The organism is Marinomonas polaris DSM 16579 (assembly GCF_900129155.1).
GTDB lineage: Bacteria > Pseudomonadota > Gammaproteobacteria > Pseudomonadales > Marinomonadaceae > Marinomonas > Marinomonas polaris.
On the sequence record NZ_FQVF01000014.1, the window covers coordinates 1 to 57,671 of the forward strand.

The following is a 57,671-nucleotide window of genomic DNA, read 5'->3' on the forward strand; positions in this document are numbered from 1 at the left end:
TTTTTTAAAATGTCACGCTCCTCCGTGATTCGTCGCAGTTCGGACTTTAGTCGTGCGTTCTCAGAGACCAAATCAAGATCTTCTGATGATTGAGGTTGCGGCTCTCCAAACTTCTTGATCCAGGCATATAAACTGTGGGTGGTCGTATCGAGCCGTTGAGCGACTTCAGAGACAGAATAACCCCGCTCTGTCACTTGTTTAACCGCTTCTCTTTTGAACTCTTCAGGGTAACGTTTGGACTTCATAAAAAACACCTCTTGATTAACTAGATTTTAACGTTAATGGGTGTCTAGTAAAGTCTGGGAAGTCCAAACACTGTCAAGTTGTTCTTACTACTCATGTGCCTGCATTAGCGGCTCAACTTACATTGGATAGTATAAGACATATTGTTAGGGGAGGTGATGGCTCACTTGTAGTTAGTAAGGGCGTAGATAGTATGTATGAATTAATCGCCAAAGATCTTGGGGTTTTGCCAGATAGCAGAGCTCAAGTTTTTCTATGTCTTGAGGGGCCAAATGATGTTAATTTTTTTAAAGGCATGTCTTCAGTACTTATTAGAGATGGAGTAGATGTTCCAGATCTTAATAATGATCCTAGGATAGTTATACTCCCTCTAGGAGGGTCTACTCTTAAAGACTGGGTTAACTCTCATTACTTAAGAAACTTAGGAAAGCCTGAAATTCATATATATGATAGAGATACACATCAACCACCAACGTATCAAAAGGCATACGACAAGGTGAATTCTAGAGGAGATGGGTCAATTGCATTTCTTACAAGCAAGCGTGAATGTGAAAACTACCTTCATAAGATAGCAATCAAATCAGCTTTTAATATTGACGATGAAATAGAAATTAATGACCAGACAGATATACCAAATTATTTGGTGAATTTTACGCCTTATAATGAAAGCACGGTGAAGAAGAAGCTAAATACTAGAGCAGTTAGTAATATGACTTATGATTATCTAAAAGAAGTTGATTTGGAAGGTGAAGTTGTCAAATGGTTTAATGCAATTAAATCAAGAATTCAATAGTTAGAAAATATTTTTTCATTTTACTTTGAAATATTTTTTTATTAGGAAAGAAATGATGTAAAAGGTATTTTTAGTTAATAAATGTGCCTTTTTACTTTATCAAAGAAAAATTTCTTGACCTGAAATCGGCTAAAAATATTGATAAGGTAAGTTCGACGCAATCCCGATTGCGCGACCTTACGGAGTTTCAGAGTCAGTTAAAAATATCCTTCCTAAAAACAGCAAAAACAATCTATGCCTTCTGTGCAATAGGTCAGATAAAACAACTTCTATACAACGCCGTTCACGAGCCAATCTATCTTAAAGCGAATTTTTGGTTACTTTTTGGGCGCTAGCAAAAAGTTACACGCCCAGCGGGGCGGAATAGACTTGCAGCTCAAAGCTATTGAGAAGAAACAAATATACTTGATTACTCAAAGATTCATCTTTCTCTTGGAAGACAAAAGGGGAGGGAGCCATTGGTTCCGAGGTTGACGAAATTTGGATGAAATCCACAAAAAACTCTGGCACTTCTGCCAAAAATCACTGTCTATTCACTTCCATGCGTATTTTTCCTTTATGATAGTCGCCATTAGAATTTGAATTGAAGTTGGAACCCGAAAATTATGAATAGCTCACCTACACATAAACCACGTCCGATGGTTGATCTTATTGTTAGTGTTATTTTGCCGTCGTTAATTTTAATGAAGTTAAGTGGTGAAGATAAGTTAGGCACTAGCGGCGGTTTAATTGCCGCGCTGGCGTTTCCTCTTGGTTGGGGGCTTTTTGAGTTAGTGAAGTATCGAAAGTTCAACTTCATTGCCTTGTTAGGTTTGGTGAGTGTGTTGCTGACGGGCAGTATTGGCTTGTTTGAGTTGGACAATAAATGGTTAGCGATTAAAGAAGCCTCTATTCCAGCTATCATTGGTATTGCGGTTTTGATATCGACTTTTACGCCTTATCCTTTGGTGCGAGCCATGTTCTTCAATGCGGCGATCATGGACGTTGACACCATCAAGCAAAAGTTAGAAGAGAACAACAGCACGGCAATGTTTGAAAACCGCTTAATGAAAGCCACGTACTTTATTGCTGGCTCCTTTGCCTTCTCAGCGACAATGAATTACGTCTTGGCTAAATGGATCGTCACCAGCCCAGCGGGAACCGAAGCCTTTAATGAAGAACTAGGGCAAATGACGTTATATAGCTACCCAATGATCGCCATTCCATCGATGATCATGCTAATGGCGATATTTTACTACCTATGGCGCAGCATCCAAAAAGCCACCGGATTGAAACTAGAAGACTTAATCGTCAAGAAATAACACCGTCACTAAGGTCGGGGTCAGAGCAAAAATAGGCTAAACATTATCGGCAACTTTCGCTGATCTATAGCTTTGTTTGGTGCCTTTAGCTCATCAAAGAAAACTATTTCTTGATCTGCCCCCAACCATTTTACCTTCTGCGCTTGAAATCCCGATGAAGTTAGTTCGACGCAACAGCGTTGCGCGACGTTATGGAGTTTCAGAGTCAGTTAAAAATACCCTTCCTAAAAACACCAAAAATAATCTATGCCTTACGATATAACGAGCGTAGGTAACAATCATGAACCTATGAAAAAAATCAGGCACTAAAGATCTTAAAGCGAATTTTTGGTTACTTTTTGGGCGCTAGCAAAAAGTTACACGCCCAGCAGGGCGGAATAACACTCGAAGTACTACGGAGCTGAGCTTGTTTTCTTTCTTGACGAAGCAAAAGAGAGAAAGTCGCTTTTAGTCTACCTCTAGTCGTTTCCAGCCACCTCCCACTTGTAGCTAAAAATTACACTGAGTCCATTGATGTTTTACCCAACAGGTAAGGAAAAACAATGAACGCAGCAGAGCTACACGACAAGTCCATTATTATTGACGGTTTGATTTGTGCGAAGTGGAATCGCGAGCTATTCGAAGACATGGCAAAGGGCAAGCTGACTGCAGCGAATTGCACTGTGTCGTTTTGGGAAAACTTCGAAGGCACGGTTCGCAATGTGGTTGAGATGAATCAGCTGATCGAAGCTAACAGTGATTTGCTGACTAAGGTTTACACGACAAAAGACATTCACCGCGCGAAAGCCGAAGGCAAAACCGGCGTCATGATGGGCTTTCAAAATGCCCATGCGTTTGAAGATCAAATTGGATACGTTCAGATTTTTAAAGACCTTGGCGTGGGCATTGTGCAGATGTGCTACAACACGCAAAACTTGGTTGGCACGGGCTGTTATGAACGCGACGGTGGTTTGTCTGGCTATGGTCGTGAGATTGTGGCAGAGATGAACCGTGTTGGTATGTTGTGTGATTTATCTCACGTTGGGCCAAATACCGCGAAAGAAGTCATCATCGAATCGAAAAAGCCTGTGGCGTATTCCCATTGTTTGCCTGCGGGTTTGAAAGAACACCCACGTAACCGCACCGACGAAGAGCTTAAGTTTATTGCCGACAACGGCGGTTTTGTCGGCGTCACCATGTTCGCTCCTTTCTTAAAAGCTGGTATTAACGCGACTATTGACGATTACGTGGAAGCGATTCAATACATCTACAACATTGTTGGTGAAGATGCGATTGGTATCGGCACTGACTTTACTCAAGGTCACGGTTACGACTTCTTCGAATACCTAACCCACGACAAAGGTTATGCCCGCCGTCTAACGCGCTTTGGCGAGATTATTAATCCACTTGGTATGCGCACCGTTGGCGACTTCCCTAATTTGACCGAAGCCTTGTTGAAGCATGGTTTTAGTGAACGTCAGGTGGTGAAGATTATGGGTGAGAATTGGGTGAACCTTTTGCAGGAAGTCTGGGGGGAATAGTCAATCGACTATGCTCGTAACGCTTTGCAGTATTTGATCTTAACGAAAAGAATTAAAGGAATTAGATATGAGTTCTCATGCGCCAGAAATGCCAATTGTTGTTGATGATGAAACGGGTGTTTGGACGACGGATGCGCTGCCAATGCTGTATGTGCCGCGTCACTTCTTTGTTAATAACCACATGGGGATTGAAGACGAGATTGGTGCCGAGCGTTATGCCGAGATCCTTTATAAAGCGGGTTATAAGTCAGCGTATTTTTGGTGTGAACAAGAGTCCGAATGCCATGGTATTTATGGCGAGGAGATTTGGCACCATTATTTGAAACGCCTATCGCAGCGCGGTTGGGGCTTTTTTATTACCGAAGAATTAGACATCGAAAAAGGCACGGCAAAAGTGCGCTTGGAAAACTCGGCCTTTGTTTATCACTACGAAAAAATCCACGGTAAGAAAGTTAACCGCAAGGTGGATTATATGTTTACGGGTTGGTTTGCTGGCGCGTTGGATCAGATCTTAGAAAGCAAAGGTTTGGCGACTCGAACTAAAGCGATTCAAACCCAAAGTGCGGCGGAAGAGGGTGTTGACGTCGGTTATTTTCAAGTCACTCCTTTATAGGGTTACGACTATTGCATTCGTAACGTCGTTATTTGTTTTTCAGTCTGTAGTTTTTTAGGCAGGGTTACTATGTCCCAGTATGATGCGTTGTTCGAGCCACTTAACATTAATAAATTAACCATCCGCAATCGTATTGTCAGTACGGCTCATGCTGAGGTGTATGCTACTGATGGCGGTATGACGACAGACCGCTATGTGAAGTATTACGAAGAAAAAGCCAAAGGCGGTTGTGGCTTGTGTATTTGCGGTGGTTCCAGTGTGGTGTCTATCGACAGTCCACAAAGTTGGTGGAGCTCGGTCAATTTATCGACTGATCGCATTATTCCTCATTTCCAAAATCTTGCCGATGCAGTGCATAAGCACGGCGGTAAGATCATGATTCAAATTACTCACATGGGACGTCGTTCTCGTTGGGATGGTGAAAATTGGCCAAACCTGATGTCGCCTTCTGGTATTCGTGAGCCTGTTCACCGTGCGACTTGCAAAACTATCGAAGTTGAAGAAATGTGGCGCATCATTGGTGATTTCGCCCAAGCAGCGCGTCGTGCCAAAGAAGGTGGTTTGGATGGCGTCGAGTTGTCTGCAGTTCACCAGCATTTGATCGATCAGTTTTGGTCGCCACGAGTTAACAAACGCACCGACGAATGGGGCGGCACCTTTGAGGGTCGCATGAAGTTCGGCATGGAAGTATTAAAAGCCGTGCGCGCTGAAGTTGGGCCTGATTTTGCTGTTGGTATGCGTATCACAGGTGATGAATTTCATCCTGATGGCTTAGGCCACGAAGAAATGAAAAAGATTGCTCAGTATTACGATGCGACAAATATGTTGGATTATTTTGGTGTTGTGGGTTCTGGTTGCGACACGCACAATACTTTGGCAAACGTGATTCCAAACATGAGCTATCCACCAGAGCCTTTCTTATATTTAGCGGCGGGCATCAAAGAAGTGGTGAAAGTGCCTGTTATTCATGCACAAAACATCAAGGATCCGAACCAAGCCAAACGTATTATAGAAGCCGGTTATGTGGACTTTGTTGGTATGACTCGTGCTCACATGGCTGATCCGCATTTTATCGCCAAGATCAAAATGGATCAGGTCGATCAAATCCGTCAGTGTGTTGGCGCGAACTATTGTATCGACCGTCAGTATCAAGGCTTGGATGTCTTGTGCATTCAAAACGTCGCGACATCTCGTGAATACATGGGGTTGCCACATATCATTGAAAAAACCACAGGTGTAATTCGCAATGTTGTTGTGGTTGGCGGTGGCCCAGGAGGATTAGAAGCCGCTCGTGTTGCCGCAGAACGAGGTCATAAAGTGACCTTGATCGACAAAGCAGACGAGCTTGGTGGGCAATTGGTGTTAGCAGCCAAAGCGCCACAGCGTGATCAAATCGCCGGTATCACTCGTTGGTTGGTCATGGAAATTGAGCGTTTGGGTGTGGAGGTGCGTTTAGGCACCGCCGCCAGCGAAGAGATGATTAAAGAACTCAATCCAGATATTTGTATTTTGGCCATGGGTGGTCGTCCTTTCTTGGAGCAAAATCCAGAATGGGGCGCAGCAGAAGGTTTGGTGGTGTCCACTTGGGATATTCTCAGCGGTAAGGTCGAACCGGGTAAAAACGTCTTGGTTTACGACACGATTTGTGAGTTTTCAGGCATGTCGGCGGCGGATTACTTGGCTTCCAAAGGCTCGCTAGTAGAATTGGTAACTGACGATATCAAACCCGGTGTTGGTATTGGTGGTACGACGTTCCCGACCTATTACCGTTCCTTGTACGAGAAAGAAGTCATTATGACCTCGGACATGTTGCTCGACAAAGTCTACCGAGAAGACGGCAAGCTGGTCGCTGTGCTTGAGAATGAATACACAGCACAAAAAGAAGAGCGTGTGGTGGATCAGGTAGTCGTCGAAAACGGCACTCGTCCAAATGAAGACTTGTATTACGCTTTGAAAGCCAGTTCGCGCAATAAAGGGCAGATTGATAACGAAGCGTTGTTCGATGTGAAACCTCAACCAGTTCTGAATGATCAGAATGGTGAAGGCATGATCTTGTGGCGTTTGGGTGATGGTGTGTCGCAGCGTAATGTTCACGCCGCAATGTATGACGCTTTGCGCCTCTGCAAGGATTTGTAGGAGTAATAGATCATGATGCTTGATTGGTTACCTCCAACTTTGATAGGTGTTCTGCTTGTGCTCGCCGGAATTGGTGCAGTTCGCCGTATGAACTTATGGCGTGCAGGGCAGGCTGAAAAAGTCGATATTCTAGCGGGCTTGCTGGCAATGCCGAAACGCTATCTGCATGACCTTCATCACGTGGTTGATCGGGATAAGTATATATCTCGCACCCACGTGGCGACGGGCGGCGGTTTTGTATTGGCGATGGTGCTGGTGGTGTTTGTTCACCTGTTTGGCATCGATAGCAAGATTCTGGCGTGGGCGTTATTAGCGGCTTTGGTTATGATGTTTTGCGGTGCACTTTTCGTTTATAAGCGTCGTTTGAATCCGCCTTCGCGCCTTTCTAAAGGGCCGTGGATGCGCTTGCCTAAAAGCTTGCTGACCTTTTCGATCACCTTTTTTGTGCTGACCTTGCCTGCTGCTGGTGTGCTACCGGAGGGCTTTGGTGGTTGGCTGCTTACTTTAGTCTTGTCAGCTTTGATCTTAATGAGTCTCAGTGAAATGCTGTTTGGCATGACGTGGGGCGGGCCGATGAAGCACGCTTTTGCGGGTGCGTTACACCTTGCCCTTCATCGTCGTCCAGAGCGCTTTGGTGGTGGACGTTCTACTGGTTTAAAACCTGCTGTTTTAGGTGAAACGTCACATGGTGTGGCGAAACCAACGGATTTTAAATGGAATCAGTTATTAGGTTTTGATGCTTGTGTGCAATGTGGTCGTTGCGAAGCGGTTTGTCCTGCGTTTGCTGCGGGTCAGCCATTGAACCCTAAAAAGCTTATTCAAGATATGGTGGTGGGTTTTGCGGGTGGCACAGACGAAAACTATGCTGGCAGCCCTTACCCTAATGTTGAAGTAGGCAATGCGAAAGGCGCGCCGAATCAAATCATTACTGACGGTTTGATCCATCCAGATACGCTTTGGTCTTGTACTACTTGCCGAGCTTGTGTGGAAGAGTGCCCAATGATGATCGAGCACGTGGATGCCATCGTCGATATGCGCCGTTTCTTGACACTGGAAAAAGGCGACACGCCGAACAAAGGCGCGCAAGTACTCGAAAACATAATCGCTACGGATAATCCGAATGGTTACTCGCCAGCGAGCCGAACCCATTGGACTGCGGATCAAAACTTGAATCTGATGAAAGATGTGAAACAAGCGGATGTATTGTTTTGGGTGTCTGACGGTGCTTTTGATATGCGCAGCCAGCGGATTCTTCGAGCATTTGTGAAGTTGATGAAAGCCGCCAATGTTGATGTCGCTATTTTGGGAGATGAAGAATTAGACAGTGGCGACGTTGCCCGTCGTTTGGGCGATGACGCTACTTTCCAAAGCTTAGCAAAACGTAACTTAGCGACCTTGTCGAAATATCAGTTCAACAAGATTGTGACGACTGATCCTCATGCCTTCCATTGTTTGAAAAATGAATACGGTGATTTTGGCTCTGATGCTCTACAGAACGTAGAAGTTTTACACCATACGACTTTCCTAAATCAGTTAGTGAAAGATGGCCGTTTGCAGCTGGATACCTTCAAAGGCGGCAAGGTGACTTATCACGATCCTTGTTATTTGGGACGTTATAACGGCGAGTACGAAGCGCCTCGTGAGCTGTTGGCGAGTTTGGGAATTGAAGTGGCTGAAATGGAACGCTCTGGTTATCGCTCACGGTGTTGTGGCGGCGGCGGTGGCGCGCCAATAACTGACATTCCTAGCGAACGTCGTATTGCTGATATGCGCATGGAAGACGTTATCAGTACAGGTGCAGATATGGTGGCTGTAGGTTGCCAACAATGTACTGCTATGTTGGAAGGCGTGGTAGAACCAAGACCCGTTGTAAAAGATATTGCAGAAATTTTGGCAGGTCAGTTAATTGATAGGCAGTCAATTGAGGAGACCCACTGATGAGTCATTTTTCTTCAAAAGACAGCTCTTTAGATAACCTGCTACGCAGAGATCCAAGAACTGAGTGGATTGCTCGAAATCGTTTGCATCCTTTGCATAGTAGTGTGGTTTCTGCCGGACAAGGTGAAGTGCGTGGCTCGTCGGGTTTGTTGCGTAAGAATCCTCATGTTATTGGCTTTATTGGCCCGAATGGCATTAAGCGTATTGATAGAGCTAACCTATCTTCTGCAGGACTTAATAGTAAAAAACGGACTGGCGAAGCGAAAGAAACACAGCGGCCGTTGCATATCGTCGAAAATCCAGATGCTTACATCATGGTGGTGGCGGATATGATTGGTGGGCGTTTGACCAGTCACGACAAAGATATTCTGGGCTTGGCTCATCAGCTAGTGGCTGAAGGAAATCAGAACACAGCGGTCGTTTTGGTGTGCTTTGGCGAGAGCAAAGAAACTCAGTTTGATTTGGCGGGTGTGGATCGCTTGATTCATTTATCGGCTGACGAGTTTGAAGGTTTCGCGCCAGAAGTGAGAGTGGCTGCCTTGATACAGATCGAAACTCAGTATCGACCAGAGCATTGGTTATTCCCAGATAGCGTTCATGGCGGAAGTGATTTAGCGAGTCGTTTAGCGGCTAAGTTAGGCGAGCGGCCTGCAGCGCAAGCATGGCAAGTGACTGCATCGACGACTACGAGTCGCGGCGCGTCAGGTAGTCAGGATATTCGTCGAGAAACGCCGCGGATTTTGATGCTGATGGAAGAGTGCGCTAACGCTATCGAAGATACTCGCCACCAGGTTTTACCATTGGATTTATCAGAAGAGTTTATTGTTCCATCGGGTTCTTGCTTGCTTGATAAAGGGCAAATCGAGGTGGACTCTAACGCTGTGCCTTTAGCTGAAGCGGAGTTTATTTTGTCAGCGGGTAATGGTATTCATAATTGGGATCAATTCCATTCGGCAGCAGCCGCACTTGGCGCGACCGAGGGAGCCAGCCGTGTTGCGGTGGACGACGGTTTTATGCCTAGGTCTCGTCAAGTGGGCGCGTCGGGGACTTGGGTTACCGCTCGGGTATATTTGGCGGTGGGTATTTCTGGTGCAATTCAACACATGCAGGGTATCGGGCAGTGCGATAAGGTGGTTGCTATTAATACAGATGCTGGTTGTGACATGGTGAAGCGTGCCGATTTGGCGGTGATTGCCGATAGCGAAGCCATATTAGAAGAACTTACTAAGCTTGCTCAGCAATATTCCTTATCTAAAAGCCAAGAGGAGAAAAGCGATGCTGCCTAATATCAATGTGGTTTCTTTGGTTTCGGTAGGGCGTCATCCTCAATCAGGTCGTGCTCGTCGTGCTGAACAAGATGGACGGGCGGTAGAGTTAGGCTTAAATCTTGCTGGTAACACATTAACTGTAGTTCACGCTGGTAATGCACAAGAGCCTGTTCTCCGACAATACGCAGGAATGGGATTACCTTCGTTAACCGTATTGGCACAAGAGAGTGATTGTGATGCTCTGCCCGCGCTTGTCTCATTTTTAAAGGACAAGCATATTGATGTGGTGCTCACTGGCGTTCGCGCAGAAAGCGGCGAGTCGTCTGGAATGTTGCCGTATTTATTGGCCGAGCAATTAGGTTGGCCATTAGTGCCTCGTGTGGCAGAAATATTGAATATAAAAGAGGGGGAAGCTGAAGTGCTTTTAGCCTTGCCCCGTGGTCAACGCCGTGCGGTGATAGTCAAATTACCTTTTATTGCCAGTGTTGACAATGCAGCGCAAGAGGCACGGCAAACGGCATTTGGTCCAGGACTGAGAGCTGATTTTAAAGTGCTGACCTTAGAAAGAGTTGTTGATGAAGCTGCGAGCCAATGGCAAATCAACATAGCCAAACCTCGTCCTAAACGTTTAAAAGTAGTGAAAGCAAAGACTGCTGCAGATCGAATGAAAGCAGCGACAGCGAAACCAGTTGGCGGAGGTGGTAAAATAATGAAGGACGAAACAGCGGCAGAGAAAGCACAAGCTATCTTTGATCTTTTATTAGAAGAGAAAGTGGTTCGCTAAGTGCTCATTTAGGTATAAGCTATATGTCCCATTGGTTATTGATTGAACAAATTGTTTGTTTATAGGTATGCAATATGATGATTGTAGATTTGGTCGACGAAGTCGATTTTAAAGAAAGACTCATCGCGTTAGGAGCGCCCGTTACTCAAGAGCAAAGTTTGGCACAAGTACAGTCCGCTGTGCTGTCTTGGTTGCAGTCATATCCAGAGCAAACTCCGTTCGTAAAAGATCTTTGTACCGAAATGCAAAAAGACAACACGACTGTTTTGCCAGAAGTCTCTACTGTCATGGCTGCATTTGGTTAACATTAGCTTTTTTGAAATATAAGCTTCATGTCTATCAATAAATTTTAGTTATGAAGTAATAAGCTTGTATGAGTTTTATTACTTCATAATAAGATTTTCATCCTCCTCTTTTTCATAAGCTTTATCTCTCTAAAATAGATTTTTTCTATACTCTTTTCATAATCGTTACATTTTGAAATTTTCTATGGTTTATACGCCTATAATGCAGTATTTTATCGATGTATATGGATAATAAAGTAGTGGTAAGGAATAAATGTATCTGGTTGTGGTCTTTTATAAAATATCATCAATAATGATGTTTTTGGGTTATTAATAATCATTTTCAGTCTATGAGTTAATGTTGATTACCAGCTAGTGAATTTATAAAGAAATTCCTTCTTGGATCCATATGGCTATTATAATATTTGGGTAAATTCTATGAAAATCAAAACGAAGTTGTTGATTGCTTTTTCAATTGCCACCGTGTTGCCCGTCTTAGTTGTCAGTTCAATAACTGCCTATCTAGCGTCAGACCAAGCATTGAAGAATTTTTCAAAAAATAGCGGGCAAACGCTTGGTGCCGTTGAAAAATCCTTTGATCAATTTGTAAATGATATCAAATATGTTGTTGGTTTTATTGCTGACAGTGACCCTGTGACGGTCTCTGATGCAAAACCATTAACGACTTATTTTGAATCTAAAGGAAAAGCACCGAGTAAAATTGCTGAACAAAACGGTGGTCGTGAAGCCGATGTATTCAATATGTTTGAGGCGATTGGTAAAAACAATCCCAACTATGTTTATGTTTATATGGGTGATGATAGTGACGGTTATTTAGAATGGCCGGGGACCTATGAATACGCTGAATGGCATCCGAAGCAACGTGGTTGGTATACAAGAGCTATGGAAACACCTGGTAAGGTCGCTTTACGTGATGCCTATTACTGGGAGCCTGATGATGCGGTTTATGTGTCTGCGGTACGGACTTACAAAAAAGGTAATAGTATTGGCGGTGTCGTTGCGGTTGATGTATCGATCAAAACCTTAACTGAAATGGCGAATAAAACTAAGCTGGGTAACTCTGGTAGTATCATGGTTATTGAAAATACCGGTACTATTTTGGTTGATGCACTTCATGCAGATAATAACTTCAAGAAAATCAGTGAGGTAACGGGTGATGCGTATCAAAAAATCGCTCAAACCTCTTCTGGTTTGATTAACTTTAAGCTAGATGGCGAAGATTATTATGCTGATGTATATACTTCTCCTAATTTAAAATGGAAGTTTGTTGGTCTAATGCCAGCAACTGAAATTTACTCTAGTACTGTTGAGTTAATTCAAACAACGGTCGTTGTTTGCATCTTGTTATTACTCGTTTTTGGTTTTATTGCTTATTTGATGGCGAAAAGCTTAATTACTCCGATTGAGTCTGTTTCGGATCATTTGCGTATTCTAGCGGAAGGCGAAGGGGATTTAACTTCGAAAATTGACATTAAAACCAATGATGAAACAGGTACATTGTCTAACTGGTTTAATCAGTTTATTGAATCAACTCGTAAACTCATTCTTGGTATTAAGCACTCAGGTATACAGATCGATAAGATTGCTGCAGAAACATCAGCTAAAGCGAACGAAGTCGCGCAGTCTGCTACAGATCAATTGCAGTCTATTGAGTTAATCGCAGAAGCTGGACAGCAAATGCTGATTGCGTCTAATGAAGCTGCTGAAAGTTGTGCTAATTCTGCTCAGTTTTCTGAGAAAGGTTTAGAAACTACTATCGCGGGTAAAAATCTTCTTAAGAGCAGTGCTGAAGGCGTGAATCGTTTAGGTGCTCGTTTAAAAGATTCGAATCAAATCATTACTGAGTTGCAAAAAGAAACCACTAATATTAATCAGATTCTATCAACCATACAGGCAATTGCTGAGCAAACTAACTTGTTGGCCTTGAACGCGGCTATTGAAGCGGCTCGTGCCGGTGAACAAGGTCGAGGTTTTGCAGTGGTAGCTGACGAAGTGCGAACCCTTGCGGGGCGTACACAAGAATCTACAGAACAAATTAGTAATATTTTGGGGCTGCTTGCTAGTAGAACCAAGCAAGCATCAGAGTCTATGGTGACGAGTTTAGCGGAATCTGAAAATGCCATTAGTCTATCAGATAAGGCGCTTAATTCTTTTGAGCAAATTGAAGAAGTTGTGAAGCAAATGCGTGATATGACGATGCAAACGGCGGCTTCTGCTGAAGAACAGCGTGCGGTAACAGAAGGTGTTAACGAAAACATTGGTGCTATTAGTGATGCGGCGCATCGTGTTTCAAGTATATCTGTGGATGTTGCTGATCTTTGTAAGAAACAGGATCAGTTGAGTAAAGAACTGCATTCGATGGTTGTTCGATTCCGTACAGAATAAACCGAGAGTTATGGATATAGTTAGCGATTAAAGGCCACTTTTTAGTGGTCTTTTTTTCGTCTATCTTTTTGGGCCTTTAGTATGGTTATTTAAGCACTAATTCATAGTCTAATTAATTCACTTAGCACATAAGTAAAAATACTAGAGAATTGATTTTAAAATATAGTGATAACGATTATCATACCGAACAAATTTACTAATGAAGGTGTAAGCATGGTTAAGTCGTTTGTAATGCTTCTGTTCACTCTTTTTATGAGTGCAAGCTGGGCTGGTGAAGTAACGGTGAAGGATGTCCTTGGTCGTGATGTCACATTTAATGCGCCAGCTCAACGTGTCATTGTCGGGTTTTATCCTGAAGATTACATGGCAATTGGCACGGAAGCCGCTTACGACAAGGTTGTTGGTATGTCTAGGTATATTTGGGAAGCTCGTTCGGCTAATTGGGAAATGTATGTTAAGCATCGTCCATCTTTACAAGACATTCCGGCCATTGGTCGTGTAGACACGCAAACTTTTTCGGTAGAAAAAGTGATTGGCTTGAACCCTGATGTGTTGATGTTAGCAGATTGGCAATATAAAGCCTTAGGAACGGATATCGAGCGCCTCGAAAGTGCTGGTATCAAAGTGATTGTTGTGGATTACAATGCGCAAACAGTAGAACGTCATGTTAAAAGCACTGAGATAATTGGTGTGATTACAGGACAAGAAAAACGTGCCGCAACTATCGCAGCCGAGTATAAAAAAACCGTCGAGACCATTAGTAAACGTCTAGCTGATGCGAATTTGCCAGAACCAAAAGTGTATACTGAGTTTGGTGCTTCCGGCGTGCAAGAGCTTGGTTTTACCTTTGGTAAAAACATGTGGGGAGCCATTTCTACTATGGCAGGTGGCGATAATATCTCTGCGCCATTTGTTGAATGGTGGGGTAAGTTAAACCCTGAGCAAGTGATTGCTTCGAATCCTGATGTTATTGTTATCACAGGGTATGAAACAGGCGCAGTCCTTGATTCTATGATCATGGGGCAGGGCATTGATAAAGCAGAGGCTCGTAAACGTTTAGAAGGTTACAAAAAACGCTTGGGTTGGTCTTCAATTTCGGCAGTAAAAAACAATCGTTTGTACGGAGCTTATCATGGCGCATGCCGCACCATTTTAGATGCCGCGATGTTCGAGTTTTACGCAAAAGCTATGTATCCAGATTTATTCTCCGATTTGAATCCTGAGCAAGCCTATTTAGATTTTTATAAGAAATATTTGCCAGTGACGCCTGAAGGCACTTTTATGGTGTCGTTAGAAAATTAATTTTTTGTATTGAAAAATTTTGTATTGAAAAAAGGGCTTTCTACATTTTTTGTAGAAAGCCCTTTTTCGTTTTATGTCGGCTCAACTCAGTAGTTACTTGAATGCATAACGTGTAACTTGTCGGTAAGTATCTTCTGGTGCAAGTAATATTGGTGGAAAGTGAGACTGGTTAATCGCATCCGGCCAATGTTGTGCTTCAAGAGCAAGACCTGCATAGGCAGTTAATGCGCCTTGGTTAATATTCGATTCTGCGTCTAGTCGAATATGACGGCCGTCGTAAACTTGTAGGCCCGGTTCTGTGGTCTGATAATTTAATGTGAGGCCAGTGATTGGGCCTTTCAGAGTCGCTACCGTTTGTAATGGGCGATTACTGGCAAGAGATAGGCAGAAGTTGGAATCCAGTTCAGGATAGCCTTCACGACCGATGGTGCGAAGCTGATGAAAATCAAACGCGCTGCCAGCCGTTGGCGTGACTTCTCCTGTTGGAATGAGCCCTGCATCAACAGGTAAATAATGATCCGCTTTGATACTTAGTTGATGGTCTAAAATAGAGCCTTTGCCGTCAAGATTAACGTAGCTGTGACCGGCAAAATTACAAATTGTCAGCTTGTCTGTAGTGGCGGTAATTTCCATTTCCAATGTGCTATCGAGCAAACGATAAAATACATCCACAACCATGTTACCTGGATAGCCCATTTCGCCGTCAGCAAGTGTAGTTTGTAGCTGAACCATGTTGTCAGTTTGTTCGATGATTGACCAGTTTTTGCTGCCTGTTCCATCAGGACCACCGTGTAAGTGGTGAGCTTCTGGCAGAGTAGGTGGTAATTGGTAGGTTTTACCGCCAATCACGGCATGACCTTTGTTAGTTCGGTTTGCAACTCGTCCGACTACCGCACCAAAGTATTTTGCACCCTGAAGGTAATCGGTCAGCTTTGGCGAGCCTAATACTAAAGAATGCTCATAGCCATTTAGATAAACGGATTGAATGCTAGCGCCCAGTGTCAAAATAGACACTTTGAGTTGAGCGTTTTGTAGCGTGACACATTGAACTTGGTTTAAATCTGGAGCGAGATTCACGGAAGTATCCTTTTCAAATAAACGGGAGCCGAAGCTCCCGAAAGTATAGAAATATAGATAGATTAGATATTTTCTAATAAGTCGTTAACTCGATATTGCGCTGTTTTTAGTGCATCGTCTATCGATTTGTTGCCGCTAATGGCAGAACTCAACTCTTCACCAATGATGTCTTGAATGGCAAATTGACGTAACACTGCCGAAGGTAAGGCTTGTCCTGTTTTGGCGATTTTAGCAATATCACTACGGTGAGGTAAGGATTTGAATTCGTTGCTGGCAATCACTTTTTTCACAGTTGGCAAATGTCCGGTTCGAGACCATTCATAGTTGTTGTCATAGAAAAATTTAAATAACTTGCCAATGGCGGCCATTTTTTCATCGCTACGGTCACCACGCGGAACAACCCAGCCATGCCCATCTGTATAGGTTACGTCTTTTTGTTTAAAAAATTGTGGGACAGGAAAGACGCTATAACCGTTTGATAAAGCGTTATTGGACTCTTTAGACTGAGCGTCATAGGAGCCAATTAACCATGTTCCGTTAACCGCAATACCGCCATCACCATTGGAAAAAGCTGATACAGCTGCTGGGTAGTCCAAGTTTTTGGTGCTAAGCCCTTGATCTACGATATCTTTCATAAAGGTAAGTGCGGCTTTAGCGTCTTGACCGCTTAAATCAATATGGCTTGGATCATCAAAGAATTTACTGTTCTGCTGCATCATTAGGGTATAAAAAATACGCGCATAAGTGGCTGTTTCATTTGCTAGTACTTGCACCAAATAAGGCTTACCTGTGGCGTCTTTAAACTGCTTGCCCTGCGAAAAAAGCTCATCACGGTTGGTTGGTAAAATAGGGTTGCCATCTGCTTTCATTAGGCCGGCTTTTTTCATTAAGTTGTTATTAACGTGGAATAGCATTGTCCAGTTATCGAAGGGTAAAGCGTATATTTTGCCTTCTTTAGTGACACTGGTAATGGCTGCATCGGTAAAATCGGTGGCTTTAATGCTTTGGTCTTTTAGTAGCTTATCAAGTGGAACTAAAAGACCACGGGATTGATAATCTGACATGGCCGAGTAGTGCATAGATACCACATCTGGAGCAGATCGAGATGCCAATTGGGCATTAAGCTGGTCGTATCCAGGCCATTCTACCGTGCTGACTTTTACGTTTATGTCTGGATTTTCAGCTGCGAACTTATTGACGAGAGTGGTGATGATGCCGCATTCGCCAACGGCAGCAGATACATCAGTTGCTTTGCCGTATTCCGCTTCGCAGGCACCAAAAAAACGCTGTAATTCAATTGTTGTGTTGGCATTAGCCAATGGTGATAACGCCAATAATCCAATTGCTGTTGTTCCGAGAAGTAGCTTTTTCATTATTGATTCTCCTAGGTCGTTGTTATTGTTGTAGTCCTATTTCACTTTCAATTTTTCTTAAATCACTTTTCATTTCAATTTCTTAGTCAATATGACGATTGCTATTTCACGGCTCCTCCTGATACCGCGGTAACTATATGGCGTTGAAAAAAGATGTAGACGATCACCACGGGTAACGAGGCAAATACAGCTTGTGCGCCCAAAAAGCCTAGCCCTTCTGATTGCGCAAAGTTCGTTTGTGACGAAGCTATGCCTATGGTGAGTGTGTACATGTCGGATTTGGTCGCGGATATAAGCGGCCACCAATAATCATTCCAAGCTTGCAAGAAAGTGAAGATGCCCAAGGTCGCTTGCGCGGGTAACGTCAGCGGTAGCAATACTTTCCAGAAAATACGAAAGGTCGAGGCGTTATCCAGCATGGCAGCTTCATCAATTTCTTTTGGGATGGCCCGAAAGAATTGTGTCATTAAGAAAACGCCAAACGCTGATGACAAGTTGGGTAATATTAAGCCGATATGGGTGTTATGCAGATCAAACCAATTAAACATCTGGTGACGAGCAATAATTACCGCCTGTTCTGGTACCGCTAAACCAAACAACACAATGATGAATAGCGTCTTACGGAACGGGAACTCCAGCCTTGCAAATGCGTAACCTGCTAACGAAGAAAGCAGTAACACACCGACGGTTTGACCGACTGCCACTATCATAGAATTCATAAACCAGCCGAAAACGCTGGAAGATTCAAGGATGTTGGCGTAATTCAATAAGGTATACGGGAATGAAAAGACAGCTTCCGTACCTCTGAGCAATTCAGCATTGTCTTTTAGAGATAACCCTATTATCCATGCCACTGGCGCCATCATGATGACACCAAGCACTGCAGCTATCCAAAATAGCTGACGGTTAGAGGTCAAATGCTCAGGCGAATAGTTGAATGCTTTCATGCGTCTACCTCCTCTTTACGAGTGCTGACCCAATACTGAAGCATGGCGGCACACAGAATAATTAAGAACAGGATTTGCGACGCAGCCGCGCCCAGACCAATATCCCAACGTAAGAAACCCACTTCATAGATGTACATCACAATAGGGCGAGATGACCCAGCTGGACCACCATTGGTCATCAACTGTGCCTGACCAAACAACTGAAATTGCATCACCACTTGAATAATGGCAACCAACATAATAGTGGACTTAATGGATGGCAGAGTGATACGAGTGAGCACTCGCCAGCGGGAAGCGTTATCTAACGCTGCTGCTTCATAAAGGTCTTTCGGTATCTGTTGTAAGGCAGCCAAGAAAAGCATCATGGGTAAACCAATACACCACCAAACGGTTGCTACCCCCACTGAAAACAACGACCATCCTGTAGTTGAAAGAAAGCCAATTGGTTGCCAGCCGAAAAACTCAAAAATTAACGACATTAAACCGTCATTGGGAATGAAGACGATTCGCCAAATGAGCGTCACTATGGTGACGGACAAAATAGAAGAGGCAAAAAACAAACCTCTCAAGAAAGACGACCCTTTGCTGGTTTTATTCAAGGCTAACGCTAGAAACAACCCAAGAATGACCAAGGTAGGAACAGACACTCCGACGAAAATTAGAGTGTTTTTTACCGCTTGACCAAAAATTGGGTCGCTTAATACTCGTGCATAGTTTTTTAAGCCGATGAAGCGCTCGCCACCAAAAAGATCGACTTTATTGAGCGACAGCCAAATTCCCCAGCCAAGAGGAAATACCAACAAGGTTAAAAAAACACTGAGATACGGGACAACAAATAGACCATTCGTCCAACGGGAACGACGATAACTTTCTGCCATCTTACACCTCCATTTGACTGTGATAAGCAAGGCCATCACCGTCAAAAATATGCGCAGCCTGAGGCGAAATTGACACGCGTACCGTATCGCCAGCTTTTACTTTTGAGCGTCCTGAATCTTCGACGATAAGATCTGTGCCATCGATTAAAATACCGTAAAGAAGCGTACGATCACCGAGACGCTCAATCACTTTTATGGTCAGATCAAGGCCATCTTCTTCAGCGGCAACCACCGCGGTGTCTTCCGCTCGAATACCGATAACCGCATTTGTGGCGTTGAACTCTGGTGGAAGGACAATCGCAGTAACGACTTTGCCAGCACCGCTGACTTCGACCGTCACACCATCAGGCGTATTTTCAATACTATTAATCGGCAACATAGACATTGGCGGAGAGCCAACAAACTCCGCGACAAAACGACTCGCCGGATATTGGTAAATCTCCATGGGTGTGCCGATTTGTTCGATTTTTTGGTTGTGCATGATGACAATGCGATCCGCCAGTGTCATGGCCTCCACTTGGTCGTGAGTCACGAAGATCATGGTTGAGCCAAGGCGCTGGTGGAGTTGCGCCAGTTCCAATCGTGTTCTGCCGCGTAACGCTGCGTCTAAATTGGATAGTGGCTCATCAAATAGGAAGGCTTTAGGTTCTTTGACAATGGCGCGACCTATCGCGACGCGCTGACGCTGGCCACCAGAAAGTCGTCCTGGTTTACGATCCAGCAAGTGATCTATTTCGAGAATTTTCGCCGCATCATTAACACGACGATCAATTTCGTCTTGGGCGACTTTGACGTTCTCTAGGCCAAACGCCATGTTTTGGCGAGTCGTCATGTGAGGGTAGAGCGCATAGGATTGAAATACCATGGCGACGCCACGTTGACCTGGAGGCAAGGTATCAATGCGTTTTTCGCCAATATCGATAGAACCTTCTGTAATGGATTCCAGCCCCGCAATCATGCGCAATAAGGTGGATTTTCCGCAGCCAGAAGGGCCAAGGAATACAACAAATTCACCGTCTTCGATGTGTAAGTTGATGTCGTCTAATACGGTAACGCTGTCATATCGCTTTGTTATATTTTTTATAGAGATAGATGCGGACATGGTTTCCTCTCTCAGCAAGTTTTAAACGGAAAATCTTGGGGTATTACACCCCAAGTCGAATCATGCGATAGCTCATAGGAGCAATGCTTGCCGTTAATTGTTGCTGTTTGACTGCTGCGCCTTGGCCATCTTTTGGTGCTACTTGCTCTGCATCTGGACCATTTTTTGCGTCAAGTGCATGGCCCGCCATGACTTTATCCATAATGACTTTCTGATGTGTAAATCCTTGCAGAGACAGATCCAATTCAATGCTTTCGTCTGGGTGACGGTTAACAATAAAGAAAGTTAGTGCGCCATCTTTATCGGATACCACCGCAGAAATATCCAGATAGGAAACATCACTGGCGAACTCTGTATCGTAGCCTTGGCATTGCACCGCAAGATTGAGTGCTGTGCCACGGCCGTATTGGGACGCATACAAATATGGATAGTAAGTCGACTGACGCCACGCTGGACCGTCTTTGACTGTCATAATCGGCGCGATAACGTTGACCAATTGCGCCAAACAGCCAATTTTGACCACGTCGCTATGGCGAATAAAGGTGTTCAGAATACAGCCAACTTGTAGCGTATCGGCAAAGTCATAAATGTCTTCTAACAAAGCTGGAGCATGTGGCCAACCGTCATTGCCACCGAGAATTTTTTTGTCTTGTTCATTGGAGTGATACCAGACGTTCCATTCATCGAAGGAAATATACACATCGTGTTTGGAGCGTTTTTTAGCTTTAGTGGCTTTAATTACCGCCGCGACGGTGTCGATATAGTTATCAAGTAAGCTGGCTTTGGCTAAATAATTGGCGGTGTTTTTTTCGTGATTATCGAAATACATATGCAGTGAAATGTAGTCGACTGTGTCGTAGGTATAATCTAGTACTGTGCTTTCCCATTCAGGGTAGGTTGGCATTTTAGGGGAAGAAGAGCCACAAACGACTAGCTCGATATTTTTATCGAAAGCGCGCATGGCTTTAGCAGTTTCAAATGCTACTCGACCATATTCAGCGGCAGTTTTTTGTCCGATTTGCCAAGGTCCATCCATTTCATTACCCAGACACCAAAGCTTAACGTCCCAAGGTTCTTCACGGCCGTTTTGCTTGCGAAGGTCAGACCAATAAGAACCGCCTGGGTGATTCACATATTCAAGAAAAGCACGAGCTTCGTCTAAACCTCGTGAGCCAAGATTCACCGCTAGCATCATTTCTGTACCGGCTTGTTCTGCCCATTCAGCGAATTCATGAATACCAATTTCATTACTTTCTGATGTGTGCCAAGCAAGATCTAGGCGAGTTGGGCGATCTTCTTTTGGCCCAATGCCATCTTCCCAGTTATAAGCAGAAACGAAGTTACCACCGGGGTAGCGAGTAACGGGAACATCGATATCTTTGATGAGTTCGATAACATCTTGACGGAAACCATGTTCATCAGCAGTTGCATGACCTGGTTCGTAGATACCGCTGTAAACAGCGCGTCCTAAATGCTCGATGAAAGAGCCATAAAGGCGAGGGTCTATTTTGGCAATCACATAATCTTTATGTGCGGTTACGTTAGCGCGCATGCTTACTCCTTTCTTATTTTTGTAGGATATTAAGATATATTAAGTATCTGAATTTTTGTTTCTTATCTGATAAGTGGATATTAAAAGCATGTTTGACCTAAGGTCAATCAATAAGACGTTTATTTTTTGTGCAACAAAATACCAAAATTGGTATGTATAAGTGTGATTTGCAACGAAAAAAGAAAGTGGTAGGTGCTTGGGAAGTTACTAAGGTATTGAAATTTATAGTTTTTTAATTTTTATTTATTAGAGCAGGCTTACTGACATCTACATCAGAAAATAAGATGCTGTGTGTGAGGTTAAGATTGAAGGCGTAGTACAATATCTTGGTCGTAATTGCCAAATTGTTTGCCAAAAATATTGATGCCGCCAGGGTGTTCAGCATCATCGGGAACAGAGATTCGCACACGAATGGATCTATGGTCTTCCAGTGCAAGATCTTTCAAAGAGATATCAGAAACCCGTACACCATCGATGTAAGTACCATCTTTTGTGACACGAAAGCTTTTTAAATGGCCGTATTGGCTGCCAGCAAGCTTCCACCAATCGGGTGTATGTTTACCACGACGATCGCCGTAATCGCCGGGAGCAGTCCAGATCGCAGCCTTTTTGCCGTTGATAGAGATATGAATATCAGAAGGCCAATTTTCTGACGTGCCAGGCACTTCGGATGACAGCTCCATCACCAGCTCTAGCTCTTTCACTGTCTGACCTGCAATACGAGCATTGTTGGGGAATTGATATTCCACATAGCCTTTGGTAAACCACAACAAACTGGCACGCATACGATCAGGAGAAAGATAAGTATCTGGACTGTCTAAGAAGCCAACAATGCCAGATTCCGAACACAAACCACAAGGCGCCATCACATCAAACTCAGAATATAGGCCCACAGGCATAGCGACTTCGATGACGTTGTTTTGATTTTGTTTGGTGTTACAGAAAGATAAGACGATTTCTTCGTGTGTTGCACGGCAAATTTTCTGGCTGCCTTTACGGCCTTTTTGGCTTTCGGTGGTAATTAAACCGGCACTTTCGAGGGAATTAATATGACTGGAAGTTGATGATTGGGGCAGTTCGAGAAGGTCTGCAATGTCATTGACATTCATCGGCCCTTTTTCATGTAACAAGGACAATATTGCCAATCGTGCAGGCGCTGCTAGGCTTTTTAGAACATCTGCTCCATCTTCGGGGGTTAGCAATAAGAACTTTTTACTCATCGTCATCTCCAGTTGAAGGTGACTTTATATCGAGATTTATGATTCTTATCAAGTTTTAGTTGTTGATTAATTGTTACTAAAAGTAAGTGATGATCGCTTTATTAATACAAGAAAACGATCATCAACCTTTAGTTTTAAATAGCTTTTTTAAATGTTTTTTAGTGATTTCTAAAGAGTTTTTTGAATTAAGCCAACGGTCCACCAATAATAGTAGTACGCAATCCTGCAATAATGTTTTCGCCTGTTTCATGTCTTAGTTCGTCGTACCAAGCTTGGGTTTCTTGCATGTCTTTACCATGGGTAACATCACAACGTTTACGAGCTTTTAGTACAAGATCTTTGACGCGGAAGCGACGAGCTTCTTCGTAGTTTTTCAATGCAGCGATAACACCTGAAACGGTTTTGCCTTTCTCTTTAAATTGATCAGCAAAGCACTGTCCGAGAACAACAGAATCTTCCAGTGCAGAGCATCCGCCTTGGCCTATGTCTGGAGTTGTACTGTGGGCAGCATCGCCGAGTAGGGCAATATTGCCTTTTACCAAGGTATCGAATGGTTCTATGTCATGAATTTCGATGCGGTTGGTGGTTTCAGGATCAATGGCTGCAATCAGTTTTTGAACGGGTTCAGCCCAACCTGCAAAATAACCTGTTAGATTGGCAATCACTGTTGTTCTGTCTTCTGCTAGGCCTTTTGGTAATGGCACATCAAAGAAGAAGTAAAAACGACCACTGGCAATAGGCATGATAGAAACGCGTTTGCCTTCGCCAACAAAGGTTGTCCATTGATTGGCAGGGGCAATACTTTCATCGATTTCTACCAAGCCATTCCAGTTTACATAATTAGCGTAGCGGCGCTCGGTTTGATAACCAATGACATCAGCACGTACGGCAGAATGTGTGCCGTCGGCCGCAATCATAAAATCACCTACAGCACTGGTACCATCGGTAAAATACGCGGTTACACCTGTGTCACTTTGCTCGACTTTCTCAATGCGTTTGCCAAACTGAACTTTATCACGTCCCCACCAATCGATCATTTGGCTTTGTAGGTCTGCTCTAGATACAGGGCAAGGGCGTTCGCCAACAGCGTCAACTAATGGGGCAAGACTGAACTGCGTCATCACGCTTCCGGTTATACCGTCGTGGTACGCCATGTTGTGCATCGGGCCGCCGAGTTCATCCATAATGCTGCCCATACCTAAATGGTTCATGCATTTTACGCCGTTAGACCAAATAGAGAGCGCGGCACCAACAGGTTTGATTTCTTTTACCGCTTCAAAAATATCGCATTCGATGCCTTGTTGTTTTAATGCTGCTGCCGCTGACATGCCACCGATACCAGCGCCTATAATAAGTGCTTTCATATGATTCCCCTTTAATCTATCGCTCGTTTTCGCGTTGTCTTAGCGAACTTTTAATTTCTTGTTAAAGGAGTAAATGGCAATAAATATGCCATGAAACAAATGAACCTATATTTTAGTGTGTGAAACCTTTGTTTTAGGGCGATACGTAATCAGTGGTGATAGGTCAAAGAAGAAAGAGGCTTATTTTCTTCTTTGACCAACAGGGCAGAAAATGATTTATCTTGGTGCGGATTTTGTAATATTTGCTTCATTCTGGCTCATTAAGCCTTGGGCTGAAGCCTAATTACATAAGACTAGCTGCCACGATAAGTGCTGTAAGAATAAGGCGAGACAAGCAGTGGAATGTGATAATGGGCGTTTTCATCATTGATGCCGAAGCGAATGATGACCGTGTTTAAGAAACTAGGAGCGGTAGGTTTGTTATTGTCTGAGTCTTCGAGAGAGTCAGCGAAGTACTCGTCAATGCCAAACTCTAGTTCGTACACACCCACAGAGAAGCTATCAGCTTGCAGCAAGGGTTGATCACAGCGGCCATCGTTATTGGACACAGTGCTATGAATAAGCTGTCGTTGGCCGTCTGCAGAATGCTGGTAAAGATGTATTTTTACGCCAGCCGCAGCAACGCCTTTTGTTGTATCTAAAATGTGAGTGGTTAAGTATCCCATTGTTTTACCTCAATCTAATGTGAAAGCTTGCCTGATTTTTGCAGTAAGCGTCTTTATAAGTGAAATGGATCTGAAAATATTGTTTCATAGAGATCAATATTTGTGCCATGTGTTTCTGTATAGCGTATTTTGTTATTCATACAGATCTTTTTTATAAGAATTTTTTAGAGCCGTCAGAATTTGGAGTCCTATTATGCAAGACCCGTTAGCTGCGATTAGTCAAATGGAAGAAGTGGATTTTATCGCTTTATTTAGCAGTATTTATGAGCATTCCACTTGGGTTGCAGAAGAATTATGGCGACAAAAAGTCGAGCATCCAAGTGAGTATTTCGACAGTATCGACAAAATCAAAGACACCATGGCTGACATCGTAGAGCAAAGTACTGACGAACAAAAACTCATACTGCTTCGCGCTCATCCAGATTTAGCAGGCAAAGCGGCTTTAGCAGGCGAGCTGACTCATGCCTCAACCTCAGAACAAGCAGGAGCAGGGCTGGATCAATGCTCAGAAGAAGAGCTAGCATACTTCCTACAGCTGAACGATACCTATCGAGAGAAGTTTGGTTTTCCCTTCATCATGGCCGTAAAAGGCGCGACTAAGGATCAGATACTTACAGGGTTTGAAGCCAGAACGCCCAATGACTGGCAAACAGAATTTGACCGCGCCATGAGCGAAGTGCATAAAATTGCAAGTTTTAGATTAGCGGACCTCTAAAATCGTTCTGAGTTGTTAAGATAGAAAACGCCATCGGTTTGTATTAATCGATGGCGGTTTGTTGTTTATCTTTCTATTTTTTCTTTGGATAAACAATAAGTTTAAACAACAGAGAAGCTGATTTTTTTTCCTAGTGCCTCTAAGGCAGAGACTAACGTATCGATTTTTGTATTATGGCCAAGGTTGATAATACGTTGCATTTCTTGCTTCTTTTTACCAATACGTTTTGCCAGTTCTGCTTGTGATACATGCTCTTCAAGCATGGTATTCAGCAACAGGACTTTGCTCCAAATACTTAGCGGTACACTGACAGATTCGCCTTTTACTTTAGATGGTAAGGGAACTGAGCGCTCATCTTCAAAATAGAACTCAAAAGCTGTAACCAAGGCGTCTGCAGCTTCGGCTAATGCTTCTTCGTAGGTGTCTGCACAGGTTAGCGCCTCAGGGATATCTGTAAAGCTGACGCTGTAGCCATTTCCGTCTTTTTTAATAATGACTGGGTATTTCATATTCTTCTCCAGCTGTTGGAAAGAGTACCTTTAAGATAGGTTTCAATCGTCTATTCCTAGTTGTTTGAGAATTGCTTTTCTTGTGCCTTCGGCTATTTCTTTGCAGGGATGTCTTGGCATAACAGATCGCTTGTCTTTGTAATAGAGCTTTAAGTGGTTGGTACCTTGTTTGACCTCTACGCCCATTTTTCCAAATATCGTCTGAATTCACTTTGCTTCATCTTGCCTCCGTGCTGATGAACTGAATATAGAGTAATCAAAAATGTTTACTAAGTAAAACGTAAGGTAAGCTTTTTTGTTTACTAATTGATGCCTTAAAGGTTAATTTTATATTGAGTGAGGCATAAAAAACCGCCATCGTTTTGTAATAATCGATGGCGGTTTATGTTGTGTAGTATGAAAGTTTATTTATCGACGAAGTTAGCCTGAATGCGTTGGGTTAAAAAGTCTGCAGCGCTGATAGGTTGATAACGTTTTGCAGGGCCTTGGATGATCTGCGTTTTATTGGCTTGGCAGAAGAAGGCGATGGAATGACGGCTGCCGCAGTATTCGTCGACGCGTGGTTGACGTACTCGGTGCAGGTTGGATTTAAGTTGGTCGTCGCTCCAGCGCATGAGCATATCGCCGATGTTGCAGGTGATCACGCCGCCAAGGGGCGGAATGCTTGTCCAACGTTGAGTTTCAGCTTCCGCACCCGGGCAAACTTGTAAACCGCCGTGGCCTTCGTGTTGAAATAATAAGGTTAAACAATCGAAATCCGTATGCGCGCCAGCACGCCACATATTACCCTGTTCGGTGACACCTTCTGTGGCGTAGTAGTGTAACAAGCGCAAGGTACTTTGGTAGTCCGGCTGGCGAGGTTCGTGTGCCTTGCTAAAGAAGTCTCGATCAAAGCCGAGCTTGTCGGCAAAGCAAGACAATACCTTCATGCCAACTTCCCAACATTGTTTTTCAAAACGCAGTGTATTAGCTTGAAAGTTTGGCAACTCTTCTTCAGTCGGCCACAAATTATCCATGTGGTATTGGGTGATTTGATAGGATTCTTTTTGATCTTTGGTACCAGTAGAAGGGCGAATTTGGCTGCGACTTTCCCAACCCGCATTAACGCTTTTGGGTCTTGGGTATTGGCTTTTAATGCTTTCTGGAAGATTAAAGAAACGTTCGGATTCGCTGAATGCGGCTTTTATTTCCTTTGGATCAATGCCGTGGTTACTTAATTGGAAAAAACCAATCTCGGTCGCAGCGAGCCAAAGTTGCTCGCGTATTTCCTCGCGACGATTTTCAAAATCGCTCATGTCGATGATGCGAATTTCTCGATCGTTGGTGTCTTCGCCTGCACCACCAAAAGTGGTTTCGCGTTGTAGTTCTTCAAGTGAGTATGAATTAGTCATGGTTCTCTCCCATTCTCCTAGGTTTAAAATAACTAGGCGTTTTTGCCTAGTGGAAAATGGAGCAATGACCGAACGCACTCTTACTCTTTTAATAGAGTAAGAGAACGCGTCTGACTGCTTCTACTCCGATTATTTAGTGTTACCAAACACCCTCATGCAATTTCGTTGCCTCTTCTTCAAGGCAAGGCCCGATAACTTCCACTTTTCGTTGTCCCGATTCAAACACGGTGCGACAAGGCAAAGCCAAGGTTGGGTTTTCAGGGTGATTCCCGGTGATCTGTTTCAAGCTGTCTTCGCTTAATCCATACACCAGTCGTCCTAATCCGGCCCAATAGGCAGAACCTGCACACATGGCGCAAGGCTCAGCGGAAACATACATGGTGCATTTTGCCAGAAATTCAGGACGATAGGCTTTGCTAGCGCGAGTCATTAACTTGCGCTCTGCATGGCCTGTCATATCGAAATCTGGCAAATAGCCGTTCACTTGTGTCATTAGGACATTGTCTTCATCGTCGACCAAGATCGCCGCAAACGGGTGGATGCCTTGTTGTTTGGCTTCATCTGCAAGGGCAAAGCTTTGGCGTAAAAAGTTAGAGTCTCTTGTATTTAATGTCATATCTGTCTCTATTATTAATATTTTTTCTTAGGAAGGCTCCACGGAAAAAACCAAGCCTGAATCCACTGGATCGATTTAAACAACAACAAGCTGATAACCGACAAGAAAATCAGCCCCGCAAACGCTTGCGGAATTTTAAAGAACGACGTGGAGAACTGGATGAAATAGCCCAACCCTTCTTCGGCGGCGACAAATTCCGCCACCACGGCACCGATAATCGCCAAAGTAATAGACACTCTAAGGCCACTGAAAATGTGTGGAATCGCATAAGGGATACGAATCTGCCATGTTTCACGATAACGCGGAGCACGCAAAGATTGGCTTAGCTCTATCATTTCTGGAGGAGTTTCCAGCATGCCTGTCGTCGTTGATACAACAAGAGGGAAGAAGGTGATTAAGCAAGTGATCAGCACGCGAGATGGGTCGTCTGTACCAAGCAATACGATGATCAAAGGCGCAACGGCTACCACAGGAGTTGATTGAATAACGATCAAGGCAGGATAAAACACGCGGTTCATCAACTCAGAACGCATCATGCCAATCGACAACGGAATCGCAATGACGATAGACAAGGCAAAACCCATCAAAGCCACACGTAATGTCGCCCAAAGATGCGTTAACCAACGAGAAAACTCCACATCAAAAAAGGCGGTAAAAATCGCTGATGGAGACGGCAGAATGTAGTTTGGCACATTGCCGAAACGACAAACTAATTCCCATAACAGCACAAGGCCGATAAAGAACAAGCCAGGCGCGAAACGGTTTGCCTGCTGTGCAAGCCAAGATTTAGGCTGGTACGTTGGGTTCATAAATATAGCCTCTAATTAAATCGGTTAGCTCAGCAAAGCGTGGGGAGTTAATGGTTTTCGAAGAACGCGGACGAGGTAAATCCACCTCAATCAAATCCAGAACCGTGCCAGGGCGTTTGCTCATCACTAAAATACGATCGGATAACAACACGGCTTCACTAATAGAATGGGTGATAAACAACACAGTTTTTGGATTCTTTTTCCAAATATCGAGTAAATCAAAACCAATTTGCTCACGTGTTAACGCGTCTAGCGCCGAGAAAGGTTCGTCCATCAACAGAATGTCTGGGTTAAGCAACAGTGCGCGAATAATGCCTACGCGTTGTTGCATGCCACCAGACAACTCGTCTGGCATCTTGTCAGCAAATTGGGTTAAGCCCGCCATTTCAAGTAATTCGTTCGCGCGTTTTTCATCGCTGGCGGAGTAGCTGCCGTATTTGTGTTTGAGTGGAAATAGCACGTTTTTGCGCACGGTTAACCAAGGCAGTAAATTGGCCTTTTGAAAAACGATGCCCACGTCATCACGAGGTTCGGTGACTGGTAAATTAAATACTGACACTTCACCATGTGACGGAATAAGCAAGCCCGCCACCATGCGCAACAATGTTGATTTACCACAACCAGAAGGCCCCACCACCGCAACGAACTCGTGACGGTGGATGTCGAGATCAATACCTTGCACGACCATAGGTGTTTCTGGACGTGGATCATATTTATGACCCACGTTTTTCATGCTGACGTAGGCCGCTTTAGCATTATTTTCAATGGAGTTCATATCTTCCATAGCCTTGTTGTTTTCCATGTGGTTACTCCGGTTTAAAGCTGCTGTTTACTGCGGTTTTTGGATCGATAGCATCCATTTTTAAACCATTTGCTTCCGCCACGTATTCCCATGTTTTTTGAATGCGTTCGTCGGTGAAATTACCGAAGCCATCTTTTGTCGTGACATCGTTATACACCAAACTATAAATGCTCTTAATTTGTGCGGAAACAATGCTGGCGTCCACTTCTGGTACCATTTTGTGTAGGTCAATACCGGCCTGATCTGGATTTGCGTAAGTGAATTCAATGGACTTGGCAAAGGCTTTTATGAAGCGTTTCGCCACATCTGGACGTTCTTCTAAAAAGCGTTCAGAGGCTAAAACAGATGAGCTATAAAGGGATAAACCAGAATTTGACCACGGCATTTCGATCAGCTCTTTGCCTGCGCCTTTTGCTTGTGCGTCATAAAGTGCCGTGTTGGTAACCCAAGCAATAATGGTGTCGGTGCTACCAGTGATCATCATCGGCGCTAATGCACCCGGATCAGATTTCACTAATTTAATATCGCTTTCGCTCAAACCGTTTTGTTTCAATACCAAAGGTAAGAAAGCATTTGATGAAGTGAAAGGCGAAGTCGCGACTTTTTTGCCTTTCAAATCTTTAATGGATTTAATACCGCTGCTTTTCAGTACAAAGAACGCATGAGGAGCTTGGGTGAAGTATGGGAAGACAGCGACTACAGGTACATCGGCTTGTGCTTTCGCTGCCATCAAAGCACCAATATCGGAACTACCAATATCAGATTGGCCCGTTGCCATCTTAGTCAACGCATCGGTAGAACCACGACCGCTGGCAATCTTGACTTCCAAGTCTTCATCAGCAAAGAAACCTTGTTGAATACCCACATAAACAGGCGCTTTATCACCGCCTGGTAGCCAATCTAATTGAAACGTCACTTGATCTGCCGCCATGACAGAAGTACTTGAGATGAGACTGGCTAAAAGAGTCAATCGGATTGCTGTTTTTTTTGCCGCTTTCATAAACATGCTCCATACAATTAATAGGGACTAAAGACCCGCTTGTTTCACATGGATATAAGTTAGCAACATTTGTTCCATTTTTTCATGGAGGTGTAGATTTTTATTTAAGTTATTGAATTTATTGTAAAAATAAAAAATATAAGGCCTTGAGTGATAAGGCTTGTAAGGTTCTAAGTAGAGAGGGTGAAACAAAATGGTGCATTAAAAAAGTAATATTGGGTGTAACAGTAGACGGGGAAGTAAATATGATTTGCTTGGAAATGGAGGGTAGATATCAAATCTAGTTCTATGAGGTTTTACTGGGTAGTAGCAATTCTGTGTCTTTTTTTCGTTTACTGTAAAGCACACTCGCCATGTAGCAAACCACTACGACATTCAACAAAAATACGCAGACAGTCAAAATGTGTGTATGAAAAATGATTTCATAGATCTCAAATGGTAAATAGATTGCCCCACTTACCAAGGCAAACCATTCAGTCCAAACAAACGCTTTCCATAAACCATAGGCTTCAACGAATCGAACCAGAGAATAAGCTAGGGCACCCAAAGCAATCAGGCTCATATTGCTGTCTGTTATTGAACTCGCAGCATGGAGGAAAATACTTGGAAAATGGCTCGCAGGATTTAGATGAGCGTGAGAGACGATGGATTCAGCTATTTTTTGTAAATTCTCGCCAGCTAAGACATGGATTCCTAATCCTACGATAAGAGATATTAAGCCTTTTAGCGCCTCTATAAATGCGATGGCTTTCAGCCCATTTTTGGATGGTGTCATCTCGACCTCTTAATAAGCCAAATAGTATGTGTACAACAAGTGCATGCTTAGTTATACCAGTATAAAGCCAATAGATTGTTGAAAAATAAATAATATTTACGGTAACTTGAAAAGTGTTGTCTAGCTTGCTTGTCTAGGCTTTTTTTGCGAAAGAATTAAAATCAATCAATCCGAGAGGCGAGTTTTTTATAAACTGCGTCTTTGTCTCGTTTTCCAATTGCCAGCACATAAACGACGACTTCATCGTCTATGACTTCATAAGCTAGGCGATAGCCTGAGGTTCTTAGTTTTATTTTGTAGACGCAATCATAACCGCGTAGCTTTGAGGTAGTGACATGCGGGTTTTCTAGTCGCTCCGCTAGCTTCTTTTTAAATTGTGTTTGAATTTGTGGTGCTAATTTGCGCCACTCTTTTAGTGCAGCAGGGAGGAATTTTAGTTTATAAGTCATCTAGACTAACTTCGACCGCTTTTGATAAATCAGCACGACGGTTTTCGACAAGTTTTGCCAGTTCAATATCATCTACCATCTCCATCAAAAGCTCATAGGCTTCAGCTGGGACGAGGTAAGCAGCTGGCTTATTATGGTTTAAAATAGCAATAGCAGAGCCACCAGATTCGTTAAGTAAAGCCGTTGGGTTTTTCTTTAGCTCAGAAATGCTGGCGGTGTAATTCGCTAATACTTGTCTCATGGGAACCTCAAATAAGCACTAAATTTAGGTCATATTTTAGATCTTTTTTTTGTGAGGAGCTACATTTTTTTGTGCTTCAATCCTTTCTAGCTTCTTTAGCAGAGAGTGCTTTGAGTGCTAGTCTAGAAAGAAGGTGCATTATTAAAAGAATGCTTATAAAAAGCGTCACGGCGCTTGTTCCGCCTGTATTATTAGTTTTTAATTAAAACTTTGTACGATTGGTCAGCTTTTTGCATTTCAACTACAATCATAACCACCATCATAGACACTATTTTAAATAAGGAGAGCGCTTTGAAATTTATGCTAAACGATGAGCTCATCGAAGATAACACGCTCCCTAGCGACTTTACCGCTTTGCGTTACCTAAGAGAAAAGCGTGGATTAACGGGTACAAAAGAAGGTTGTGCATCTGGCGATTGCGGTGCGTGTACGCTTCTTGTTGGTGCATTGGAAGACGGGGAGCTGACGTATTCGACGCTAAATTCGTGCATCACACCAATGCAATCCTTGACTGGCAAGCATATTGTCTCAGTTGAGTATTTGTCCAAGACGGGTGAATTGCATCCTGCTCAACAAGCCATGGTGGAATCTCATGGTTCTCAATGCGGCTTTTGTACGCCGGGTTTTGTGTTGTCCTTAGCTGGGCTTTATGAAAATAAACAGAGCAGCGAGCAGCCAATCGACCGTGAAGCGGTTTGCGATGCGATCTCTGGTAACTTATGCCGTTGCACTGGCTATCGCCCGATCATCGATGCGGGATTGTCCATGGTTAAAGAGCCTATGGTCGAAGTCTCTAATGAAACGCCTTATGTCGAGCTGATGAGTAAAAACGCTAGCATCAAAACCCAGCTTGAAAGCCTACAAACAGATCCTCATGACAGCAGCAACTATTTACAACCCACAGATTTAGATCAACTCGCTCACGCCTTGAAGTCCAATCCAGAGGCCGTTTTGATCGCCGGTGGAACCGATTTGATGCTAGAGAATACTCAGCGCTATCGTGATTTTGACACCTTGATCGATGTATCTTGCGTGACCGAGCTTAAACATTTACATATCGGAGAAGCGTCGTTGACCATCGGTGCGTCGGTCACTTACAGCGAGTTGGAAGATTTCAGCAAGACGCTTTATCCGCATATGAATGCCTTACTGAGTCGCATCGCGTCTCGACAAATTCGTAACCGTGGCACGATTGGCGGCAACGTTGCGAACGCCTCACCAATTGCCGATTTACCGCCGCTATTATTGGCGTTTGACGCAGACATTCAATTGTTGAAAAACGACGGCAGCACAAGAGCGGTGAATATCGCGGATTTTTACCAAGGCTACAAACAAACGCAATTAGCGAAGGATGAGATGATCGCGTCGTTTGATGTGTCTCTCGATAAGCTCGCTCAGTTTCATCGTTTTTATAAAGTCTCGAAACGCATGGAAGACGATATTTCCAGTGTCATGCTGGCAGTTCGATTCGAAGTCGATAACGGCACGTTAACCGATGTGCGTTTGGCATTTGGTGGCATGGCGGCCACGCCGATTCGCGGACTAAAAGCCGAAGCGACGTTGACGGGTAAACTTATCAATGACAAACAAGCGTTAAACCAAGTCATCGAAGCACTACGCAGCGAATTAACGCCAATGAGCGACATGCGAGCCAGCGCGAAATATCGTTTGGACATGGCGTGTAATTTGATCCGCAAAGCGTGGCTGGAACTGAATGGCACCAACGTGGTGACTTTCTCTGGTCACGCGGTCACTGACTCAATTTTATCGACTGGTTCGGAGGCAAGCACTCATGCGTAAACTTCCACAAGATTTCACTTTAGGCACAAAAAGCGGCGCTAATAATAGACTTTTACCTGTTCATGAATCGGCTATTAAACACGTGACAGGCCAAGCGGTTTACATCGACGATATGCCAGAATGGCCAAATGAACTGCATGTGGCGACCGGTTTATCGACCGAAGCTCACGCGGATATCGTGTCGATCAATTTGGATAAAGTTCGCGCTTATCCTGGTGTGGTCGATGTGATTGTTCAAGCGGATATTCCAGGTGAAGTCGATGTGTCGCCCGTATTGAGCGGTGACTTATTGCTGGCTGGCGATTTTGTGCATTTCATTGGGCAATCGATTTTTGCTGTCGCGGCAACCAGTTTACGCGCTGCGAAACAAGCGGTTGCTTTGGCTGAGATTGAATACAAACCGCGAGAAGCGACCTTGCATCCTCGCCAATCGTTAGAGCGCCAAGAATTTGTTTTACCAACTCATACCATTAGCTGTGGCGATGCCAAAGGCGCACTAGAAACCGCGCCGAACAAGCTTAAATCCGATATGTACATCAAAGGCCAAGAGCATTTTTATTTGGAAGGGCAGATCAGTGTCGCGACTCCCAATGAAGATGGTGGCGTTCAGGTATTTGCTTCCTCTCAGCATCCTGCTGAAGTGCAAAAGCTGGTGGCGCGTGTGCTGGGTTTACCCGTGGCACAAGTGCTCGTTGAAGTGCGACGCATGGGCGGCGGCTTTGGCGGTAAAGAATCTCAGGCAGCGGTTCTTGGTTGTATGGCGGCAGTACTCGCCATACGAAATCGCTGTCCGGTGAAATATCGTATGCCGCGCCAAGATGACATGGTGCAAACCGGCAAACGTCATGATTTCTGGAACAGCTATGAAGTGGGCTTTTCCGATGCAGGGGAGATCCTCGCGGCGGAATACGACATGGTTGGCAAATGTGGTTGTACGGCAGATTTGTCGGACGGCGTTGTCGATCGCGCTATGTTCCACGCGGACAATGCTTATTTCTTGCCGAACGCTCGTATCAGCGGTTATCGCGGTAAAACTCACACGGTTTCTAATACCGCTTTCCGAGGCTTTGGCGGACCCAAAGGTGTTTTGCTGGCAGAAAATGTCATCGAGGAAATCGCCTGCGCGGTAGGCAAAGACTCGTTGGATATTCGCAAACTCAATTGCTATCAAGCGAATAAAGACACCACGCCGTATGGACAAAAAGTAGACGATGATGTGTTACTGACACTTATCGAAGAATTGGAAACAAGCTCAGATTATCGTACTCGCCGTGAGGCGATTAAGGCCTTCAACAAGCAGAACCCTTTCTTGAAAAAAGGTCTAGCACTCACGCCAGTAAAATTCGGCATTTCCTTTACCTCGAAACACTTAAACCAAGGTGGCGCTTTGCTGCATGTTTACACGGACGGCAGCGTTCATGTGAGCCACGGCGGAACGGAAATGGGGCAGGGACTTTATACCAAGGTGGCGCAGATTGTTGCCAAAGCCTTTGGCATTGATTACCAACGCGTCAACGTTGGCTCTACTCGTACCGACAAAGTGCCAAACGCATCGCCAACCGCGGCATCAGCAGGGACGGATTTGAACGGTATGGCGGCACTGGATGCAGCGATGACGATCAAAGGTCGCTTGCAAGAATTCGCCATGGAGCATTTTGGTATCGCAGCGGATGCCTTCGCTATTGAAGACGATCAAGTGATTCTAGGCAGCGAGACAATGAGCTTTCCTGAATTCATCAAACTGGCGTACATGAACCGCGTGTCTTTGTCGTCTACTGGGTTTTATAAAACACCAAAAATCGGTTACGACCGCAAAGCGGCCAAAGGCCGACCATTTTTGTATTTTGCCAATGGCGCTGCTGTGGCAGAAGTGATCGTCGATACTTTTACCGGCGAATACAAAGTAACGCAGGTTGATATCTTGCACGATGTAGGCGATTCGATAAACGCGGATATCGACATTGGGCAAATCGAAGGCGCGTTTGTGCAAGGCATGGGCTGGCTCACCTCAGAAGAATTAAGCTGGGATGACAAAGGCCGCATTACCACCAACAGCCCTGCTAATTACAAGATTCCGACTTCAGCGGATATTCCAGAAAAATTCACTGTCAAACTCTTTGATCGTGCCAACAGTGAAGAATCGGTGTATCGCTCAAAAGCCGTTGGTGAACCGCCATTGATGCTAGGGATTTCCGTTTGGTGTGCGTTAAAAGACGCCTGTGCTTCAGTTGCCGATCACAAGATCTCGCCACCATTGGCCGTGCCAGCCACGCCAGAAGCGGTATTTTACGCCATGCAAGCAGCTAAGGAAGCAAGCCTATGATGTCTTCTATGAGCTGGGTTCATGCTTTACAGGAAGTAGAAAAAGCAGGGCAAGCTTGGGTGATCGCCACCGTGATTGGCACCCAAGGTTCTGCGCCTCGGGAATCATCGAGCAAGATGATTATTACCGAGGAACACAGCTTCGACACCATCGGCGGCGGACAGCTGGAATACGCTGTCTGCCAAAAAGCCCGTGCCATGCTGCAAGATGCGTCTTCGCCTTCTCATGTGTTGGAAAACTTTCCGCTCGCCGCCAAAACCAACCAATGTTGCGGCGGCACGGTCAGCGTGTTGCTAGAGTATTTTCCAGAGCCCGCCACTAAGATCACCATTTTTGGAATGGGTCATGTGGCGACCACCTTGGTCAATGTCTTGGGCAACATGCAAGCGAAAATCTCATGGGTCGACAGCCGCGAAAACCTTGCTCAAGACCACAATATCAAAGGGTTACCGAGTAACGTCACACCGTTTCTGTATGAATCCATGTTGGAACACATCGAACACATGAGTCATAACGAAATCGCCTTGGTCATGACCCACGATCACGCGTTGGATTACCAGTTGGTGGAAGCCTTATTGGATCGAAAAGACTGCCGATTCATCGGCTTAATCGGCTCGAAAACCAAAGCACTACGCTTCAAAAAACGCCTCGTCAGCGCCTCATTTAGCCAAGCGGAAATCGACTCGGTACATTGCCCAGTGGGACTAAACGAAATCGCAGGCAAAAAGCCCTTCGAAATCGCCATCTCCATCGCAGGGCAAATCATCCAAGTCACCCAAACCAAAGCGCCAGCGAAAAAGGGCAGTGGGCTTACTTGGAAAGAAATCAACAACGCCTTAAGTGGCTCAGTCGTAGAAACTTGAAAAAATGACATTCCTTCATCGAAACTACCGCCTACCTCTTAGGAATGTCATTTTTCAATCCTAGCTTGTTTAGCGGCGGTTAAAGCCTTTTGACCTCGCTCTTGGTGTTTGCCTTGTTCCCTTAAAGTCAGCATTACCAACCTGTAGGGCACGATAAGCGAAGCGTAATCTGCCGCGAAAGCGAAGCTTTCTTTGTATTAACTTCCGTTGGAGACGCGAGCAAATCAAACGCCACCGCTCGACGTTACTGTTATAGATTGCTGTTTGACCTCGCTCTTAGCGTTCGCTTTGCTCCCATAATCTGTCCAGTATAAAACGAGGTTGCTGAACGTTATTGAGTTTTGATGTTTTAACGTTATAACGCTACAATGTTAAAACCCAAAAGAATCGTCGAGGTGTAACATGAGTAATTTATCAAAACGTTCAACTGTTTATTTTGAACCCGCTATCCATCAAGCGTTAAAAATGCGAGCGGCATCATCAGATGTTTCTATTTCAGAACTAATTGATGAAGCGGTACGCTTGCTTATGAGAGAAGATCAAGAAGACCTCGCTGCCATGTCAGAACGAGTAAATGAGCCAGAAGTGACTTATGAAGTTTTTCTAAACGAGCTGAAAGCGAATGGCAAAATATAAAATTTCTTTTAAAAAGTCAGTAGGAAAAGATTTTAAGAATATTCCTAAAAAAGACGTACCCAAAATACTTCAAAAGATTGAAAGTCTTGCAGACAACCCAAGAGCAGAAGGCTGCATCAAACTATCGGGTTTAGATAATTATCGCGTAAGGCAAGGTTTATATCGGATCATCTATCAGATAAGAGATGACGTATTGATCATAAACGTGATTAAAGTTGCACATAGATCTTCCGTATACAAAAACAATTAGCTTTGCTCTTGGTTTTCTCCTTGCTTCACATAAATGACCGAATACTTTGCGCCCTAACTCATTCACCCGTAAGGTACGATGAGCGAAGCGGTTTTTATATATTTTAAAAAGTGCCGCGAAAGCGAAGCTTTCCTTTGTACGTAGAGCGTTATCTAGGAGTAGAAATAGGCGAAATGGAATAGTGTTCTACACTGCGTGAATATACAGTTTATTTTTCATTACGTGGATTTCTGGTTTGTTTTGTCTGAAAAATAATCAAAAAAGTGTGTGTTTTTACTGGTGGCTGGTTAGAAAGTCTTTTAGTATCAATGAATAAGAATCCACAGAGCAGAAATAACGCGCTGTGGATAAAAGGAATAACACGCATGCTCGTTTTTCCAGTTTTCACTTTTGTGAATAGTTTTATAAAACTTTTATTATTCAATTGTTTATAAGGTTTTTTGGACAGTTTTGAAATTGTCTAAACGAGCATGCGCACTATTAAAATGTTATAAGGAAAACAATAATACATGTGGAGCTCTTTAGTTGCTTTTTGGGATGCAAATAGTTCAAGCATCATTATTTCACTCTTAGTCGGCTTTGTATTCTTCATTCTGGGGCCTCTTGGCCTTTGGTTCTCTGGGAAGAAAATTCGCCGTGAACGAGTCAGGAAATCAAAAGAGATTCTTATTGATCTTCTCGAAGGAATGATCGTTAACCAAGCCTCTATCGATGAGAAAAAGCTAAGATCTATATTTCGTGCAGTGGAACGAGATAACGATATCGACCTATCTGGTGACTACCATATTGACCATTGGTTGGGTGACGTTGTGTTGCGCTTTGAAAGAAGCCGACATCTGAGTGCAGATCAAAAACAGCACTACTACGAAGCCGTTAGAAAAATCACAGATGAAATGCATAGCATTGTCGATAAAAAAACCACTTTAGAAGTACCAAGGAAATATGAGCCTGTACTCAATGATCTAAAAGCCGCTATATCAAATAATGAAAGAGAGGAAGCGTCGCATATATTAAGTGAATTACAGCGTGCGTTGATAGCGCGCGAGCGTAGCCAAGATCCAATTTTAAACGTTTTCCGCCTTTATCTGCGCATGTATCAACGCAGTCCGATTACTTTCTTTGTGGCTGGCGCTCTAGTAATAGTTGTTTACGCAATAATTCTTGTGAAATTTATACCTAAATTTTCCTTATAACAAATGGTTCAAATCGTTCGCTTCGCTCACTGGGACGGGCTAAAGCCCGCCCCTTAACCAAACGTTAGGCTTCATATTTAGTTTAGTAGGGACTTTATGGACAAAGGCATCATTGTTTATTGGTCAGAATCTCAAGAGGTCATTAAGTTTGATTATGATAACTTCGAATCTATTGGGCTAGTTCGTTCGTCATCGGAACTATGGGATTCTGGTGGTGAATATAACTACGTTATCGAACCACAGATTAACAAATTAGAAGATGGCATGGTTGAAGTAAAAATAAAGTATGATTCTAGTGTCAATACGGATATCGACCCGGATGAAGTATGCTGGGGTACAAGTACCTTGCTCTTAAAACCTAATGAACATTCAGGTGAAGCTCATTGGCTTGATGATGTCGATCATTCACATAATGGCATTTGTCGCTGGGTTCGCTTAGATTCCCCTTTAAAGTCGTCACAGCGTAGAAGAGTAACTTCAACGAAGTTACAGAGAGAACAAGCTCAATTTAGAAAGTTATTAATGAAGCTTGATAAATGTTGTGTTCTTACTGGAGAAGAAAGCAACACTGTTCTTGAAGCAGCTCACATTATACCTGTGGCTGAAGGAGGTTCTGATATTCCATCAAATGGCATTGTTTTGAGGTGTGATCTACACAAACTATATGATTCGGCAGCATTTAAGTTTGATAGCTATGGTAATGTTCATGTGAATTCAGAGGCATGTAGCAGTTATTATGCGAAGCTTTTGACTGACACTAAATTGCCTCGCTCTACTTTAGAAAGGGTGAAGCAAGCCTTGGTCGTAAAAGAAGTCTAACAAAGCGTTCAAAGACGGATTCACAACGCTGGCGGTTTCAGTTCTAGTCAGGTTTAGTGTTGAAGGTACAATGGTTTAGGTTTGGTGGTTGTCGTTGTTCACCACTTAACGCGGGCGTTATGTGTTTAGGAAAGTTCATTGGAAAATCAGTTAGATTTATTAGCATTTGAGTTTTTTAAGCTATTTGCACGATACGAATCCTCGCTCAAAGAAAGGGGATTTTTTGTAGTGAATAGAGGTAAATTAATAGTCGATTGGGATCGATACGCAAATCAAGAAATTGGTAACGATTTTCTCAATGAGTTAGGTGAAGAGAGACAAGTCGCAGAATATATTTTAAATTCTCCACCTAAAAAGCAATCGGCTAACGAAGAAAACCAAATCATTTGGGTTGATGTCCCTAACAACGAGCAAAGCGTACAAATGCTATTTGCGCATATATCAAGGATAAGAAACAACCTTTACCACGGAGCAAAATTTAATGGTACGTGGTTTGATCCTGAACGTAGCAGTTTATTATTAAGTAATGCTTTGACTATCTTAAAGTTTTACCAAAATAGGCTTGGCATTTAAAACACATAACAAGGTTGTCAACGCGGACAAAAAACTGTTGGCTGTTACGCTTCGCTTCACATTTTAGTCAACAATTTTTAGCCGGTTACAACGGCGTTATGCGGAATATATGAATAATTGGATCGAAATTAACAGACCGGTAGATGTAGAAGCTGATATTCCCTTAAAGGATCAGGCCCCCGTTGAAATTAAGGATCGCTATGTTAGCGATTATAAAGGCAGATTTATCGCATGGATCAGTGAAGATAGAAAAAAGATAGGCTGTATAAAAAATAATAGAAGTATAAGTGCAAGCTTAGTTGAAGCTCATTCTATACAGCTCTATGAAATGGAGCCTGCAAAAGGTAATGGTTTTGTTGGTTTGGATATTATATCTGCCAGTGGCGAATCCCTTGCTGTTATTGCTGCTTCCAGATATTCGGTGAAGTCCTTAAATTGGCTTAAAGAAATACAGCCTATTCTAGCAAGTGCATTTGATTTACAAGAAACATATGAATATCAGGGCAAAGACGCATAACAAAAAAAAGCAGCGGATAAACCGCTGCTTTGAGGCGTTATAAATCTACAGGAAAAAGATGAACGAAATTTTGTCATATCATGGCACATTAGAGTCTGATGGAAACAATATTGTTTCTGGTGCTATTGGCGTAAAGTTGGGCGGTGGAGAACTGGGACAAGGTTTCTATCTCGGAGATATGGCACATGAAGCGTTTGCTTGGGCAAAAAAGAGAGGAGCAAGGTATAAAAAGCCATATGCTGTAGTAAAGTTTGAAATGACTGAAATGGATTTTTTTAGTTTCGATATATTATCCATTGACCGTGATATCGCGCTTTACTGGAAACGAAAGATCAAATACAAAGGAGTGCCACAATCTTATAACTTTGGTGTTGATATGGTTTGGTCTCCAATTGTAGGTGGGAATATCGAAGATGCAAATCAGTATAAGTGGGAGTCAGCTTCCGCAGAGAAATACTTAAACGGTAGTTCTGTTCTAAGGGTCAAAGTTTGAAAAACACCGTCCAATATTTATCTTTTTATCCAGAAGCTGATGGTCTCGTCTTTCCACAAGAGCTACCAGAAGATTATTATTCACTAGGCAAGTTTTACGTTTTCGTTAATGGTAACGGTTGTTTGGCTCATCGATATTATTTTGATGCTGAAGACGAGGGTAAAGATGTAAGATTGACACTTGAGCGTCAAAAAAACAGTCCAAGTAGTAATATTTACATAGTCCGAACAAAGAAGTACGGTATTTTTCCTTTCGTAATTGAACCAACTCATTATCAATATGTAGGTCGTTTACAAAACTTACAAAGTTTTCGACTCTTTAGGGTAATACCGCTAAACCTTGCTAAATTGGAGGAGGCGTGCATGAGATATAGGTTTTTTTTCTGCGGCGCAAACGATTTATAACAAAGCATTTAAGAGTGATTCCAACGCATGGCATTTTTCATTCCATCGTTGGGTTTGGTGGTAGCGTTGCTCACACCTTAATGAGGCGTTAGAATACAACCCAACCCTGTCTATAGAAACCACAACCCTGCAACAAGGGTACTTACCAAAGGGCCCTTGCTCCCCCCCCACGCAATCACTTCCAAACCGGTTTTCTCACTTCTTGATCCACATCCGCAGCAGTTAAACCGAGGTCTTTTAGTTGAGCGTCGTTGAGTTGGCTCAGTCTGTTTCTTGTACGCCAGTTGTGCGCTATTTTGGCTAGGCGTTGTTTCCATGTGTTTTCTTTTAGTTTAGCTAATGAGTTTTTGCAGCTAGTAGTTATGTCTAGTTGGTTTTTTTCGTGGTTGTTCATTTCTTCTGATGTGCAGTTTTTCATGGCGCTATCCTTTTCTCTGTTAATTAGTTTGTTTGCTTTATGTTCAAATAATCGGCTTTTAATTGCGGTGCGACAAACGAGAAAAAGTGTTTTATAGTTAAGAAAATCTTACTTATAAAAGGTGCTTTCCATGTCTTCTAATCGAGCTTTACCGCCGCTGAAATCTTTGCAGGCGTTTCGTTATGCGGCGCAGACGTTGAGCTTTAAAAAGGCGGCGGAGTCTCTTTTTGTGACGCAGGCGGCGGTGAGTCAGCAGATCAAAACTTTGGAGCAGGCGTTGAGTGTTGAGTTGTTTGAACGACACACTCGCCAAGTGGTGCTGACGTCGGAAGGGCAGTATTTGTTTGACTACGTTGAGAGGGCATTTGGTTTATTGGAAGAAGGTGTGAAAGGCATTATGGAAGATCCTACGCCCAATACCTTGGTGATTAGTTCGGTGCCGTCGTTTTCGAGTCGTTGGTTGGTGTCGCGTTTGGGTGGGTTTCAATCGCAAGAGCCGGAGATTAACCTTCGCCTAAGTCCGAGTATTGATTTATCGACTTTTACTGATAGTGATTTGGATTTGTGTATTCGCTTAGGTCGAGGTGAATATGCGGGGCTGAAATCGCAATTGTTATTCAGGGAACATTTGGTGCTGGTTTGCCATCCTTCGATAATTAATCTGGACCAGCCAATTAAGGCGCAGTTAATCAATATTCCGATTATTACTGATACTGGGCCAGATGTTCGGCATGTATGGCCTGTGTTGCAGCGGTTTTTGGATCTTTACGATATGCCGATGAAATCGCATTTGCATGTGGCGGATTCGACTTCCTTGGTGGAGGCGTTGTTGTCTCAACAAGGTTTGGCAATGATGCGTTATGGTTTGGTGTATGAGCTAATTGAGAAGGGGCAGTTGATTTCTCCGCTGCCTATTTATATGAAGTCGCAGTATGACTTTTATCTTGTTGCGCCTGCGCCGCATTTTAAGTATCAAAAGGTGATGACGTTCAAACGCTGGATTGAAGATGAGGTAAAGGTGATTGATTCCTCTTGGAAGGCGTATTTGAAAAATAACCCTGATATGGAAGAGGTTAAAGTGTAGTTTTAATTCATTGCTATCTAGAATTTATCCTTGCTAAGGAATATGCGATAAAGTCAGCAGCATGAGATAGTTTTGCTGACTCAGTCCTATGAAGCCTTCTTTCTGATATGAACCAACTCTCCTTCGCAGACACTGAATTTACTAATAAATGCCGCAAGACCCGAAAAGAGCTCTTTCTCCGAAGAAAGGGTGAGTTAATTTAATTCCTTGGCGGCAGCTTCGCAAATTGAACCCTTTTATCCAAAAGCTGGCTATGGCCGTCATCTATACCGGCTCGCCAGGATGCTACGTATTCACTTTATGCAGAACTGGAACAACATGGGTGATCCAGCTATGGAAGACTGTTTACGATAATCGCTCAAATCAATGGTAGGTTGAAGTGCAAAGAAATGTAACAAGGATGCTTTGTTACATGCTTTTTTTCAGTATTTTACTGATTTTTTTGTGTTGTTCACCATTATGCTTCTAATCAGGCTATACAATTTTAGCTAAGCGTTTTTATAATCTTTTAAATATAAAAAAAGGTATTTTTATGTCCACGGTTCGAATTATTGCTCGTCATACTGGTTTTTCAATTGCAACCATTTCAAGAGCGATTAATGAACCTAATAAAGTTTCGGTAGAAACCCTTGCAGTTGTTAGAAATGCAATGCAAGAACTAAACTATGAAAAAAAGGAAAAAATTAAAAAAAAGAGCAATATTTTTGGTGTTATTTTTCCCAATATCTCTAATCCTTTTTTTTCAGAATTATTAGGAGTTCTAGAGAATGAGGCGTTTCATAATGGACGATGTATTCTTTTTTTTAATAGCCGTCATAATCTACACCAAGAAAAAATTGCTTTAGCTGAGTGTAAAAGTCATGGGGTTGACGGTGTTTTTTTAGTTCCTCATTCAACATCGCCGGAGTATTTACAAACAATTAAAAACCTTCCATTTCCAACAGTATTACTAACACAAACATCTCCCTGCCTTCCTAGCGTTGGTGTTGATCATATTGAGGGAGGGCGTTTAGTGGCCGATCACTTTTTTTCTTCTGGTCATAACAAGATTGGATATATAGGTCCAATCTCTAAACAGGAAGGGAAGTATATTGGTTTTATAAATAGGCTTAATGAACTTGGTATTAATATTAGTGAAGAATTTCAATTCAATGCTGTGGAAGGGACTTTTCTGAAAGGATTTATTAATAGTTGTATAGATGAGAATCAAAATTTAAAGATATCTGCTTTATTTTGTATGAATGATATGGTGGCGCAAAAAGTAATTGAAATATTGACGGAATTTGGATTTGTTATTCCAAAAGATCTTGTGGTTGTTGGTTTTGATAACACTTTTACTTCAAGGATACTGGGAATAACAAGTGTTTCTCAGCCGATGCAAGAAATTGCACACGTTGGTTTTCAAGAAATGCTCGATTTGATAAAAGAAAATAAAAAATTTGAAAATTATTCTGCGCAATTATTATTGCCTAGATTGGTGCTAAGAGAAAGTTCTCTTCAATTAAAAAGGAAATAAAAATGAAAAAAATAAAAATTCCATTATTAACTGGACTTTTAGCGTTAACTGCCTCTGATTTTCTACAAGCGAAGCAAGTAACTGCTTGGGTTATTGATGGTGAATCAGAACGCCAATACTTTGTACAAATGGAAAAGGATTTTAATGAAAAATTTGCAGGGCAAGATGTTTCGCTAAAAATTCAACCCATACCTTCTTATGACGATGCAATCCGAGCTGCTTGGATGTCAAATGACTTACCTGATGTGGTAATGGTTGATGGTCCAAACATGGCCAACTACATTTGGTCAGGTATGTTACAACCTATTGGTAATATGCTGGATAAAGAGGTGCTTGAACAAATTTTACCCGGTGTGAGAGCTCAAGGAACTTATAGTCCAGATAACAAGATCTATATGTTAAGCCAAGGTGACTCATCGGTTTTGTTGTGGGGAAATAAAAAGTATTTAGACAAGGCGGGTATCGTTGCTCCTCAAACAATTGAGGATGCTTGGGATTACGACCAATTTACTGAGGTGTTGAAAAAGTTATCTAAAGTTGATGGCGTGAAATGGCCCCTTGATTTTAAATTAGGCAATGGTGGGGAGTGGAATACTTATGGTTATTATCCCTTCATTAAATCCGCTGGTGGAGACATTATCAATCAAAAAACCTGGAAAGCAGACGGAACAATTAATAGCAAAGAAACCAAATCCGCTATCAATAAAATGAAAAGCTGGATAGATAGTGGCTATATTGTTCCTGCGACCGCTGGAGATAACCGTTTTTTTGGTGATAAAACAGCTGCTTTGTCTTGGGTAGGTAACTGGATGTGGCGTTCTCATTCGCAAGCATTAGGCGATGACCTTGTTTTAATTCCAGCTCCTAGGTTTGGTGAGCATTCGTATGCACCAAATGGTGGTTGGGGATGGGCTGTGCCATCTTCATCAAACAATACAAAAGATATTACTACTTTTTTAAACTTTGTGTTGTCGGCTGATCAAGTTGCGAAGTGGAGTACTGCTACTGGTTATATCCCTGCTCGTCGAGATTCAATAAAAATGACACCAATGTTTGCTGAAGGTGGTAAGGCTGAAATGTTAGCCTTGCAAGCACAAGAAATTGCAGTAGTACGCCCAGTACATCCAGCCTATCCGGTCATTACCAGTGAGTTTGGTAAAGCGCTAAAGAATATTTTCGAAGGTGCAGATATAGATACCGCATTAAATCGGGCTGCGATGGCGATTGATGATGATATCGAAGACAACATGAATTACCCACCATTTGATAAATAACATTTAAATTGTTGGCAATATTTTATTGCCAACTTCCTTTTTAAATTTCACGGACACCTATTATGAAAAGTTATAAACGCTTTTTACCTGAAGTGGGGATGCTATTGCCTGCGATTATATTAATGGTTGTTTTTATTTTTATTCCATTTTTCTTGTCAGGGTATTTTTCATTCACTAACGAGAGATTAATGCCGAGGCCGATTCCAACACAATGGATAGGGTTAAGAAATTACGAACGTATACTGGCCGATAGTGAGTTTTGGATGTCAGTAAAAAATACACTTTATTTTGCTATTGTTGTTATTCCAATTCAATTGAGTTTGTCGTTAGCGTCTGCAATTTTATTAAACAGTAAACTTAAGTTTATTGCTGTCTTTAGAGGTATTACTATTTTACCAATACTGACCCCTATCACCGTTATTGTTGTAATTTGGGCTGCTATTTTTCAAACGCCAGATGGATTATTAAATGGAATTTATCAATGGTTAACTGGCACTTATGATTACATCGATTGGTTAGGTGATGAAACAATCGCAATGTTATCCATTGTTATTTTATCAATTTGGGCTTCGTTTCCATTTCAAATGTTAATCTACTTAGCTGGTTTACAAGAGATTCCAAAAGATCGTTATGAGGCAGCAGAGATTGATGGTTTTAATAAATGGCAGCAGTTTAGATATATCACTTTTCCTGGTTTGAGAAATACCAATATCTTTGTGGTAATCATTACCACAATTGGAGCGTTAAGCCTGTTTACTCAAGTGAATATTTTAACTGGAGGTGGGCCAAATGGTTCTACCACAACCATTATTCAGTATATGTTTAGTAATGGTTTTTCATCTCAAAAAATTGGCTATGCCTCTGCTGTATCCGTCATATTTTTTATTACAGTTGCCTCACTTGGTTTACTTCAACGTCGTCTAATGAGAAATGAATAGGAATTGAAGAATGCAATATTTTAAGTACTTTTTAGCATTTATGCTGTCTATGTTTATTCTGATTCCATTAATGATGGCAGTAACAATTAGTTTAAATCCATCTAATACTGATATTTTGTCGAACATGGGGTCTTGGAAAAGTTTTATTCCTCAGGTGTTTTCTTTTGATAACTATCGTGCCGTTTGGTCAGATCCATATCATCCTTTTGGTCTTTATCTATTTAATACATTTTTTATTACTTCAATATCATTAACCTTATCATTGATGGTTAACTCTTGTGCGGCTTTTTCGCTAGCATGGGGGGAGGGGAAATACCGGAAGTATATATTAGGTGCAATTATTTCTGTGCTAGCGATTCCCGGAGAAAGTTTAGTTTTACCGCAGTTATTAATGGTAAGTAAAGCCAACCTTGTTGATACCTATACAGTACAAATTCTACCGGGACTTGCAAATGCGTTCTTTATATTCTTGTTTTATCAATTTTTCAGCAAGATACCAAAAGATCTCATTGACGCAGCAAGGGTAGATGGTTTTAGTCTATTTCAAACCTACCTGAAAATTGCTTTACCTTTGTCAAAACCAGTGTGTGTCACTGTTTGTATTTTACATTTTCTAGGTATTTGGAATAGTTATCTATGGCCCATTATGGTAACTCGTGGTCCAGAAGTTCGTCCATTATCTGTCGCTATGGCTGCATACTTTGGTAGTAATCAAACTCAATGGGGTAACGTTATGGCATTTGCTGTTTGCATGGCCATACCTGTCATTATCTTCTTTTTAATTATTCAGCGTCAATTTATCGCTAGTATTACTGGTTCATCTGTTAAAGGTTAATTTTAATGTCAAGTAAAAATGATTTATATAGACCCGCGATACATTTCTCTCCCGCCTTTGGTTGGCTTAATGATCCCAATGGTCTGGTTTACTCTGAGGGTCAATGGCATATGTTCTACCAGTATTATCCAATGGATACTGTTTGGGGGCCAATGCACTGGGGGCATGCAGTCAGTCAAAACTTGGTAACTTGGCAGCATTACCCAATCGCTTTGGCTCCTGATGAATTAGGTAATATGTTTTCGGGATCAGCGATTGTTGATAAAGCTAATACAAGTGGTCTTTTTGAGAAAGAATCTGAGGCTAATTTGGTGGCTTATTATACTGCAAGCTTGCCGAGCTCAGATACTTCGTTGGCTGATTATCAGACGCAGTGTTTAGCCTATAGTGTTGATCAGGGTTTGAATTGGATAAAGTACGAGCAAAACCCTATTTTAAATAATCCTAAAATAGAGTGTTTCCGTGATCCGAAAGTATTTTGGTTTGAGCAAGCTAAGCACTGGGTGATGGTGATTACTCATGGACAATCGATTGGTATTTATTACTCTAAAAATATGGTCGACTGGGAATTAAGCTCTGACTTTGGAGCAGAAGAGGGGCACCATAGTAATGGACCATGGGAATGTCCTGATCTGTTTCCATTGACAGCGCAAAATGGCGTGACTAAATGGATAATGGTTGTCGGTATCGGCGATGGTTGTTATGCCCCTGGCTCAGGTACGCAATATTTTATTGGTGATTTCGATGGTAAAAAATTTACTAACGATGGCCCTGCTGACAAAGTATTGTGGATGGACTATGGACGAGATTATTACGCTACACAAAGTTGGTTTAATGCACCTGATAATAAAAGAATTGCTATTTCTTGGATGAGTAACTGGCGATATGCTCGTCAAACTGAAACAAAAACATTCCGTGGTATTATGACTTTACCTAGAGAATTTAGTTTGATTCTTAATGAAAGTGGCCATTATATTTTGAGACAGTCGTTTTATGAATCGGTGTCTTATTTTTTAAATGAAACAATGCCAAATGATAATGTTGGTGTTTTTCGCGTGAAGGGCAAAGTAATGCTTGAAATAGGCGAGGAAATTGAAATCAATTTATTTGAAGAAGACTGCCCTCAGTTTATATTCAAGAGGCTTGATGCGAAAACAATTTCTATTATTAATAATCGTCTTTATCTAGGCTCAGATAAAGTTATGGAAGATGAATTTCCTCATAACTATACCTCGAATATCACTAATGAAAAGTTTGAAAATGATCTTGAAATAATAGTTGATAAAGGCGCTGTTGAACTTCTTTTCGCTGATGGTACCTTTAGTATGACTCAACTGTATTTCCCCGATAAAATCGAAAATAAAATTCAAATAACTGGCTCTGGTCAATTTTTATCTATCGCTGAAGATTCCAAATAATATAAGAGTAATAATATGTCAAATTTGAAATTAAGTGGAATAAGTAAATCTTTCGATGGCATTAAAACCATTCATGATGTTGATCTAGATATTAAAGATGGTGAGTTTGTTGTCTTTGTTGGTCCATCTGGTTGTGGTAAATCTACATTATTAAGATTAATTGCCGGGCTTGAAAAAGTTACAGAGGGTGAAATTAATATAGGAGGCCGAGTTGTTAATGATTTAGAGCCTTCTAAGCGTGGTATATCTATGGTGTTTCAATCATATGCGCTGTATCCACACATGACAGTTCGACAAAATATGAGTGTCGGTCTTAAAGTTGCCGGTTTGAAAAAAAGTGAGATTGAAAGAAAAGTTAATGAAGCGGCTAAAATTTTACAATTAGATGATTTAATGGAGCGTAAGCCCGCACAATTATCTGGAGGTCAAAGACAGCGTGTTGCTATTGGCCGCTCTATTGTTCGTAATCCAGATGTATTCTTATTTGATGAACCGTTATCAAATTTGGATGCCGAGTTGCGTGTAAAGATGCGTTTAGAAATTACTGCATTGCATGAGCAACTTAAAAGCACAATGATCTATGTTACTCATGATCAAGTTGAAGCAATGACTATGGCCGATAAAATCGTCGTATTAAAAGAGGGTAGAGTCGTGCAAGTTGGTTCTCCTCTGGAATTATATAATAATCCAGTTAATCAATTTGTTGGCGGTTTTATAGGCTCACCAAGAATGAATTTCATTGCTGCTTCTTTTCATAAACAAGAAGGCAAGAATATTACATTAAAAACAAAGACTGGTGAAAATGTTGACTTTGCCCTGGACACGGATACGACACTAAAAAATGATCCCCTATCAATCGGCATTCGTCCTGAACATATTGCGTTAGGAAATAAATATTCAGTCAAAATTAGGCTAAAAATAAAGGCTATCGAATTGCTTGGAGGGACAAGTTATGTTCATGGAAGTCAAGCAAATGGTGAAGACTTAATTATTGAAATAAAATCAGAGAATATGCTAGAACGTCATAAAGAATATGATTTCTCTTTTTGTCCTTCACGATGCCATGTTTTTGACCATTTAGGTAATGTAATTAAACTTGCTAGAAATTAATTTTATTTGAAGTAGATGGCGAAAGTGATTTGCTTCTTTTTCTCTGAGGCAAACCAAGGTAGTTAGGGAACATGGGATCAAGCCTGGTTGCTTTCCAATAAGCTATTTCATACAGTTCGATGTATTCTAAAATGTAGTTTTAGAATACATCGAACGCTTACTTAGGGCGTTAGCACCTAAATTCCCTTTCATTTTACGGATTAACCTGTTGCAGAGCGCATCAGCTGGTCAAGTCGTAGCAGATCTTTAAAAGCAAAAAGACCGCAAGTTTATTGTCATTTTAAAATAAGCCTTTATAGACTGCTTTTCTAAAGCCGAATAGGCATTTCAGTATTCTAAACATATACTTAACTTTCGCTCGGATGCTCGCTTTTAAGTACTCAGTTCCGGTTTTTGGTTGAGCTAGCGGCTCCGATGATCGTCGCATCAACGGTCGATCGTTTCTTAAAGTAAGTGCCCGAGTCAGACAAGTCACTCGTTTACTCCTATAAAGAGCGTACGACTATGCTTTTCGGAGAGAAGGCTTCACAGGAGTGAGTAAGCAAAACTATTTCATACTGCTGACTTATCGCATATTCCCTAGGGTGTAGATTATTTTTTAGGAAAAAAGCGGCGAATTTGTTACAGTCTGTCGTTAGTTAAAAATAAGGTAGCACCTCTGTATTATGCTCATTAGAAATTTATTCGGTTCATTGCCTACTTTTGCAGTTGAACCTGACCAATTCCAAGTTCTGCAATCTGCCCTTAGTTTTCGAGAATATTTATTAGAAGCGATCCATAACGCTACGTCGAGAATTTATCTTGTTGCGCTTTATCTTGAAAATGATGAAGCAGGCAGGGAGGTTTTGACGGCTGCTTATGAAGCCAAACAACGTAACCCTGAGTTAGATATTGTTATTTGTGTGGATTGGCATCGTGCTCAGCGCGGTTTGATCGGCGCAGAAAAAGCCAAAGGCAACGCCGCTATGTATCAGGCGTATGCTGAGAAATATGAGCATGCCATCCCAGTTTATGGTGTGCCGGTTCGTAATCGTGAAGTGTTTGGTGTTTTGCATTTGAAAGGTTTTATCATCGACGATGCGGTGATTTACAGCGGTGCGAGTTTAAACAACGTGTATCTGCATTATCAGGATCGCTATCGATTTGACCGTTACCATGTTATTCACAATCCATCGTTGGCAGACAGCATGGCGGGATTCATTCGTAAAGAGATGATCCAAAATCCTGCGGTGAATAATCTTGCTGAAACGGATTTGCCTTCAACGAAAGAGCTTAAATCAGCAATTCGACAGTTTAGAATTTCGCTTGGCAAGTCATCTTATGGTGGCGAAAAGCAAGTGGTAGGCGATCATCAGGTGGCGGTGACGCCTATGGTTGGCGTGGGTAAGCGTCACAATGTGCTTAACCAAAAAATCACTGCGCTGTTGGCGGATGCGAAACAAGAGATCGTGCTTTGTACGCCGTATTTCAACTTGCCTAAGGTGGTGTTGAGAGAAGTGAAGCGCGCTATTAAGCGTGGCGTGAAGGTTCATGTTGTGGTGGGTGATAAAACCGCCAACGACTTTTATATCGCGCCAGATCAGCCTTTTAAGGCAATTGGTGGTTTGCCGTATTTGTACGAGATGAATTTGCGTAAGTTTGCTCGCGCCAATGAAAGCCATATTGCGTCGGGTGGTTTGTCGATTCATTTATGGAAGCACGACAACAATAGTTATCACCTAAAAGGGCTTTGGGTAGATCGTCGTACCATGTTGCTAACAGGCAATAATGTGAACCCAAGAGCGTGGGCGCTTGATTTGGAAAACGGCTTATTGATTGAAGATCCAAATCAGCATTTGCTAGCTAAGTTTACTGCTGAGTTTGACAATATTCATAAGTATACGCAGCGAATCTCATCTTATAGTCAGCTTGAAACCATTCATGATTATCCAGTGAAAATCCAAAGGCTGCTAAAAAAAGTTATTCGAACACGGGCGGATAGATTACTTAAGCGGATTTTGTAGTTTTTGAGTGTGTTCTTTCTTAATTAAAGGGTTGAAGCTGTATGCTTCAACCCTTTTTTATTTGATCTAATTCTGATTAATATCCAGCTGTATAGAGCCAATTCCCTCGATAGCACCGATGATTCTGTCTCCTTGTACTACGGGACCGACACCGTCTGGTGTGCCTGTGTAAATTAAATCACCTGGTTGTAGGTGATAGAACTTAGACAAATGAGCGATGATCTCACGCACGTTCCAAATCAAAAGGTTGATATCCGAGGCTTGTTTTGTCTTACCATTGACTGCTAGCTCTATTTTACCTTGGGTAATGAAGCCCGTTTTTTTAATCGGAATTATAGGGGCCAGTATGGCGGATTCTTCGAAGTCTTTACCTAAATCCCATGGTCGACCGGTTTCACGGGCTTTTAATTGTAGGTCACGACGTGTCATGTCTAGTCCACAGGCGTAGCCGAAGATGATGTCTTCCGCTTGTTCTTCAGTGACGTTAAAACCTTCCTTGCCAATGGCAACAACAAATTCCATTTCATAATGATAGTTGGCAGTTTGTGGTGGATAGTTGATGCTTGAACCACTGGACACGTAAGTACTGGCATCCTTGATAAAGTAAAAAGGTTCCTGCGTGGTTTTATCAACAGCGACGCCCATTTCTGCTGCATGGGCGTGGTAATTGCGGCCAACACAAAAAATCCGATGTATTGGAAATAGATTGTCTGAATCAGCAATTTTAGCTAAAACGGGTTTTTTGGCAGGAAACGCAAGTTTGTTCGTCATGATTTTGTCCTTTTATTAAATACAATGGAGGCAGAATAAACCGATTAAAAAATACCAAGATAACGATGAAGAGGAGCTTCGTCAGCGGTAATGATGAAAGCTGGTTCGGTGGTAGAGGCATTGCTTATGGTTATTTCTGTGTAACCAGGAGCGCTAAGGGTGTCTTTTTCTGTCCAATGGATAGAGTCATTGGTATCGACTTTTAGTGAGCCTTGGCCTTCTACAATATGAAAAACGCATGCTGTGGTGCGTTTGGGTATTGGTAAGGTTTCCCCAGGACGTAACATCATAGCTCCGAATCCAATACTCGGGAATAAACTGGAGCCTGTTTCAGGATTCACATAAGTAATACGTAACGGTCTATCACCATAGTGTTGTGCCATTTCCAGAAGACAAGCGCGGGTTTTTGTCCATGGATATCGCAACATAGGGGAGTCTACACTTGCTCGCTGGAAGTCAAATTCAGGTACTACTCCAGCGGCACTGTATTCAGCAAATGATTTGTCTCGTTCTAAGGTTGTAGTTTGAGGTTTTCCCTCGATTGCCCAAGAGCTTTCTAATTGATACATCAGGGGTAAATCTAAAATATCCAACCAAACAATAGCAGTGCCTCCATCATGCTGATGCTGATGCCATTTGCCTGATGGTGTCAGGATTAAATCTCCCCTTTCCATAATGCAAGGTTCGCCATCGACAATCGTCGTCGCTCCTTTTCCCTCGATAATAATGCGTACCGCATTCGGAGTGTGACGATGGTTGGGAGCGGTTTCACCAGGCAAAATCAATTGCAGGCCCATGTAAATACTCGGAGTAGCTTGCATGTTAGCGAGCCCGTGGCCTGGATTAGCCAATACCAACACTCGACGCTCAGCTTTTTCTATTGGCGTTAAATCACCAGCTTCAATCAACAAGGGACGAAGCTTATCAAAACGCCAATTTAGCGTTTGTGTTTTACGACTTGGGACTTTATGGGGCAAAACTGCTCGCATATTTGGCCACAATGGCACCAAATTCAATTCTGTTAATTTGTCGCGATAGGATTGAGGTAAATCCTCTAAAGTTCCTAATGATTGCATATGACTCTCCTCGTATTTGGATGTGTCGGTGTTTCGATAATGTTGTTTAATTCATGCTCTTTAATTCATGTAATCGGGTTGTTGATCCGGTGCAGCTTGTTGAAAAGCAGGCTGCTGCTGGCAATGCTCATATACAGCTAATACTTTAGGGAAAGTCGATAGATCACAACCGAAGCGCAAAGCATTAGCGACTTGTGGGACCAGACAGCAATCGGCTAGAGTTGGTTGTTCTCCAAAACAATAAGAACCGTGACCATGTCTCGTTAGTAGTGTTTCTACTGCAGTAAAGCCTTCATTAATCCAATGTTGGTACCAGTCATTTTTTTGTTCGTCACTAATGCCAAATTCTTTTTTCAAATACCCTAGAATGCGTAGGTTGTTGACTGGATGCATATCACAGGCAATGACATTGGCTAGCTCTAGTACTCGGCTTCGATCCATGTTGTCTGCGGGAATAAGTCTTGGAATAGGATGGGTTTTATCCAAATAGTCGATGATAGCCATGGATTGGCTGAGCGTTTGCTCATCATCGGTAATGAGCACAGGTACACCTTTTGATGGATTTATACGCATGTAATCCATGCTGGATTGCTCACCAATGCGGATGTTTATTCCATGGTGCTGATAATCTAGTCCCTTTAGGGCTAAAGCGATACGAACTCGATAGGAGGTCGAACTGTTGAAAAAATTATATAAATACATAGCTGCTTCCTAAGATTGAGTCTGTTTAGATGACGCCTGAGACGTTGCTTTATTAACGAGAAGAGTTGCGCAAAGTAGAGTAGCTAATAGAGCCAGACCTGCCACCTTTGGAGCAATTGGCGTATCACCGCCTTGTAAATTTGGCAGTAAAAATAAGCCTCCCGCGATGACAAAACCAAATCGAAATACGAGGTTTAGTTTATTTTTGAAGTAACCCGCAAAGCCTACCGATACAGCCCAAACACCGATCAGTGCGCTCATCACTGTAATGACAATTTGTGATGTCTCTCCGATTAATAAGAGTGACGGCGTTGTGACAAACAAGAATGGGATAATGTATGCCGTCCAACCGAGTCTCATTGAGGTCAATGCTGTTTTCATTGGATTTGCCTTGGCAATGCTGGCAGCAAAGAAGGCGCCAATGGCTATCGGCGGTGTCACCATGGACATCATGCCCAGATAGAAGATGAACAGATGTGCTGCAATAGGTTCTACACCAACTTGAATTAATGAGGGCGCGACTAAAACAGCGAGCAATAAATACACGCCGACGGTTGGCATTCCCATACCGAGTACGATGCAAACCACGGCAGAAATGACCAGTAAGAGGAATAGATTGCCTTGGCCTAATTCGACCAAGAAATAGGTTAATCCGAAGCCTAAGCCAGTGATATTTAGTATGCCGATAATGAACCCTGCAGCGGCACCAATCATGATGATATCGACAATAGAATGCCCAGTTTCTTCTAGGCTGCCCAAGATGTCTTTAGCGTCCATGCGTTTGCCCTTATAACCTTTTAATACACCAACAATTAGTGCGCCAAGAGCACCCCAAAGTGCGGCCGTTTCCGGACGTTGGTTAAAGCTAAAGAGAGCTAAAATAACGGCAGCGAAAGGAATGATAAAAATCCAACCTTGTTGTAGAACCTTTCTTTTAGAGGGAATAAGTGCAGGATCAATCGGTTTGATTTGTTCTTTTGCCGCTTCTAAATCTACTTGGATATACAGTGCTGCATAGTAAAGAATGGCAGGTACCAAAGCGGCAATGACCACCTCGCTATAACCAATTTGCAGGAATTCTGCCATCAAGAAAGCCACAGCACCCATTACAGGAGGCATAATTTGCCCACCCGTTGATGCAACAGTTTCAATGGCGGCTGCCGTGTGAGGTTTGAATCCACCTTTTTTCATCATACGAATAGTGACGACACCTGTAGCCACAATATTCGATACAACGACGCCGGAAATGGAGCCAAATAACGCTGAAGCGATAGTGGCGATTTTGCCTGAACCACCTTTGCTTCGACCCATTAGAGCTAAAGCAATATCATTGAAAAAGTCAGCTCCACCAGAACGAAGTAACAGCTGCCCGAATAAAATAAAGCCAATAACAATGGTGGCCGCTACGTTAAGGGTTAATCCCAACATACCGTTAGTATCGACACCGAGATAAACGAAGAGTCTATCTAGGTCAATGTCACGTGTTTGTAGAGGGCCTGAAAGATGGCTGCCTAGTAGGGCGAATACCATAAATAGCATGACGACAATGACTAAGGTGAGCCCAACTACTCGTCTTAATCCTTCCAATACCAGAACAAATAGTATGGCGGAAACTGCTAAGGCATCTAAAGGAAGATCGAGTTGTCGCTCAACAAGATCAGGATATTGCACAGCTAAATATAGACTGGTGATCAAACCGAGTAGCGCAAGCAGACCATTTAGGCTGCGTTTTAATTGGCTACTTTGGGGTTTTAGAAAGACCAGCGCTAAGCTGATCCCCAAGATCACCGCTAGATATTGCTCAGTATAAATTGCAATTCCTAAGCGGCTGAAAAGATCAGCGGCAAAAGCAATGGCGGCGAGGGCGATTAACACCCCTAAGCCATTTCTTAATACTGATATCATCGTAGGCTCGTGAATAACAACTTCTTGAGTTGATGATTCCGTGTTCATTTAAAGCACCTTTTACTGAAGTAAATAAGAGTACTGGTGGTTAAAAAGAGAGGTATTACTCCTGCCAAAGGCCTTTTTCTTTGAAGTAACGAATCGCACCTGGGTGGTATTGAATTCCGGGATAGTTTTTGTTTGGTGTATTAATAGCTAATGTTTTAAAGCCTGGGTAAAGCTGTACCAAGGCGTCTTTGTTTTCCAAAATGGCTTTTACCATTTGGTAGACTTGCTCATCAGAGACTTTGTCATTGACGACTAAGACGTTATCCCATGTCAGCATGTTTATGGTTTTGTCGATGCCAACTAGATGCGGTGCAGGTTTAATTTCTGAAAAATAAAAAGCTGGGCGTATTTTTAGTACTGCGTCGAGCGCAGCTTGATCCGCGTTTACAGGAAGAAAGGTGACGCCACCAACAGACGCATCAACTTCTGCCACTTTGGGGCCACCTACAGCAAAATAAGTAGCGTCTAAACGATTGGCTGAAAGATTATCTGCAGCGCGAATCAAGTCAGGAACAGGAACTTGTTGAACATCGTCCCAAGTTAAGCCGCCAGTTGCCAACATGGCCTCCATGTGAGGACGACCAATTGGAAAAGCATTCCAACCTGATGCAACCCGTTTACCTTTTAAA

Annotated in this window: 57 protein-coding genes and 2 pseudogenes (1 of these 59 running past the window's edge); 32 read left to right on the top strand and 27 right to left on the bottom strand. The window is 42.6% G+C overall.

Features of this window, described 5'->3' with window-relative positions; genetic code table 11:
- Nucleotides 1-245, bottom strand: a 245-nt coding sequence (locus BUA59_RS14795) for a transposase (RefSeq protein ID WP_072840471.1), incomplete at its 3' end; no start/stop codon positions are given.
- A gap of 191 nt (nt 246-436) precedes the next feature.
- On the opposite strand from BUA59_RS14795, the gene BUA59_RS14800 reads away from it, so the two are divergent.
- The 11 genes from BUA59_RS14800 to BUA59_RS14855 all read left to right on the top strand — a co-directional run bounded on the left by BUA59_RS14800 (nt 437) and on the right by BUA59_RS14855 (nt 14,588).
- Nucleotides 437-1,036: a hypothetical protein gene (locus BUA59_RS14800; protein WP_072840472.1), complete on the top strand. Its 600-nt coding sequence runs from the start codon at nt 437-439 to the stop codon at nt 1,034-1,036.
- Nucleotides 1,037-1,641: 605 nt separating this feature from the next.
- Complete coding sequence (locus BUA59_RS14810; RefSeq protein ID WP_072840474.1) at nt 1,642-2,337, top strand: VC0807 family protein; 696 nt, start codon at nt 1,642-1,644, stop codon at nt 2,335-2,337.
- Nucleotides 2,338-2,879: 542 nt separating this feature from the next.
- On the top strand, nt 2,880-3,857 hold the full coding sequence (locus tag BUA59_RS14815) for a dipeptidase (protein ID WP_072840475.1): 978 nt from the start codon (nt 2,880-2,882) through the stop codon (nt 3,855-3,857).
- Between the two features lie 67 nt (nt 3,858-3,924).
- Nucleotides 3,925-4,470 carry a DUF5943 domain-containing protein gene (locus BUA59_RS14820; protein WP_072840476.1) on the top strand — a complete coding sequence of 182 codons (546 nt, stop codon included), beginning with the start codon at nt 3,925-3,927 and terminating at the stop codon, nt 4,468-4,470.
- 69 nt (nt 4,471-4,539) lie between these two features.
- Nucleotides 4,540-6,606, top strand: coding sequence for a dimethylglycine demethylation protein DgcA (gene dgcA / locus BUA59_RS14825; RefSeq protein WP_072840477.1), 2,067 nt, complete (start codon nt 4,540-4,542; stop codon nt 6,604-6,606).
- A 12-nt stretch (nt 6,607-6,618) separates the two neighbouring features.
- On the top strand, nt 6,619-8,544 hold the full coding sequence (locus BUA59_RS14830; RefSeq protein WP_072840478.1) for a (Fe-S)-binding protein: 1,926 nt from the start codon (nt 6,619-6,621) through the stop codon (nt 8,542-8,544).
- Nucleotides 8,544-9,830, top strand: a complete 1,287-nt coding sequence (etfA, locus tag BUA59_RS14835; protein WP_072840479.1) for an electron transfer flavoprotein subunit alpha — start codon at nt 8,544-8,546, stop codon at nt 9,828-9,830. The genes BUA59_RS14830 and etfA overlap by 1 nt, the downstream gene beginning before the upstream one ends.
- Nucleotides 9,820-10,596: an electron transfer flavoprotein subunit beta gene (gene etfB / locus BUA59_RS14840; RefSeq protein ID WP_072840480.1), complete on the top strand. Its 777-nt coding sequence runs from the start codon at nt 9,820-9,822 to the stop codon at nt 10,594-10,596. Before etfA ends, etfB begins: the two co-directional genes overlap by 11 nt.
- Nucleotides 10,597-10,670: 74 nt before the next feature.
- A complete protein-coding gene (locus tag BUA59_RS14845; protein WP_072840481.1) occupies nt 10,671-10,901 on the top strand; it encodes a hypothetical protein in 231 nt (76 codons plus the stop codon).
- 417 nt (nt 10,902-11,318) lie between these two features.
- Entirely contained in the window at nt 11,319-13,286 is a 1,968-nt protein-coding gene (locus tag BUA59_RS14850) for a methyl-accepting chemotaxis protein (RefSeq protein ID WP_072840599.1), read from the top strand.
- A 213-nt stretch (nt 13,287-13,499) separates the two neighbouring features.
- Entirely contained in the window at nt 13,500-14,588 is a 1,089-nt protein-coding gene (locus tag BUA59_RS14855; RefSeq protein WP_072840482.1) for an ABC transporter substrate-binding protein, read from the top strand.
- A 93-nt stretch (nt 14,589-14,681) separates the two neighbouring features.
- On the opposite strand, the gene BUA59_RS14860 is transcribed toward BUA59_RS14855, so the two are convergent.
- The 9 genes from BUA59_RS14860 to uraH all read right to left on the bottom strand — a co-directional run bounded on the left by BUA59_RS14860 (nt 14,682) and on the right by uraH (nt 24,766).
- Complete coding sequence (locus BUA59_RS14860) at nt 14,682-15,665, bottom strand: aldose epimerase family protein (RefSeq protein WP_072840483.1); 984 nt, start codon at nt 15,663-15,665, stop codon at nt 14,682-14,684.
- 62 nt (nt 15,666-15,727) lie between these two features.
- Complete coding sequence (locus BUA59_RS14865) at nt 15,728-17,038, bottom strand: extracellular solute-binding protein (RefSeq protein ID WP_072840484.1); 1,311 nt, start codon at nt 17,036-17,038, stop codon at nt 15,728-15,730.
- A gap of 101 nt (nt 17,039-17,139) precedes the next feature.
- On the bottom strand, nt 17,140-17,985 hold the full coding sequence (locus BUA59_RS14870) for a carbohydrate ABC transporter permease (RefSeq protein ID WP_072840485.1): 846 nt from the start codon (nt 17,983-17,985) through the stop codon (nt 17,140-17,142).
- Nucleotides 17,982-18,863, bottom strand: coding sequence for a carbohydrate ABC transporter permease (locus BUA59_RS14875; protein ID WP_072840486.1), 882 nt, complete (start codon nt 18,861-18,863; stop codon nt 17,982-17,984). Before BUA59_RS14875 ends, BUA59_RS14870 begins: the two co-directional genes overlap by 4 nt.
- A 1-nt stretch (nt 18,864) precedes the next feature.
- On the bottom strand, nt 18,865-19,965 hold the full coding sequence (locus tag BUA59_RS14880) for an ABC transporter ATP-binding protein (RefSeq protein WP_072840487.1): 1,101 nt from the start codon (nt 19,963-19,965) through the stop codon (nt 18,865-18,867).
- Nucleotides 19,966-20,008: 43 nt separating this feature from the next.
- Nucleotides 20,009-21,517, bottom strand: coding sequence for an arabinosylfuranosidase ArfA (arfA, locus tag BUA59_RS14885; RefSeq protein WP_072840488.1), 1,509 nt, complete (start codon nt 21,515-21,517; stop codon nt 20,009-20,011).
- A 299-nt stretch (nt 21,518-21,816) separates the two neighbouring features.
- A complete protein-coding gene (locus BUA59_RS14890; RefSeq protein WP_072840489.1) occupies nt 21,817-22,737 on the bottom strand; it encodes an ArsR/SmtB family transcription factor in 921 nt (306 codons plus the stop codon).
- A 185-nt stretch (nt 22,738-22,922) separates the two neighbouring features.
- A complete protein-coding gene (hpxO, locus tag BUA59_RS14895; protein WP_072840490.1) occupies nt 22,923-24,101 on the bottom strand; it encodes an FAD-dependent urate hydroxylase HpxO in 1,179 nt (392 codons plus the stop codon).
- Between the two features lie 293 nt (nt 24,102-24,394).
- Nucleotides 24,395-24,766, bottom strand: a complete 372-nt coding sequence (gene uraH, locus BUA59_RS14900; RefSeq protein WP_072840491.1) for a hydroxyisourate hydrolase — start codon at nt 24,764-24,766, stop codon at nt 24,395-24,397.
- Nucleotides 24,767-24,959: 193 nt separating this feature from the next.
- On the opposite strand from uraH, the gene uraD reads away from it, so the two are divergent.
- The gene (gene uraD, locus BUA59_RS14905; protein ID WP_072840492.1) at nt 24,960-25,481 is read left to right on the top strand and encodes a 2-oxo-4-hydroxy-4-carboxy-5-ureidoimidazoline decarboxylase; all 522 of its coding nucleotides are present in this window, start codon (nt 24,960-24,962) and stop codon (nt 25,479-25,481) included.
- Nucleotides 25,482-25,582: 101 nt separating this feature from the next.
- Here the strand turns inward: uraD and BUA59_RS14910 are convergent, their stop codons facing one another.
- The 10 genes from BUA59_RS14910 to BUA59_RS14955 form a co-directional block, all read right to left on the bottom strand.
- Nucleotides 25,583-25,990: a type II toxin-antitoxin system HicB family antitoxin gene (locus BUA59_RS14910; protein ID WP_072840493.1), complete on the bottom strand. Its 408-nt coding sequence runs from the start codon at nt 25,988-25,990 to the stop codon at nt 25,583-25,585.
- Between the two features lie 42 nt (nt 25,991-26,032).
- Nucleotides 26,033-26,176, bottom strand: a complete 144-nt coding sequence (locus BUA59_RS24345; RefSeq protein ID WP_425435122.1) for a type II toxin-antitoxin system HicA family toxin — start codon at nt 26,174-26,176, stop codon at nt 26,033-26,035.
- A gap of 218 nt (nt 26,177-26,394) precedes the next feature.
- Nucleotides 26,395-27,381, bottom strand: coding sequence for an isopenicillin N synthase family dioxygenase (locus BUA59_RS14920; RefSeq protein WP_072840494.1), 987 nt, complete (start codon nt 27,379-27,381; stop codon nt 26,395-26,397).
- A 139-nt stretch (nt 27,382-27,520) separates the two neighbouring features.
- On the bottom strand, nt 27,521-27,997 hold the full coding sequence (locus BUA59_RS14925; protein ID WP_072840495.1) for a nucleoside deaminase: 477 nt from the start codon (nt 27,995-27,997) through the stop codon (nt 27,521-27,523).
- A 14-nt stretch (nt 27,998-28,011) separates the two neighbouring features.
- On the bottom strand, nt 28,012-28,806 hold the full coding sequence (locus tag BUA59_RS14930) for an ABC transporter permease (RefSeq protein ID WP_072840496.1): 795 nt from the start codon (nt 28,804-28,806) through the stop codon (nt 28,012-28,014).
- Nucleotides 28,784-29,608, bottom strand: coding sequence for an ABC transporter ATP-binding protein (locus BUA59_RS14935; protein WP_245813163.1), 825 nt, complete (start codon nt 29,606-29,608; stop codon nt 28,784-28,786). The genes BUA59_RS14930 and BUA59_RS14935 overlap by 23 nt, the downstream gene beginning before the upstream one ends.
- Before the next feature lie 4 nt (nt 29,609-29,612).
- Complete coding sequence (locus BUA59_RS14940) at nt 29,613-30,608, bottom strand: ABC transporter substrate-binding protein (RefSeq protein ID WP_072840497.1); 996 nt, start codon at nt 30,606-30,608, stop codon at nt 29,613-29,615.
- A 286-nt stretch (nt 30,609-30,894) separates the two neighbouring features.
- Nucleotides 30,895-31,383: a DUF2127 domain-containing protein gene (locus tag BUA59_RS14945; protein ID WP_072840498.1), complete on the bottom strand. Its 489-nt coding sequence runs from the start codon at nt 31,381-31,383 to the stop codon at nt 30,895-30,897.
- 161 nt (nt 31,384-31,544) lie between these two features.
- Entirely contained in the window at nt 31,545-31,832 is a 288-nt protein-coding gene (locus tag BUA59_RS14950; protein ID WP_072840499.1) for a type II toxin-antitoxin system RelE family toxin, read from the bottom strand.
- The gene (locus tag BUA59_RS14955; RefSeq protein WP_072840500.1) at nt 31,822-32,073 is read right to left on the bottom strand and encodes a type II toxin-antitoxin system Phd/YefM family antitoxin; all 252 of its coding nucleotides are present in this window, start codon (nt 32,071-32,073) and stop codon (nt 31,822-31,824) included. The genes BUA59_RS14950 and BUA59_RS14955 overlap by 11 nt, the downstream gene beginning before the upstream one ends.
- A 300-nt stretch (nt 32,074-32,373) precedes the next feature.
- Here BUA59_RS14955 and xdhA point away from each other — a divergent pair, with 300 nt between their 5' ends.
- The 11 genes from xdhA to BUA59_RS15010 all read left to right on the top strand — a co-directional run bounded on the left by xdhA (nt 32,374) and on the right by BUA59_RS15010 (nt 41,944).
- Nucleotides 32,374-33,873, top strand: a complete 1,500-nt coding sequence (gene xdhA, locus BUA59_RS14960) for a xanthine dehydrogenase small subunit (protein ID WP_245813164.1) — start codon at nt 32,374-32,376, stop codon at nt 33,871-33,873.
- The gene (xdhB, locus tag BUA59_RS14965) at nt 33,866-36,196 is read left to right on the top strand and encodes a xanthine dehydrogenase molybdopterin binding subunit (protein WP_072840502.1); all 2,331 of its coding nucleotides are present in this window, start codon (nt 33,866-33,868) and stop codon (nt 36,194-36,196) included. The genes xdhA and xdhB overlap by 8 nt, the downstream gene beginning before the upstream one ends.
- Nucleotides 36,193-37,059 (top strand): xanthine dehydrogenase accessory protein XdhC, encoded by an 867-nt coding sequence (gene xdhC, locus BUA59_RS14970; protein ID WP_072840503.1) that lies wholly within the window; start codon nt 36,193-36,195, stop codon nt 37,057-37,059. The genes xdhB and xdhC overlap by 4 nt, the downstream gene beginning before the upstream one ends.
- 402 nt (nt 37,060-37,461) lie before the next feature.
- A complete protein-coding gene (locus tag BUA59_RS14975) occupies nt 37,462-37,695 on the top strand; it encodes a ribbon-helix-helix domain-containing protein (protein ID WP_072840504.1) in 234 nt (77 codons plus the stop codon).
- Nucleotides 37,682-37,945 (top strand): type II toxin-antitoxin system RelE family toxin, encoded by a 264-nt coding sequence (locus tag BUA59_RS14980; RefSeq protein WP_072840505.1) that lies wholly within the window; start codon nt 37,682-37,684, stop codon nt 37,943-37,945. The genes BUA59_RS14975 and BUA59_RS14980 overlap by 14 nt, the downstream gene beginning before the upstream one ends.
- Before the next feature lie 509 nt (nt 37,946-38,454).
- Nucleotides 38,455-39,138 (top strand): hypothetical protein, encoded by a 684-nt coding sequence (locus BUA59_RS14985; RefSeq protein ID WP_072840506.1) that lies wholly within the window; start codon nt 38,455-38,457, stop codon nt 39,136-39,138.
- 96 nt (nt 39,139-39,234) lie between these two features.
- A complete protein-coding gene (locus tag BUA59_RS14990; RefSeq protein WP_072840507.1) occupies nt 39,235-39,957 on the top strand; it encodes an HNH endonuclease signature motif containing protein in 723 nt (240 codons plus the stop codon).
- A gap of 138 nt (nt 39,958-40,095) precedes the next feature.
- On the top strand, nt 40,096-40,530 hold the full coding sequence (locus BUA59_RS14995) for a hypothetical protein (protein ID WP_072840508.1): 435 nt from the start codon (nt 40,096-40,098) through the stop codon (nt 40,528-40,530).
- A 109-nt stretch (nt 40,531-40,639) separates the two neighbouring features.
- Nucleotides 40,640-41,047: a hypothetical protein gene (locus BUA59_RS15000; RefSeq protein ID WP_072840509.1), complete on the top strand. Its 408-nt coding sequence runs from the start codon at nt 40,640-40,642 to the stop codon at nt 41,045-41,047.
- Nucleotides 41,048-41,105: 58 nt separating this feature from the next.
- Nucleotides 41,106-41,540 carry a hypothetical protein gene (locus tag BUA59_RS15005; protein ID WP_072840510.1) on the top strand — a complete coding sequence of 145 codons (435 nt, stop codon included), beginning with the start codon at nt 41,106-41,108 and terminating at the stop codon, nt 41,538-41,540.
- Nucleotides 41,537-41,944: a hypothetical protein gene (locus tag BUA59_RS15010; protein WP_072840511.1), complete on the top strand. Its 408-nt coding sequence runs from the start codon at nt 41,537-41,539 to the stop codon at nt 41,942-41,944. The genes BUA59_RS15005 and BUA59_RS15010 overlap by 4 nt, the downstream gene beginning before the upstream one ends.
- Nucleotides 41,945-42,119: 175 nt before the next feature.
- On the opposite strand, the gene BUA59_RS15015 is transcribed toward BUA59_RS15010, so the two are convergent.
- Nucleotides 42,120-42,362, bottom strand: a complete 243-nt coding sequence (locus tag BUA59_RS15015; RefSeq protein ID WP_072840512.1) for a DUF1127 domain-containing protein — start codon at nt 42,360-42,362, stop codon at nt 42,120-42,122.
- A gap of 130 nt (nt 42,363-42,492) precedes the next feature.
- Between BUA59_RS15015 and BUA59_RS15020 the strand changes: the two genes are divergently transcribed.
- The 8 genes and pseudogenes from BUA59_RS15020 (at nt 42,493) to BUA59_RS15050 (ending at nt 50,537) form a co-directional block, all read left to right on the top strand.
- Entirely contained in the window at nt 42,493-43,446 is a 954-nt protein-coding gene (locus tag BUA59_RS15020; protein ID WP_072840513.1) for a LysR substrate-binding domain-containing protein, read from the top strand.
- A 107-nt stretch (nt 43,447-43,553) separates the two neighbouring features.
- Nucleotides 43,554-43,794: pseudogene (locus BUA59_RS24160) on the top strand (transposase); the annotation flags it as partial.
- A 184-nt stretch (nt 43,795-43,978) separates the two neighbouring features.
- Nucleotides 43,979-44,962 carry a LacI family DNA-binding transcriptional regulator gene (locus tag BUA59_RS15025; protein ID WP_072840514.1) on the top strand — a complete coding sequence of 328 codons (984 nt, stop codon included), beginning with the start codon at nt 43,979-43,981 and terminating at the stop codon, nt 44,960-44,962.
- A 2-nt stretch (nt 44,963-44,964) separates the two neighbouring features.
- Nucleotides 44,965-46,236 carry an ABC transporter substrate-binding protein gene (locus BUA59_RS15030; RefSeq protein WP_072840515.1) on the top strand — a complete coding sequence of 424 codons (1,272 nt, stop codon included), beginning with the start codon at nt 44,965-44,967 and terminating at the stop codon, nt 46,234-46,236.
- A 62-nt stretch (nt 46,237-46,298) separates the two neighbouring features.
- On the top strand, nt 46,299-47,174 hold the full coding sequence (locus BUA59_RS15035; RefSeq protein ID WP_072840516.1) for a carbohydrate ABC transporter permease: 876 nt from the start codon (nt 46,299-46,301) through the stop codon (nt 47,172-47,174).
- 10 nt (nt 47,175-47,184) lie between these two features.
- Nucleotides 47,185-48,009, top strand: coding sequence for a carbohydrate ABC transporter permease (locus BUA59_RS15040; protein ID WP_072840517.1), 825 nt, complete (start codon nt 47,185-47,187; stop codon nt 48,007-48,009).
- Between the two features lie 5 nt (nt 48,010-48,014).
- Entirely contained in the window at nt 48,015-49,427 is a 1,413-nt protein-coding gene (locus BUA59_RS15045; RefSeq protein WP_072840518.1) for a glycoside hydrolase family 32 protein, read from the top strand.
- Between the two features lie 15 nt (nt 49,428-49,442).
- A complete protein-coding gene (locus BUA59_RS15050) occupies nt 49,443-50,537 on the top strand; it encodes an ABC transporter ATP-binding protein (RefSeq protein ID WP_072840519.1) in 1,095 nt (364 codons plus the stop codon).
- A 200-nt stretch (nt 50,538-50,737) separates the two neighbouring features.
- On the opposite strand, the pseudogene BUA59_RS24165 reads toward BUA59_RS15050, so the two are convergent.
- Nucleotides 50,738-50,919, bottom strand: a pseudogene (locus BUA59_RS24165) (IS5/IS1182 family transposase); the annotation flags it as partial.
- Between the two features lie 283 nt (nt 50,920-51,202).
- Here BUA59_RS24165 and pssA point away from each other — a divergent pair.
- On the top strand, nt 51,203-52,540 hold the full coding sequence (gene pssA, locus BUA59_RS15060) for a CDP-diacylglycerol--serine O-phosphatidyltransferase (RefSeq protein WP_139248891.1): 1,338 nt from the start codon (nt 51,203-51,205) through the stop codon (nt 52,538-52,540).
- 66 nt (nt 52,541-52,606) lie between these two features.
- Here pssA and BUA59_RS15065 read toward each other — a convergent pair whose 3' ends face one another.
- The 5 genes in view from BUA59_RS15065 to BUA59_RS15085 are tightly spaced (at most 60 nt apart) and all read right to left on the bottom strand, a layout consistent with a single transcriptional unit that may run on beyond the window.
- Nucleotides 52,607-53,311 (bottom strand): fumarylacetoacetate hydrolase family protein, encoded by a 705-nt coding sequence (locus BUA59_RS15065; protein WP_072840522.1) that lies wholly within the window; start codon nt 53,309-53,311, stop codon nt 52,607-52,609.
- 44 nt (nt 53,312-53,355) lie between these two features.
- Nucleotides 53,356-54,387: a cupin domain-containing protein gene (locus tag BUA59_RS15070; RefSeq protein WP_072840523.1), complete on the bottom strand. Its 1,032-nt coding sequence runs from the start codon at nt 54,385-54,387 to the stop codon at nt 53,356-53,358.
- 60 nt (nt 54,388-54,447) lie between these two features.
- On the bottom strand, nt 54,448-55,089 hold the full coding sequence (gene maiA, locus BUA59_RS15075; protein ID WP_072840524.1) for a maleylacetoacetate isomerase: 642 nt from the start codon (nt 55,087-55,089) through the stop codon (nt 54,448-54,450).
- 9 nt (nt 55,090-55,098) lie between these two features.
- Nucleotides 55,099-57,042 (bottom strand): TRAP transporter permease, encoded by a 1,944-nt coding sequence (locus BUA59_RS15080; RefSeq protein ID WP_072840525.1) that lies wholly within the window; start codon nt 57,040-57,042, stop codon nt 55,099-55,101.
- Nucleotides 57,043-57,097: 55 nt separating this feature from the next.
- Nucleotides 57,098-57,671, bottom strand: the 3' portion of a protein-coding gene (locus BUA59_RS15085) for a TAXI family TRAP transporter solute-binding subunit (RefSeq protein WP_072840526.1). It continues 389 nt past the right edge of the window; the window shows 574 of its 963 coding nt (coding positions 390-963); the start codon falls outside the window, past its right edge; it ends in the stop codon at nt 57,098-57,100.

Bases quoted from the DNA above. Each gene is read 5' to 3' on its own strand.
- BUA59_RS14800 (WP_072840472.1), top strand. From the start codon at position 437: ATGTATGAATTAATCGCCAAAGATCTTGGGGTTTTGCCAGATAGCAGA.
- BUA59_RS14810 (WP_072840474.1), top strand. From the start codon at position 1,642: ATGAATAGCTCACCTACACATAAACCACGTCCGATGGTTGATCTTATT.
- BUA59_RS14815 (WP_072840475.1), top strand. From the start codon at position 2,880: ATGAACGCAGCAGAGCTACACGACAAGTCCATTATTATTGACGGTTTG.
- BUA59_RS14820 (WP_072840476.1), top strand. From the start codon at position 3,925: ATGAGTTCTCATGCGCCAGAAATGCCAATTGTTGTTGATGATGAAACG.
- dgcA (WP_072840477.1), top strand. From the start codon at position 4,540: ATGTCCCAGTATGATGCGTTGTTCGAGCCACTTAACATTAATAAATTA.
- BUA59_RS14830 (WP_072840478.1), top strand. From the start codon at position 6,619: ATGATGCTTGATTGGTTACCTCCAACTTTGATAGGTGTTCTGCTTGTG.
- etfA (WP_072840479.1), top strand. From the start codon at position 8,544: ATGAGTCATTTTTCTTCAAAAGACAGCTCTTTAGATAACCTGCTACGC.
- etfB (WP_072840480.1), top strand. From the start codon at position 9,820: ATGCTGCCTAATATCAATGTGGTTTCTTTGGTTTCGGTAGGGCGTCAT.
- BUA59_RS14845 (WP_072840481.1), top strand. From the start codon at position 10,671: ATGATGATTGTAGATTTGGTCGACGAAGTCGATTTTAAAGAAAGACTC.
- BUA59_RS14850 (WP_072840599.1), top strand. From the start codon at position 11,319: ATGAAAATCAAAACGAAGTTGTTGATTGCTTTTTCAATTGCCACCGTG.
- BUA59_RS14855 (WP_072840482.1), top strand. From the start codon at position 13,500: ATGGTTAAGTCGTTTGTAATGCTTCTGTTCACTCTTTTTATGAGTGCA.
- BUA59_RS14865 (WP_072840484.1), bottom strand. From the start codon at position 17,038: ATGAAAAAGCTACTTCTCGGAACAACAGCAATTGGATTATTGGCGTTA.
- BUA59_RS14870 (WP_072840485.1), bottom strand. From the start codon at position 17,985: ATGAAAGCATTCAACTATTCGCCTGAGCATTTGACCTCTAACCGTCAG.
- BUA59_RS14875 (WP_072840486.1), bottom strand. From the start codon at position 18,863: ATGGCAGAAAGTTATCGTCGTTCCCGTTGGACGAATGGTCTATTTGTT.
- BUA59_RS14880 (WP_072840487.1), bottom strand. From the start codon at position 19,965: ATGTCCGCATCTATCTCTATAAAAAATATAACAAAGCGATATGACAGC.
- arfA (WP_072840488.1), bottom strand. From the start codon at position 21,517: ATGCGCGCTAACGTAACCGCACATAAAGATTATGTGATTGCCAAAATA.
- BUA59_RS14890 (WP_072840489.1), bottom strand. From the start codon at position 22,737: ATGAGTAAAAAGTTCTTATTGCTAACCCCCGAAGATGGAGCAGATGTT.
- hpxO (WP_072840490.1), bottom strand. From the start codon at position 24,101: ATGAAAGCACTTATTATAGGCGCTGGTATCGGTGGCATGTCAGCGGCA.
- uraH (WP_072840491.1), bottom strand. From the start codon at position 24,766: ATGGGATACTTAACCACTCACATTTTAGATACAACAAAAGGCGTTGCT.
- uraD (WP_072840492.1), top strand. From the start codon at position 24,960: ATGCAAGACCCGTTAGCTGCGATTAGTCAAATGGAAGAAGTGGATTTT.
- BUA59_RS14910 (WP_072840493.1), bottom strand. From the start codon at position 25,990: ATGAAATACCCAGTCATTATTAAAAAAGACGGAAATGGCTACAGCGTC.
- BUA59_RS24345 (WP_425435122.1), bottom strand. From the start codon at position 26,176: ATGGGCGTAGAGGTCAAACAAGGTACCAACCACTTAAAGCTCTATTAC.
- BUA59_RS14920 (WP_072840494.1), bottom strand. From the start codon at position 27,381: ATGACTAATTCATACTCACTTGAAGAACTACAACGCGAAACCACTTTT.
- BUA59_RS14925 (WP_072840495.1), bottom strand. From the start codon at position 27,997: ATGACATTAAATACAAGAGACTCTAACTTTTTACGCCAAAGCTTTGCC.
- BUA59_RS14930 (WP_072840496.1), bottom strand. From the start codon at position 28,806: ATGAACCCAACGTACCAGCCTAAATCTTGGCTTGCACAGCAGGCAAAC.
- BUA59_RS14935 (WP_245813163.1), bottom strand. From the start codon at position 29,608: ATGGAAAACAACAAGGCTATGGAAGATATGAACTCCATTGAAAATAAT.
- BUA59_RS14940 (WP_072840497.1), bottom strand. From the start codon at position 30,608: ATGAAAGCGGCAAAAAAAACAGCAATCCGATTGACTCTTTTAGCCAGT.
- BUA59_RS14945 (WP_072840498.1), bottom strand. From the start codon at position 31,383: ATGACACCATCCAAAAATGGGCTGAAAGCCATCGCATTTATAGAGGCG.
- BUA59_RS14950 (WP_072840499.1), bottom strand. From the start codon at position 31,832: ATGACTTATAAACTAAAATTCCTCCCTGCTGCACTAAAAGAGTGGCGC.
- BUA59_RS14955 (WP_072840500.1), bottom strand. From the start codon at position 32,073: ATGAGACAAGTATTAGCGAATTACACCGCCAGCATTTCTGAGCTAAAG.
- xdhA (WP_245813164.1), top strand. From the start codon at position 32,374: ATGCTAAACGATGAGCTCATCGAAGATAACACGCTCCCTAGCGACTTT.
- xdhB (WP_072840502.1), top strand. From the start codon at position 33,866: ATGCGTAAACTTCCACAAGATTTCACTTTAGGCACAAAAAGCGGCGCT.
- xdhC (WP_072840503.1), top strand. From the start codon at position 36,193: ATGATGTCTTCTATGAGCTGGGTTCATGCTTTACAGGAAGTAGAAAAA.
- BUA59_RS14975 (WP_072840504.1), top strand. From the start codon at position 37,462: ATGAGTAATTTATCAAAACGTTCAACTGTTTATTTTGAACCCGCTATC.
- BUA59_RS14980 (WP_072840505.1), top strand. From the start codon at position 37,682: ATGGCAAAATATAAAATTTCTTTTAAAAAGTCAGTAGGAAAAGATTTT.
- BUA59_RS14985 (WP_072840506.1), top strand. From the start codon at position 38,455: ATGTGGAGCTCTTTAGTTGCTTTTTGGGATGCAAATAGTTCAAGCATC.
- BUA59_RS14990 (WP_072840507.1), top strand. From the start codon at position 39,235: ATGGACAAAGGCATCATTGTTTATTGGTCAGAATCTCAAGAGGTCATT.
- BUA59_RS15000 (WP_072840509.1), top strand. From the start codon at position 40,640: ATGAATAATTGGATCGAAATTAACAGACCGGTAGATGTAGAAGCTGAT.
- BUA59_RS15005 (WP_072840510.1), top strand. From the start codon at position 41,106: ATGAACGAAATTTTGTCATATCATGGCACATTAGAGTCTGATGGAAAC.
- BUA59_RS15015 (WP_072840512.1), bottom strand. From the start codon at position 42,362: ATGAAAAACTGCACATCAGAAGAAATGAACAACCACGAAAAAAACCAA.
- BUA59_RS15020 (WP_072840513.1), top strand. From the start codon at position 42,493: ATGTCTTCTAATCGAGCTTTACCGCCGCTGAAATCTTTGCAGGCGTTT.
- BUA59_RS15025 (WP_072840514.1), top strand. From the start codon at position 43,979: ATGTCCACGGTTCGAATTATTGCTCGTCATACTGGTTTTTCAATTGCA.
- BUA59_RS15030 (WP_072840515.1), top strand. From the start codon at position 44,965: ATGAAAAAAATAAAAATTCCATTATTAACTGGACTTTTAGCGTTAACT.
- BUA59_RS15035 (WP_072840516.1), top strand. From the start codon at position 46,299: ATGAAAAGTTATAAACGCTTTTTACCTGAAGTGGGGATGCTATTGCCT.
- BUA59_RS15040 (WP_072840517.1), top strand. From the start codon at position 47,185: ATGCAATATTTTAAGTACTTTTTAGCATTTATGCTGTCTATGTTTATT.
- BUA59_RS15045 (WP_072840518.1), top strand. From the start codon at position 48,015: ATGTCAAGTAAAAATGATTTATATAGACCCGCGATACATTTCTCTCCC.
- BUA59_RS15050 (WP_072840519.1), top strand. From the start codon at position 49,443: ATGTCAAATTTGAAATTAAGTGGAATAAGTAAATCTTTCGATGGCATT.
- pssA (WP_139248891.1), top strand. From the start codon at position 51,203: ATGCTCATTAGAAATTTATTCGGTTCATTGCCTACTTTTGCAGTTGAA.
- BUA59_RS15065 (WP_072840522.1), bottom strand. From the start codon at position 53,311: ATGACGAACAAACTTGCGTTTCCTGCCAAAAAACCCGTTTTAGCTAAA.
- BUA59_RS15070 (WP_072840523.1), bottom strand. From the start codon at position 54,387: ATGCAATCATTAGGAACTTTAGAGGATTTACCTCAATCCTATCGCGAC.
- maiA (WP_072840524.1), bottom strand. From the start codon at position 55,089: ATGTATTTATATAATTTTTTCAACAGTTCGACCTCCTATCGAGTTCGT.
- BUA59_RS15080 (WP_072840525.1), bottom strand. From the start codon at position 57,042: ATGAACACGGAATCATCAACTCAAGAAGTTGTTATTCACGAGCCTACG.